We start from the raw sequence: 56862 nt of genomic DNA, 5'->3' as shown, positions 1-56862 counted from the left end.
AGCACCTGGCCCAGCGCGAGCTGCTGCTGGACACCGTCGTGCAGAACACGCCGGTCGCCCTGGTGCTGACCGGGCCGGGGGGCCGCATCGCGATCGCCAACCTGGCCGCGCGCCAGCTGCTGGGCGATGGCCGCAGCCTGGCCGGGCTGGACTTCGCCGTCGTCATCGCCGGCCAGCCCGAGGCGCTGCGCGAGGCCCTGGCCGGCGAGGCCGACCGGCTCTTCGCCGTGACGCTGGAGGACGGCAGCGAGGAGACCTTCCACCACAGCACGCGGGCCTTCCGGCTGCAGGGCCAGCCGCACCGCCTGCACCTGCTGCGGCGCATGACGCGCGAGCTCTCGCGCGCCGAGGTGGCGACGTGGAAGCGCGTCATCCGCGTGCTCAGCCACGAACTGAACAACTCGCTGGCGCCGATCTCGTCGCTGGCCCACAGCGGCGCCGAGCTGGCGCGCCGCGGCGACACCGCCCGCCTGCCCGGCGTGCTGGCCAGCATCGGCGAACGTGCGGCCCATCTGCACGGCTTCCTGTCGGGCTATGCGAGCTTTGCCAAGCTGCCGGCGCCACGCCGCGAGGCAGTGGCATGGCCGGCCTTCCTGGAGCGGCTGGCGACGCTGGGCGAGTTCCGCGTCGACGGCGCACCGCCCGCCCAGCCCGGCTGGTTCGACCCGGCGCAGATCGAGCAGGTGCTGCTGAACCTGATCAAGAACGCGCACGAGTCCGGCAGCGCCACCGACCAGGTGGCCCTGCGCCTGGGCCTGCAGGGCGGCGAGCTGTGCATCGAGTTGCTGGACCGCGGCCCCGGCATGAGCGAGGCCGTGCTGGCCCAGGCCCTGCTGCCCTTCTACTCGACCAAGCGCTCCGAGCCCGGCGCGAAAACCGGCAACCCGGGCGGTACCGGCCTCGGGCTGGCGCTGGCGCGCGAGATCGCCGAGGCCCACGACGGCCGCATCGCGCTGAGCAACCGCGAGGGCGGCGGCCTGCGCGTCGCGCTCACGCTGCCGCAGCCTCGCGCGGGAGATCGCTCGCCGTGAGCGATTGCGCGGCCGCACCGGCTTTGTCAGCCCGGGGGATGGCGGGGACCTGGGGTCACCCCTAATATGCCGCGCCATGCGCATGCCCAACCTTTCCCTGCCGCCGCCTGCCGCCGCCGCGCCTCTGGACGAAGGCCAGGCCCTGGGCGTGTGGCGGCTGAAGAAGCCGCTGCCCGACGGCGAACAGGCGCATGCCGGCCAGTGGTACAGCGCCCACCACGGCCTGGCCACCGAGCAACAGGCCGCCGTGCTGGTGCTGGACCGCAGCGACCAGGGCGCCGGCGTCATGCTGCGCTATGCCGACCAGGCCGGCGACCTCGCCCAGCTGCAGCACCCCAACATCGCCGTGCCCAGCGACAGCGGCGTGACGCCCGACGCCCATCCCTACCTCATCGTCGACGGCGAGCACGGCGAACCCCTGCTGCCCCAGCTGCACAAGCTGGGCCTGCGCAAGCGCATCGAGCTGCTGGTGCAGCTCTGCGAGGCGCTGCGCTCGGCTCACCAGCAGGGCTGGCTGCTGGCCGAGCTGGACCCGGCCATGATCTGGCTCGGCCCCGAAGGCGGCGTGCGCCTGATGGGGCTGGGCATCGCCCGCATCCCGGACCCGACCGACCCCTTCGACCGCGGCCTCAGCCTCGGCGCCTCGCCCGCCTTCGTCGCGCCCGAGCGCCGCGCCGGCGAGCCGCCCAGCCTGGCCAGCGAGGTCTATGGCCTGGGCGCCTTCGCCCGCGGGCTGATCTGCGGCTGGGAGGACACGCCCAAGGGCCTGGCCCCCAGGCGGGGCAGCGCCGCCGACCCGTGGCCGCAGATGCTCGAGGAGCAGCAGATCCAGCTCGACGCGCTGCTGCGCGCCACGATGGCCGAGTCGCCCGAGCTGCGCACGCGCGGCGCCGAGAGCCTGGCCGACGAGCTGCGCGCCTGGCTGGGCCAGGGCCCGCAGCGCAGCACTGCCGAAATGGCCGCGCCGGCCGCCGAGGCCCGCCCCAGGCCAGCCTGGTGGAAGCGCTGGCTGTGGCTTGGCGCCGCCGCCGGGCTGGCCCTGCTGGCGCTGGCCGCCCGCGTCACGGAGCCGCAGACGGCGACCGCCGCGCCGCCGAGCCAGCGCAACGGCTGACCTCCGATCAGGGGATTGTTTGGGGATGCGCCGCGGCCGGCGCTCGGCAACAATGCGACCCCCACTTTCGGAGTCTCCATGGCCCGTCCGCTGCCCGGGAACCTGCTCGCCGCCCTGCCGGCCCCGTCGACCCTGCCGCGGGCCTGCCTGCGGCGCCCGCGCTGATGGCCGCCGTCGGCACCCAGCCCGCCCCGACCGGCCTGCTCGGCCTGGGTGAATTCAAGCTCAGGCTGCCCGCCACGCGCCTGCAATGGCTGGCCCTGCTGGCCGCGCTCGGGCTGGGCGCGGTCGGCGCCGAGCTGGCCCGGCACCACCCGCTGTCGGGGCCGCTGGCGCTGGCGGCCTGGGGCATGGTCGCACTGCTGGCCGCCGTGTTCTGGGTCAAGACGCCCCTGCTCGTGCTCGCGCCGCTGCCGCTGATCGGCCTGGCGCCATGGACCGGCTGGATCAGCTTCGAGGAGATGGACCTGCTCGTCACGGCCTGCGGCTGCGGCGGCTACCTCGGCTATGCGCTGCAGCTCAACGCGCGCGACCGCGCGCCGGCCTGGCGCCACGCCCTGGTCTATTCGCCGCTCGTGCTGATGCTGATCGCGGCACTGGCACTGTCGGCGGCCTGGGGCATGAAGCGCGGCTTCGCCGACGCCGGCGGCTTCGAGTTCGGCTGGTTCCAGGGCTACCACGAGCCGATGAACTCGATGCGCAACGCGAAGGCCATCTTCCTCGTGCTGAGCCTGTTGCCGCTGTGGACGGCCGCCGCCGCGGCGCGGCCGCCGCCGCGGCGCGGCCGCGCGGCTTTGCGCGCGGCCTGCTGCTGGGCCTCGTGCTGGCCCTGCTCGGCGGCGCCGCGGCCGCGCTGTGGGAGCGCATGGCCTACACCGGCCTGCTGGACTTCTCCACCGACTACCGCACGACGGCACTGTTCTGGGAGATGCATGTCGGCGGCGCGGCACTGGACGGCTTCCTCGTGCTGACCCTGCCCTTCGCGCTGCTGGCCCTGCTGCGCACGCGCTCGCCGCTTAACTTCGGCATCGGCCTCGTCATCGTGCTGCTGGCGGCCTATGCGGTGCTGACGACCTTCTCGCGCGGCGTCTACCTCGCGCTGCCGCTGGCGCTGGTGCCCATGGTGCTGCTGGCCGATGCGCAGCGCCGCCGCGCCGCGGGCTCGGTGCCGGACAGTAGCCACATCGACGGCTCGACGGGCACCGTGGACGCGCCGCTGCCGCACGCAGCCAAGCTGGGCGCCCTGGCCATGGCCGGCGCCTTCGCGCTGGCCGCGGCGCTCGTGTTCGGCGGCGGCGGCTACCGCGGGCTGGCGGCGCTGTTCGGCGTGATGGTCGTGCTGCTGACGATGCCGCCCAGCCTGTGGCGGCCCGGCCTCGGCCAGCGCCTGACCGCGCTGATCATGGGCGCCCTGCTGGCCCTTTTGCTGGCCGCGGCGAGCTGGGCGCTGTCCATGGCCGTGCCCAAGGCGGCCTATGTGCTGAACATCGTCGCCCTGGCCGTCTGCGGCCTGCTGCGCTGGCGCAACGAACCGGGCGAGGCAAGGCCGGTCTACGTGCTGCTGGTGACGACGGCCTGGTTCTGGCTGCTGTCGACGGTGGTCATCGTGGCCGACTACTGGGGCGGCACCGCGGGCCGCTGGACCGCGCTGGCCGCCGGACTGGCGCTGGCCGGCCTGTGGGCCGCGATGCTGCTGGAGCCGCGCCTGTGGCCGCTGCAGGGTGCCGGCAGCCACGGCGCGGCCGGCTGGCGCAAGCGCGCGCTGCTGGTGGCGGGCCTGGTGCTGGTGATGGCCATCGTCGCCGCGCTGGGCGGCGGCAGCTATCTGCGCGACCGCGTCGCGGCCTGGAAGGAAGACGGCCAGGCCCGCGTGACGCACTGGCGCGAGAGCCTGCACCTGCTGCACGGCGGCCGGCAGTGGCTGCTCGGCAAGGGCTCGGGCCGCTTCGTCGCGAGCTATTTCTACGACGGGCCGGCCTCCGCCCAGATAGGCGACTACCGGCTGCGCCACGACGCCGACGAGTCCTACCTGGCGCTGGCGGCGGGCAAGCACATCCTCGGCCGCGGCGAGCAGTTCCGCATCAGCCAGCGCATCGCCGCGCCGGCCCCCGGGCCGGTCACGATCCACCTCGTCAGCCGCACTGCGGCCGATGCCAATCTCGCGTTCGAGATCTGCGAGAGGAACCTGATCTATCCGGACCAGTGCAGCAGCGCCGAGGTGACGCTGAAGCCGCCACAGGCTGCGGCGGAGGGCGGCGCGGCCAGGGGCACCGGCCCATGGCAGAGCCGCGACGTCAAGCTCGGCCCGGTGCCGGCCCTGGGCGGCGACTGGTGGGCGCCGCGCTTCGTGACCTTCTCGATGGCCCTGGACACGCGCGGCGCCCGCGTCGACATCGACCGCATCGCGATGCAGGACGCGCAAGGCCGGCAGTTGCTCGCCAACGGCGACTTCAACCGCGAGATGGCCCGCTGGTTCTTCTCCAGTGACCGCAACCACCTGCCCTGGCACACCAAGAACGCGGCGCTGCATGTGCTGTTCGAGCAGGGCTTGGCGGGCCTCGCGCTGCTGACCGGGGCCTGGCTGCTGGCACTGCTGCGCCTGTCCTTCGGCCATGGCCGCGACCATCCGCTGGCGCCGGCCTTCGTCGCGGCGCTGATCGGCTTCGCCGTGGTCGGTGCCTTCGACAGCCTGCTGGACACGCCGCGCATCGGCTTCATGTTCTTCACGCTGCTGCTGCTGGGCCTAGGCCTGAGGGCTCTGCCCGGGGAAGGCGTGGCCCGAGTGGCATGATTGGCGCCCCTCGTCCAAGGCCTGCCTTGGCCGGGACCGCGCCGCGTGCCGCAGCGCTTCGGCAGGCACGGGCCGCCCACCGGGCGCCCCGTGTCCGGCCTCATCCCCCGAGGGGACGGCGATGCTCGCGGCATTGAGCCGCTCGCACATCGCCAGTGCGGGCCGGCTTGGGAGCGGCCCGGCGCTCGGCCCGCGCAGTTCCATTTGTCCATGTCTTCCGCCGCCTCACCGTCCGCCGGCCTCAACCCGGCCCAGCTCGAAGCCGTCTACCACCTGACGGGGCCCTGCCTCGTCATCGCCGGCGCGGGCTCGGGCAAGACGCGCGTCATCACGACCAAGATCGCCCAGCTGCTGGTGTCCGGCTACCGGCCCGGCCAGATCGCGGCCATCACCTTCACGAACAAGGCCGCGCAGGAGATGCGTGAGCGCGCCAAGGCGCTGGTGGGCAACAAGGCGGCCAAGGACCTGGCAATCTCGACCTTCCACTCCCTGGGCGTGCGCCTGCTGCGCGAGGAGGGCAGGCGCCTCGGGCTGAAGGAGCAGTTCTCCATCCTCGACAGCGACGACGTGCTCAATGTGCTGAAGGACGCCGGCAGCACGACCGACATCAACCAGGCGCGGCGCTGGCAATGGACCATCTCGCTGTGGAAGAACCAGGGCCTGGGGCCGGCCCAGGCCGCGCAGGTCGCCGCGGACGACGACGAGCGCGCCGCCGCCGCCGTCATGGTGCGCTACCAGGAGCGCCTGGCCGCCTACCAGGCCGTGGACTTCGACGACCTCATCACGCTGCCGCTGAAGCTGCTGACCACCGACGCCGAGGCGCGCGAGAAGTGGCAGAACAAGCTGCGCTATGTGCTGGTGGACGAATACCAGGACACCAATGCCGTGCAGTACGAGCTGCTGAAGGCGCTGGTGGGCGAGCGCGGCATGTTCACGGCCGTGGGCGATGACGACCAGAGCATCTACGGCTGGCGCGGCGCCACCATCGAGAACCTGAAGCGCCTGCCGACCGACTATCCGGCCCTCAAGGTCATCCCGCTGGAGCAGAACTACCGCTCCACCGGCGCCATCCTGCGCGCGGCCAACAACGTCATCGCCGGCAACCCCAAGCTGTTCGAGAAGAAGCTGTGGAGCGAGTACGGCGACGGCGAGCCCATCGCGCTGCTGGAGGCCGACGGCGAGGAGCACGAGGCCGAGCGCGCCGTGGCCCGCATCCAGCAGCTGCGCGCCGACGGCAAGGGCCCGGCCTTCAAGGACTTCGCCATCCTCTACCGCGCCAACCACCAGGCGCGCGTGTTCGAGCAGGCGCTGCGGCGCGCGCAGATCCCCTACAAGGTCTCGGGCGGCCAGAGCTTCTTCGACAAGGCCGAGATCAAGGACCTGTGCGCCTGGCTGCGCCTCCTGGTGAACCAGGACGACGACCCCGCCTTCCTGCGTGCCGTGACGACGCCCAAGCGCGGCATCGGCCACACGACGCTGGGCGCCCTGGGTACCTTCTCGGCGCAGTGGAAGTGCAGCATGTTCGAGGCCCTGTTCTCCGAGAGCCTGGCCACCGCGGTGACCAAGCGCGGCCTGGACAGCCTGCACGAGTTCGGCCGCTATGTGAACGAGCTGCAGTACAAGGCCCGGCACACCGAGGGCCACACCGCCGCGCACGCGATGCTGACCGAGTGGCTGAAGGACATCGCCTACGAGGCCCACCTGATCGACAGCGAGGAGAACGAGAAGGTGGCCCAGGCCCGCTGGGGCAATGTGCTGGACTTCGTCGACTGGGTGGCCAAGCGCTGCGGCGGCCAGCACAGCGAGGAAGGTGGCGTCAGCTTCACCGAGCCCAAGCAGAGTGTGCTGGACGTGGCCCAGACCATCTCCGTCATCCTGTCGCTGGCCGAGCGCGGCGAGGAGCAGGACCAGGTCACGCTGACCACCCTGCACGCCTCCAAGGGGCTGGAGTGGCCGCATGTCGTGCTGGCCGGCGTCAACGAAGGGCTGCTGCCCTTCAGGCGCGAGGAGGCCGAGCTGACGCCCGAGGCGCTGCAGGAGGAACGCCGGCTGATGTATGTGGGCATCACCCGCGCGCGCACGACGCTGGCCGTCTCGACGTTGCGCCGGCGCAAAAAAGGCCGCGACACCGTCGTGGGCATTCCGAGCCGCTTCTTGGCCGAGATGAAGCTGGGCGAAGGGGGCAGCCGCGAAGATCCCAGGGAAAAGCTCAAGCGCATGCGCGATGAACTGGCCGCCAAGGCCGCCGCGCGCGCCGAGCTACCAAATCAAGGCTGAATCGCTCATTCGCGGGGGTCCCCCTCAAGCGCGTGAAGTCTTCACATCCCAGCCGCGCTAGGCTGCGAACAATGCGATCCAGCCCCTTCTTTTCACGGTGAGCCCGCATCATGAAAGCCCTGGTCCTTGCTGCTGCCCTCGCTGCCCTGAGTGCCACCGCGCTGGCCGGCGCCACGCGTGAGCCCCATCCGCAAGCCGTGACCGACACCGCAACCGCCGCCCTGATCGCCGATGCCGGCCGCCTCGGTTCGGCCAGCCTGACGGCGTTGAACGGCAGTGGCCGCTGGGCGCCCGCCCAACCCGGAAGCACGGCCGACAACAACGATTTCGGCGCCCTCGCCACACAGCTCGATGGTGGCACGCTGCTGATCGCCTTGGTCGCCCTGGCGCTGGGCCTGTCCCGCCCGCTGAGCCGCGCACTGCGCCGCCAGGAACAGCAGCGCCGCGCTACCGCGCTGGCCAGCACATTGGGCCACGCGCCGCACGGCTGACAGCGCTCAGATCGCCAACGGGTCCACGTCCACGGCCCAGCGCAGCACGGCCTTGTGCTGGCGTTTGAGCTCGATCAGCGTCGGCACCCAGTCGCGCAGAAAGGCCTGCAGCCGCGCGCGCTGGCCGGCCTCCACCAGCATCTGCATGCGCTCCACATCGGCCACGCGCGCGACCGCGTGCGGCACCGGCGGATAGACCAGCACCTGCCCGTCCTGCAGCAGCCCGGCCGCCGCATCCAGGAAGGCCTTGGCCGCCTCTGCCGTGCGCGCCTCGGCCCGCAGCAGCGCAAGGTGGGAGAACGGCGGCAGGCTGGCCGAGCGGCGCTCGGCGAGCTGGTCGGCGGCGAAGCGGACGTAGTCATGCCGAGCCAGCGCCTGGTAGAGGGGATGATCGCGATGCCAGGTCTGCACCCACATTTCGCTGGGCGATTCGCCTCCAGCGTCGCGTTCGGCATCGCGCCCCGCCCGCCCGCCCGCCTGCATCAGCAGCGCGAACAGGCGCTCCGGCGCGCGGAAGTCGCTGCTGAAGAGGGCGCCATCGGGGTTGACGGCCGCGACGAAGCGGATGCGCCGGAAGTCGTGGCCCTTGGTGACCATCTGGGTGCCGACGAGGATGTCGACCTCGCCGTCATGCACCGCCTTCAGCTGGGCCTCCAGCTCGCCCTTGCGGCGCGTGGAGTCGGCGTCGATGCGTAGCACGCGTGCACCGGGCAGGGCCTCGGCAAGCTGCTCCTCCAGCCGCTCGGTGCCGCGACCGATGGGCGCGATGTCGTGGTTGCCGCAGTTGGGGCAGGCCCGCGGCACGCGCTCGGTGAAGCCGCAGTGGTGGCAGCGCAGCGTGCGGTCGCGCTTGTGGAAGACACGCCAGGCGCTGCAGTGCGGGCAGTCGCTCTTCCACTGGCATTCGCCGCAATGCAGCACCGGTGCATAGCCGCGGCGGTTCAGGAACACCAGGCTCTGCTCGCCGCGCTCCAGACGCGACTTCAGCTCGGCCAGCAGCGGCGCGGTCAGCGCGGTGGTCACGCCAGCGCTGGCGGGCAGCGCCTTCATGTCGAACAGCCTGACCCGGGGCAACGCGCCGCCACCGATGCGGGCGGACAGGGTCAGGCGCTCATAACGCCCCGACTCGGCGTGCTGCCAGCTTTCCAGCGACGGCGTGGCCGAACCGAGCACGACCGGAATCTTCAGGTCGTGAGCGCGCCAGACGGCCAGGTCGCGCGCCGAGTAGCGGGCGCCGTCCTGCTGCTTGTAGGACGGGTCGTGCTCCTCGTCGACGACGATCAGGCCGAGTTGGGGCAGGGATGCGAACACGGCCAGCCGCGTGCCGAGCACGAGACGCGCGCGGCCGAGGTGCGCGGCCAGCCAGTTCTGCAGGCGCTGTGCCGGCGTCAGCGCGCTGTGCAGGGACACGATGGCCAGCGGCTCGGGCAGCAGAGCCGCGAAGCGCTCCGTGAAGCGGGCTTCGAGCTGGGGCGTCAGGTTGATCTCGGGCACCAGCACCAGCACCTGCCGGCCCGCCGCCAACGCCGCCTCGGCCGCACGCAGATAGACCTCGGTCTTGCCGCTGCCGGTCACGCCGAACAGCAGCACGGGCCTGTTGGCCGCAGCGCCCGTGATCCCTGCCTCGATGCGCGCGACCGCGTCGGCCTGCTCGGGCGCCAGCGCCGGCTTGACCGGCGCCGCGGCCTCCACGGCCTTGGCCGCCTTGCGCTCCAGCTTGCGCAGCCGGGCGGCCAGTTGATCCGGCGACAGTTCCCGTAGTTGCGGCGGCAGCACGGCGCTGGCCAGTTCGCCGACGCTGCGCTGGTAGTAGCCGGCGGCGAAGTCCAGCAGGCGGCACCAGGCGGCGTGCAGCGGCGCCAGCGCGTCGAAGACGGCCGTGACGGGCCGCAGCGTCAGCGCCTGATCCGGCTCGACGGCGCCTGGCCAGACGACGCCCAGCAATTCCCGCTTGCCCAGCGGCACACGCACCAGCGAGCCGGGTGCGAGCGCCTGCTCACTCGCATAGTCAAGCGGGCCATTCAGGCCACTGTGTTGGGGGGCGTCGACAGCGACGCGCACCGCTGCCCTTGCCTGGATTTCAGGCACGCGCAGCTCCGCGCGTTTTGTGAAGCGACGACTCAGGAAGCGGCTGCAAGCTCATGATTTGCAAGGGCTCTCGGGTTGCCCACAATTTCTGTGGATAAGTTTGTGAGCAAATCGCCCCGCCGGCCGCCGATGCCCGCTGCCGGTGCATCGGGCGAGGTTTCGTGCGCTCCGGCGGCCTTGTGCGACGCACCTTGAAAATCAAGCACTTAGCGAAAATTCGGGAAAACTCTTAGGTGCGCCGCACCAATCAACATGCGTTCTGCACACACCCTGTTTTTTGGGGATAAGTCATCGGGCAAGTGCAGATTTGACGGCCTGCTCAGGCCGCCGCACGCTGCCGGCGCGAGTAGCCGTGCACCTCGTCCACCAGGGCCGTCACGCTCTCGGGCGGCGTGAACTGGCTGATGCCGTGGCCGAGGTTGAAGACATGCCCGCTGCCGGCCGCCGGCTTGCCGAAACTGTCCAGCACGGCACGCGCCTGGGCGCGCACGGCCTCGGGCGGCGCGAAGAGCACGTTCGGGTCCAGGTTGCCCTGCAGCGCAACGCGGTCGCCCACGCGGGCGCGGGCCTGACCGAGGTTCATGGTCCAGTCCAGGCCGACCACATCGGCGCCGGCATCGGCGATCTCGTCCAGCCACAGGCCGCCACCCTTGGTGAACAGGATGCGCGGGATGCGCTGGCCCGCGTGCTCGGTCTTCACGGCCTTCAGCACCTGGCGCGAATAGGCCAGGCTGAACTGCTGGAAGGCACCGTCGGCGAGCACGCCGCCCCAGGAGTCGAACAGCATGACGGCCTGGGCGCCGGCCTCGATCTGCGCATTCAGATAGGCCGCGACGGCTCGCGCGTTCACGTCCAGGATGCGATGCATCAGGTCGGGCCGCGAGTACATCAGGCTCTTCACGAGCCGGTAGTCGTCGGAGCCGCCGCCTTCGACCATGTAGCAGGCCAGCGTCCACGGGCTGCCCGAGAAGCCGATCAGCGGCACGCGGCCGTTCAGCGCGCGGCGGATGGAGGTGACGGCGTCGAAGACGTAGCGCAGCTTGTCCAGGTCCGGCACCTCGAGTGCCGCCACGGCGGCCTCGTCGCGCACGACCTTCTCGAACTTCGGCCCCTCGCCCTGCTGGAAGGACAGGCCCAGGCCCATCGCGTCGGGCACGGTCAGGATGTCGCTGAACAGGATGGCCGCGTCCAGCGGGAAGCGCTCCAGCGGCTGCAGCGTCACCTCGGTCGCATAGTCGGTGTTGGTGGCCAGGCCCATGAAGCTGCCTGCCTTCGCGCGCGTGGCGCGGTACTCCGGCAGATAGCGGCCGGCCTGGCGCATCAGCCAGACGGGCGTGTGGTCGGTAGGCAGGCGCAGACAGGCGCGCAGGAAGCTGTCGTTTTGCAGGGGGGCGAACATCGCCGGATTATCGGCGCCGCCCCCACGCCCGCCTCTGATTCAGAGCAAGGCCAGGCTTTGTCGACCCACCCAGCTTTCGCCGGCTTGCAGCTCGATCGGGCGGCCGATGCTCGCCGCCTCCACGCAGAGCATCTCGCTCCAGCCCTCGGGCGGCATGTCCGCCAATTTGGCGCAGCGCTCGGGGCCGGGGTTCCAGAGCACCGCATCCTCGAAGCCCAGTTGGCGGATGACGACCTGGCGGCGGTCCTCGGCCAGCAGCAGGGGGCGCTCCTTCACGCCGAAATAGATGCGGTCCAGGTCGAGCACGCCCTTCTCGCCGGTCAGCAGCAGGTCCATGCGCTGCAGCGCCTCGGCCTGCTTGACGCTGTCGAAATAGCGCAGACCGGACAGGCCCTCGACGCTGACCGCGTCCAGGTCGGCCACGCGCAGATAGGTGTGCAGGGCCGTCGTGAACTGGAAGCGGGTCTCGCCGGTGTTCTCGCAGGCCAGCTCGATGTCCAGTTCGCGCCCACCGATGCGAACGCTCAGCTCCAGCTCGAAGGCATGCGGCCAGATCGCCCGCGTCGCGTCGCTGTCGCGCAGGCGCAGCACCGCGAGCGCATCGCCCTTGCCCTGCTCGCTGCTCACGAGCTCCCAAGGCAGCGTGCGCGCAAAGCCATGCCTGGGCAACGTGCCGCGGTCCGAGAACTGCGGAAAGATCACCGGCACGCCGCCACGGATGGCCTTGCCAGGCGCGAACTCACTGCGCGGCGACAGGTAGAGCTGCTCGGCGGCGCCGGCGGGCTTCCAGGACAGCAGATGGCCGCCGTGAAGCGAGATGGCGGCGGCGGCGCCATCGGGCGCGATGAGTTCGACGACATCGGTGCCTTGCGGGCGTGCGGGTGAAGTGGTTGCTGTCATTGCGACGATTTAGACATAAAGGATTCTATGGATGCGCGTGGCGGGCATCATCCCTGCCGACCCAGCCGGACGCTGTGGTTCTTACAGGTTTTCCGCATGCTTCCAGTTACTTCCAGTTGCTATCCTGCCGCGCCCGCTGCATGCGAGCGGCTTCAACTGAAAGCAAATAATCAAGGGAGTTCCTATGCGACTGATCATCTACGCGGCCTTGGTCGCCGTTTCACTACAACTCGTCGGCTGCGCCTCGGTGTCGAACGGAACCACTGGCTCCATGCGCGTTGAGACGGTCTCGGCGGCCGGACAGGCCGTAGAAGGCGCAACCTGCAATTTGACCAACGATTCCGGCACCGTTTCGGTCACAACCCCGGGCAGCGTCCTCGTGCATCGGTCCAGCTCGGATCTGCACGTTGAATGCAAGAAGGTCGGCGAGCCCAGTGCCGCCGGAACCGTGACCTCGCGTGTCGCGGGCAGCCTCTTCGGCAACATCTTGATCGGCGGTGGCATCGGCGCGATCGTGGATCATTCGAACGGCTCGGCTTACAACTATCCGGAGTGGATCCGCTTGGTGATGGGTGACAGCGAGGCGGTTTTTGATCGTAAGGACTTCGTTGCTGGGGCGCCCACTCTGTCCCGCAAGCCGCCGACCGGGGCAGAACGCAAGGAAGCCGTAGCACCTGTGCCGGCCGAAGTGCCGGCGATCAATAGCGTGCCGACCGAAGGGAAGAAGGCTGCGACGCCAACCTCCTGAAATCTAGTCGGGTGCACAAATGAGAAAGCCCATCGACCGAGAGTCGATGGGCTTTTCTGTCAGTGGACACGGCGGCTCACGCCGCGGGCGCCACATCTCACTTCTTCAGGAACTTGCGCAGCGCGGCGATCTGGGCCGCCTGGATGGCGAGTTCGCTCTGCGCCTTGGCGAGGTCGATCTCGCTCTTGGCGTTCTTCAGCGCTTCCTCGGCCAGCTTCCTGGCCTCGGTGGCCTTGGCCTCGTCGAGGTCCTTGCCGCGGATGGCGGTGTCGGCCAGCACGGTCACGCGGTGCGGCTGCACCTCGAGAATGCCGCCGGCGACGAAGACGAATTCTTCGCTGCCATCGGTGCGCTCGATGCGCACGGCGCCCGGCTTGATGCGGGTGATCAGCGGCGTGTGCTTGGGCAGGATGCCCAGCTCGCCACTCTCGCCCGGCAGGGCGACGAACTTGGCCTCGCCGGAGAAGATCTGCTCTTCGGCGGAGACCACGTCGACGTGGAGGGTTGCCATGTTCGTTCTTCCTTAGATAACCATTGAGAAGGTCTTGCGAGAGAAGGGGCGACCGGGCGCCCCATCAGGCTCACTGGATCTTCTTGGCTTTCTCGAAAGCTTCGTCGATGGTGCCGACCATGTAGAAGGCCTGCTCCGGCAGTGCGTCGCACTCGCCGTTGACGATCATCTTGAAGCCGCGGATGGTTTCCTTCAGCGGTACGTACTTGCCCGGCGTGCCCGTGAACACTTCGGCGACGTGGAAGGGCTGCGACAGGAAGCGCTGGATCTTGCGGGCGCGGGCCACGGCCAGCTTGTCTTCCGGCGACAGTTCGTCCATGCCCAGGATGGCGATGATGTCGCGCAGTTCCTTGTAGCGCTGCAGCACGGCCTGCACGGAGCGGGTCGTGTTGTAGTGCTCTTCGCCGACGACGTTGGGGTCGATCTGGCGGCTGGTCGAGTCCAGCGGGTCCACGGCGGGGTAGATGCCCAGCGAGGCAATGTCACGCGACAGCACGACGGTGGCGTCCAGGTGGGCGAAGGTCGTGGCGGGGGACGGGTCGGTCAGGTCGTCCGCGGGGACGTAGACGGCCTGGATGGACGTGATCGAGCCGACCTTGGTCGACGTGATGCGCTCCTGCAGGCGGCCCATTTCCTCGGCCAGCGTCGGCTGGTAGCCCACAGCGGAAGGCATGCGGCCCAGCAGCGCGGAGACTTCCGTGCCGGCCAGCGTGTAGCGGTAGATGTTGTCCACGAAGAACAGCACGTCCTTGCCTTCGTCGCGGAAGGACTCGGCGATGGTCAGGCCGGTCAGGGCCACGCGCAGACGGTTGCCCGGGGGCTCGTTCATCTGGCCGTAGACCATGGCGACCTTGGACTCGGACAGGTTCTCCTGCACGACGACGTTGGAGTCCGACATCTCGTGATAGAAGTCGTTGCCCTCACGGGTGCGCTCACCCACGCCGGCGAACACGGACAGACCGCTGTGCGCCTTCGCGATGTTGTTGATGAGCTCCATCATGTTGACGGTCTTGCCGACGCCGGCGCCGCCGAACAGGCCCACCTTGCCGCCCTTGGCGAACGGGCAGATCAGGTCGATCACCTTGATGCCGGTTTCCAGCAGGTCCTGCGACGGGCTCAGCTCGTCGTAGGCCGGCGCGGCGCGGTGGATGGAGGCGGTCAGCTCGGAGGAGACCGGGCCGCGCTCGTCGATGGGGTTGCCCAGCACGTCCATGATGCGGCCGAGGGTGGCCTTGCCGACCGGCACCTTGATGGTGTCGCCGGTGTTGTAGACCTGGGTGCCGCGGCGCAGGCCGTCGGACGAGCCGAGGGCGATGGTGCGGACCACGCCGTCGCCCAGCTGCTGCTGGACTTCCAGCGTCAGCGCCGAGCCTTCCATCTTCAGGGCGTCGTAGACCTTGGGCATCCGGTCGCGCGGGAATTCCACGTCCACGACGGCGCCGATGCACTGAACGATCTTGCCTTGGGCTTGAGTGTTAGCCATTTGTGCGTTCCTTCAATTCAATTCTTTGCGTGCCGAAACCAGATCAACCCACAGCGGCGGCGCCGCTGACGATCTCGGAGAGTTCCTTCGTGATCGCGGCCTGACGGGTCTTGTTGTAGACCAGCTTGAGCTCGCCGATCAGCGTGCCGGCGTTGTCGGTCGCGGCCTTCATGGCCACCATGCGGGCGGACTGCTCGCTGGCCATGTTCTCGGCGACGGCCTGGAAGACCAGGGCCTCCGAGTAGCGCACCAGCAGCTCGTCGATGACGGTGGCGGCGTCGGGCTCGTAGATGTAGTCCCACGAGTGGGCCGGCTTCTCGGTCGCCAGGTCGGCAGCCTTCAACGGCAGCAGCTGGTGCACCTTGACCTCTTGCTTCATCGTGTTGATGAACTGCGTGTAGCAGAGGTAGACGGCGGAGAGCTTGCCGGCGGCATAGGCGTCGAGCAGCACCTTGACGGGGCCGATCAGGGCCTCGATGTGGGGCTGGTCGCCGAGCTGCGTGGCATGGGCCACGACCTTGGCACCGATGCGGTTCATGAAGCCCAGGCCCTTGCCGCCGATGGCGACGACCTCGGCCGTCTGGCCGGCGGTTTCCACTTCCCTGAGCTTGGCCGTGGCCGCGCGCAGCAGGTTGGTGTTCAGGCCGCCGCACAGGCCCTTGTCCGTCGTGACGACGACCATGCCGACCGTCTTCGCGTCCTCGTTCTTCACGAGGAAGGGATGGCGGTACTCCGGGTTGGCCTTGGCCAGTTCGGCGGCAATGTTGCCGATCTTCTCGGCGTAGGGGCGGGCCGAGCGCATCCGTTCCTGCGCCTTGCGCATCTTGGACGCGGCGACCATCTCCATCGCCTTGGTGATCTTCTTGGTGTTCTCGACCGACTTGATCTTGCCGCGGATTTCTTTGCTTGAAGCCATTCGAACTCCTAGTCAGTGCGGGGCCGGGCTTTGAGGCGCGGCTCCGCGTGTTCCGTGGCTTAGGCGAAGGACTTCTTGAAGGAAGTGATCGCGGCGTTCAGCTCGGCCTCGGCATCCTTGTCCATCGCCTTGTCGTTCTCCAGCTTGGCGAGGAGAGCGGCGTGGCTGGTCTTCAGGTACTGGTGCAGGCCGTGCTCGAAGGACAGGACCTTCTTCACTTCGATGCTGTCCATGAAGCCCTTGTTGGCGGCGTACAGCGACGCGGCCATCAGCGAGATGGGCAGCGGCGAGTACTGGGCCTGCTTCAGCAGTTCCGTCACACGGGCACCGCGGTCCAGCTGCTTGCGGGTGGCTTCGTCCAGGTCGGAGGCGAACTGCGCGAACGCGGCCAGCTCACGGTACTGGGCCAGGTCGGTACGGATACCGCCGGACAGCGCCTTGATCAGCTTGGTCTGGGCGGCACCACCGACGCGCGACACCGAGATACCGGCGTTGATGGCGGGGCGGATACCGGCGTTGAACAGGTTGGTTTCCAGGAAGATCTGGCCGTCGGTGATCGAGATCACATTGGTCGGCACGAAGGCGGACACGTCGCCGGCCTGGGTCTCGATGATCGGCAGGGCCGTCAGCGAACCGGTCTTGCCCTTGACCTCACCCTTGGTGAAGGCTTCGACGTAGTCGGCGTTCACGCGGGCGGCACGCTCCAGCAGGCGGCTGTGGAGATAGAACACGTCGCCGGGGAAGGCTTCGCGGCCCGGCGGGCGGCGCAGCAGCAGCGAGACCTGGCGGTAGGCGACGGCCTGCTTGGACAGGTCGTCATAGACGATCAGCGCGTCCTGGCCGCGGTCGCGGAAGTACTCGCCCATCGTGCAGCCGGAGTAGGCCGACACGTACTGCATGGCGGCGGATTCCGAAGCCGAGGCGGCGACGACGATGGTGTAGTCCATCGCGCCGGCCTGCTCCAGCGAACGCACCACGTTCTTGATCGACGACGCCTTCTGGCCGATGGCGACGTAGACGCAGGTCATGTTCTGACCCTTCTGGTTGATGATCGCGTCGATGGCGACGGCGGTCTTGCCCGTCTGGCGGTCACCGATGATCAGCTCGCGCTGGCCGCGGCCGACCGGCACCATGGAGTCAATGGACTTCAGGCCGGTCTGCACGGGCTGGTCGACCGACTTGCGGGCGATCACGCCCGGGGCGACCTTCTCGATGACGTCGGTCATCTTGGCGTTGATCGGGCCCTTGCCGTCGATGGGCTGGCCCAGCGCGTTCACGACGCGGCCGATCAGCTCGGGGCCGACGGGCACTTCCAGGATGCGGCCCGTGCACTTCACGGTGTCGCCTTCCGAGACGTGCTCGTAGGCACCCAGAATCACGGCGCCGACGGAGTCGCGCTCGAGGTTCAGGGCCAGACCGAAGGTCTGCGTGCCGTCGGCGGCCGGCGGGAACTCGAGCATTTCGCCCTGCATCACATCGGACAGGCCGTGGACGCGGACGATGCCGTCGGAAACGGACACGACGGTGCCCTGGTTGCGGATGTCCGTGCTGCCACCAAGACCCTCGATGCGGCTCTTGATCAGTTCGGAAATTTCAGCGGGATTCAGTTGCATGCTTGGTCTCCCAGTTGGCCGTTCCGTCGCCGGATCAAGGGCGGGGTCAGACGCGGGGTGAATCGTGGAATGTCTTGCGGGTGATCAGGCGGTCAGAGCGACTTTCATGCGCTCCAGGCGGGCCTTGACGGAGGTGTCCAGCACCTCGTCGCCGACGACGACGCGAACGCCGCCGATCAGGCCGGGCTCCAGCTGCACATGCGTGTCGAGCTTGCGGCCGAAACGCTTCTCAAGCGAAGCCTTGAGTTCGGCGAGCTGGGCGCCGTTGATCTCGAAGGCGCTGTAGATCTGCGCATCGGACACGCCGGAGGCCGCATTGGCCAGCACGTGGTACTGGGCCACGATCTCGGGCAGCGCGGCCAGACGGCCGTTCTCGACGACGGCCTGCAGCAGGTTCTGCACACCGGCGGCCAGGGTCTGCTTGGCGGCCGCGGTCATGACCGCGACGACTTGGGCAGGCTGGGCCTTGGGGTGATCGGCGAACTGGCGCAGATCGGCGTCCTGCGCCACCTGGGCCAGCGCGTCGAGTTGACGGCCCCAGGCGGCGAGGTCTTGCGACTTGGCAACCTGGAACAGGGCTTCGGCGTAGGGCCGGGCGATGGTGGCGAGTTCAGCCATTTACAGCTCCGTCTTCAGGCGAGCCAGCAGATCGGCGTGGACGCCGGCGTTGACTTCCTTCTGCAGGATCTGCTCGGCACCCTTGACGGCCAGCGCGGCGACCTGCTCGCGCAGGACTTCGCGGGCACGGGAGACCTGCTGCTCGGCATCGGCCTTGGCGGCGGCCAGGATCTTGGCGCCTTCTTCTTCGGCCTTGCCCTTGGCGGCGTCGACGATGGCGGCGGCGCGCTTCTCGGCATCCGAGATCAGCTTGCCGGACTCGGCCTTGGTCTGAGCCAGTTCCTTGGCGATCTGCGCCTCGGCGCCGGCCAGTTCGGCCTTGGCCTTGTCGGCGGCGGACAGGCCGGCGGCGATCTTCGCGGCACGCTCGTCAAGCGCCTTGACGATCGGCGGCCACACATACTTCATCGTGAACCCGACCAGGATCAGGAACACGATCATCTGAACGATGAGCGACGCGTTAATAAACACGGTGGTGCCTCACAAAGTTTCGAGTGCTGGAAGCCACCCCCAGGAGTCCGAGGGCGGGGCGGCAGCGTCGAATTACTTGGCGGCGAGTTGCGCCAGCTGACCCAGGAAGGGGTTGGCGGTGGCGAACCACAGGGCGATACCGGTGCCGATGATGAAGGCCGCGTCGATCAGGCCGGCCAGCAGGAACATCTTGGTCTGCAGCTCGTTCATCAGCTCGGGCTGACGGGCGGCGGACTCAAGGTACTTGCTGCCCATGATGCCGATACCGATACAGGCACCGAAGGCGCCCAGACCAATGATCAGACCAGCGGCGAGAGCAACAAAGCTAATGACTTCCACGATGACTCCTTAGGGGATTTAGAGAAAGAAAGGGTTGGAAAAAAAGAACTGCTGAGGTTGGTGCGCCGCTTCAGTGCGCGTCGTGGGCCTGACCGATGTAGACCAGCGTCAGCATCATGAAGACGAAGGCCTGCAGCGTGATGATCAGGATGTGGAAGATGGCCCACACCGAACCCGCGATGATGTGGCCGATCGCCAGGCCGATGCCGGTCGCCGACAGGCTCCAGGCACCGCCCATCAGGGCAATCAGCATGAAGATCAGTTCGCCGGCATACATATTGCCGAACAGTCGCATGCCATGCGAAACGGTCTTGGCGACGAACTCGATGAGCTGCATCGCAAGGTTGACCGGATAGAGGTAGACCTTGTCGCCGAAGGGCGCGGCCACCAGCTCGTGGGCCCAGCCGCCGGCACCCTTCATCTTGACGTTGTAGATCAGGCAGGTGACCAGCACGCCGATGGACAGGCCCATGGTCATGGACAGGTCGGCGGTCGGCACGACGCGCAGCTTGGCGTGGTGGTCGCCGGTAATGTTCTGCCAGATCCAGGGCAGCAGGTCGACGGGCAGCAGGTCCATCGCGTTCATCAGGAAGATCCAGGTGAACACGGTCAGGGCCAGCGGCGCGACGAGCTTGCGGCTCTCGGCGCTGTGCACGATACCCTTGGCCTGGTCGGCGACGACCTCAACGAGGATTTCGACGGCAGCTTGAAAACGGCCGGGAACGCCCGATGTAGCGGACCTCGCGGCACGCCACAGGAAGAAGCAACCCACGAGACCGAGGAGGATGCTGAAGAACACCGAGTCGAGGTTGACGACCGAGAAGTCGGCGATGCCCTTCTGCGTGCCACTCTGGAAGTGCTGCAGATGGTGAATGATGTATTCACCAGCGCTCGGGGCTGCGGTTTCGTGGCCTTCTGCTGCCATGTTTCGTTCTGCCTCGTCAGTTCTGTCGGCCGCGCCACGCGAGCGCCAGCCAGTTCACTTTGATGCACACCGCGAGGGTGACCAGCAAGGCTGGCCAGCTCAGGCCCGGCACCACCTTTGGCGCCAGCACCAGCATCGCGATCGATGCACCGATTTTCAAAAATTCCCAACCCATGAAACCGGCGGCCGCAGCGGCCGCCGAGTTCACTCGCTTTGTCATGCCTCGCGCCAGCAGCATGTTGGGCAGCACCACCGCCGCGACGCCGTACAACGCCGAGGCCATGGCCACGCCGGATGCCGTCCACAGCCGGATCACGGCCACGCACAGCAAGCCTGCCACCAGCTGCATCCCCAGCACACGCCAGGGCGACAGCATCGGCAACGCGGACTTCAATGCCGCCGCCTCATCCGGGCTCAGGGCCTTGACGGGCGGCTCCTCGTTTTCGTCGTCCCAGCCGCCTGCCGACGATGCGGCGGGAGGCCAGGTCTTGCGGGGGCCGTTCTCGGTCATGGCGCAGATCCTGGGGTGGGCGACTCGGCCCCCTCAACCACCGGGAGCCGCGCACCGGGATGACGCACAGGGCGCCATCCAACAAAGCCCCTCATTATATGTGACGAGTTACACCGGGGTAAATGCGCCCTCGGGGAGCGCTTGGGATTCAGCTGTGCGTCAGCATGGCGGGCAAGCCCGGCGCGTCCACGCGCAGCTGCAGCACGGCACCGGCCAGCGGCTGACGCTCAAGCTCCTCGGCGGGCCGCTTCTCGCGCGCCGTCGTCACGAAAAGCGTGCGCAGGTCCGCACCGCCGAAGGTCGGCATCGTCGGGCAGGCCGCGGGCAGCTCGATGCGCCGCACGACCTCGCCGGTCGGCGCGATGCGCAGCAGGCAGCCGCCCTCGAACATCGCGGCCCAGTAGTGGCCCTCGGCATCCATCGCCGCGCCGTCCGGGCGGCCGCCATAGGCCACGCCGGGCGTGCGCAGGCTGAACTCGGCAAAGACGCGCGGCGAAGACAGCGCACCGGCGGCGACGTCGAAGTCGGCAACGTAGATGCGGTGGGCCTTGGTGTCGGACCAATGCACGCGGCGGCCGTCCGGGCTCCAGGCAAGGCCGTTGCTCGTCGTCAGCCCCGTCACCTGGGCCGCGAATGAGCCGGCGTCGAAGCGGTAGAGCACCGCCTCGGGCTCGCGCGCATCCGAGATGCTGCCGACCCACAACCGCCCCGCCGGGTCGACCTTGCCGTCGTTGAAGCGCAGACGCGCCGGGTCGTAGGGCGGCGGACTGACGAGCGCCTGGGCACCGGTCTCCGTGTCCAGCGCCCACAGGCCATCGCGGCGCGCCACCAGCAGGCCGCCGCCGGCACGGGCCGCGATGCAGCCGGGCTCGGCCGCCTGCGGCCATGCGTCCGGTGCGTCCGCACCCTCACGCCACCGCAGCACTTGGCGGCCGGGGATGTCGACCGCGTAGAGGCATTGTTCGGCAGGGTGCCACAGCGGCGATTCGCCGAGCAGGCAGCGATGGGAACCGAGGGCTTGGATGTCATGAGGGGCCATCCCGCCACTCTAGGCGGTTATCCGAAGTAACTCGGCCGGAAGGCGCCGAGCTCGGCCTTCAGGTAGTGGGCGCCGGGAATGGGGTTGAAGTAGAACGGCGGTACCTCGACGAAACCCAGGCTCTCGTAGAGCCCGCGGGCGGCCTCCATGTCGTCCAGCGTGTCGAGCAGCATGTACGAATAGCCGGCCTCGGTGGCGCGGTCCATCAGCGCCTGGGCCAGGATGCGGCCCAGGCCGAAGCGGCGGAAGGCCGGGCGCACGAACAGGCGCTTCATCTCGCAGGCATTGGGGCAGTCGGCGTCGGGCAGCGGCCGGAAGGCTCCGCTGCCGGCAACGGCCCCATCGACAGTGGCCAGCAGCATCAGGCCGCCGGGTGGCGCATAGACGCCGGGCAGTCCCGCCAACTCCGCCTCGAAACCCTGGAAGCAGAGGTCCACATCAAGGCTGTTGGCGTAATCGCGCAAAACCTGGCGGACAGCCTGCCAGTCCTCGGCGGACTCGGGCGCGATGAGCTGGATGTCGGGGCCGGCCATAGGCGCCGCAGTTTAGCCAGTCACCTCAGGCGGCAAAGCCGAGCACGACCCTACGGGTCTTGGCGCTCTTCTTCTCGATCTTCGTCACGATGACGGCGCCGATCTCGGCGGTGTTCGACACATGCGTGCCGCCGCAAGGCTGCAGGTCCACGCCCGCGATCTCCAGTACCCGCACGCGCCCCAGGCCACGCGGCGGCTGCACGCTCATCGAGCGGACCAGGCCCGGGTTGGCGTCCAGCTCCTCCTCGCTGATCCAGCGGTGCGAAACCGGATGCGCCTCGGCGACGAGGCGGGTCAGGCCGGCCTGGATGGCCTCCTTGTCGAAGGGCTCATCGGTGTGGAAGTCCAGCCGCGCATAGGCCTCGGTGATGGAGCAGCCGTCGACCGGATAGGGCAGCAGCGCACACAGCAGATGGGTGGCCGTGTGGAAGCGCCGGTGGGCCTGGCGGCGCGCTGCGTCGACCTCGACGCTCACGGCGCTGCCGATCGCCGGCAGGGCCTCACCCTCGATCAGGTGGACGATGGCGCCCGGGCTTTCCTTGCTCTTGCGCGTGTCGGTGATGCGCCAGCGCCGTTCGCCGGCCACCAGCCAGCCGGTATCGCCGGCCTGGCCGCCGCCCAGCGGGTAGCAGACCGTGCGGTCGAGCAGCACGCCGCCCTCGCCCTGCCCCGTGATGGCGGCCTCGCAGTGCAGCAGCGTCGCGTCCTCGCGGAAGAGTTCTTCGGTCATCACAACCTCACCTGGCCATGGATCAGCGGCGTGACGTCGCCGCCTATCCAGGTCGCCTCGCCATCGCGGCGCACATGCACGCGGCCGGCGCGACCGAGCGCGGCGCCCTGGGCGGCCACATAGCTGTCGCCGGCCAGGCCGCGCTGCTGCAGCCACAACGCCAGCCCGGCGTTCAGGCTGCCGGTGACCGGGTCCTCGGGGATGCCGAGGTCGGGCACGAAGGCGCGCACCTCGAACTGGCATTCATTGCCGGCCGGGTGGGCGCCGACGACGCCGAGCTTGAGGCCCTGCATCGCGACGAAGTCGGGTCGCAGGGCCAGCACGCTGGCCGCGTCGGCCAGGCGGGCCGCCATCCAGCCGGGGCCGTTGTCCACCCAGGCGAGGTCGAGCAGGGCCTCGGGCGCGATGCGCAGCGACGCGATGGCCTGGGCGCGCAGCGCCGCATCGTCGACCGGCCCGCTGCGCTGGAGCGGCGGTGCGGCGAAGGCCAGGCGGGCGCCGTCGCGCTTCACGCGCACGAGGCCGATGGCGCATTGCTGCACGACCTCGCCGGGCCGCTTGGCGTCGCCGCCGCTGGCCAGGAAGGCATGGGCGCTGCCCAGCGTCGGATGGCCGGCGAAGGGCAGCTCCCCGCCCGGCGTGAAGATGCGCACGCGGTAGTCGGCGGCCGGATCGGTGGGCGGCAGCAGAAAGGTCGTCTCGGACAGATGGGTCCAGCGCGCGAACTCGGCCATCTGCTCATCGGCCAGGCCGGCGCCGTCGACGACGACGGCGAGCGCATTGCCCTTCAGCGGGGTGGCAGTGAAGACGTCGACTTGGACGAAGCGGCGCAGTTCAGGCATCGGGAGGTCTTGCTGGCTGGAGATAGATCCCCGGCCGCACGACCTCCATGCCGCGCTGCGGCGTCGCCAGCGGCTTGAAGCCATGGCGGGCATAGAGCGGGTGGGCGTCTCGCGTGAACAGCATGAAGCGGCGCAGGCCTTGCAGGTCAGGGTGGGCGAGCAGCGATTGAACCATCCAATCGGCCAGCCCCTGGCCCCTGTGGTCTTCGAGGACGTAGACGTCGCAGAGGTAGGCGAAGGTCGTGCGGTCGGTGACGGCGCGGGCGAAGCCGACCTGGCCGAGGCCGTCGGCATGCAGCGCGATGCACAGCGAGTGCTGGATCGCGCGCTGCACGGTGGCCAGCGGGATGCCCTCGCACCAGTAGGCGCACGTCAGGAAGGCATGGGCGGCGACGGCGTCGAGGTCCGCCGCGTCGAAGCTCAGCCGGTAGCCGGCGCGCCGCACGCTCAGTGGCCGCCGCCCAGATAGGCGGCCTGCACGGCAGGGTCGTCGCGCAGCTTGGCCGCCGGGCCGTGCACGGCGATGCGGCCGTTCTCCAGCACATAGCCGTAGTCGGCCACCTTCAGCGCGGCGGCGGCGAACTGCTCGACGAGCAGCATGGTCACGCCGCGGGCCTTCAGGCTTTCGATGATGCGGAAGACCTCGTCGACGAGGATGGGCGCCAGGCCCATCGAGGGCTCGTCCAGCAGCACGACCTCGGGATTCAGCATGACGGCACGGGCCATGGCCAGCATCTGCTGCTCGCCGCCGGACAGCGTGCCGGCCAGCTGCGTACGGCGCTCCTTCAGGCGCGGGAACAGCTCCAGCGCGCGCTCCAGGTCGCCGGCGATGTCGCCCTTGGGCCGCTCGCCGGTGTAGCGCGGGAAGGCACCCAGGCGCAGATTGTCGGTGACGGTCATCGTCGCGAAGACGCGCCGGCCCTCGGGCGAATGCGCGAGGCCGCGACGGGCGATGTGGTAGCTCTCCAGGCCGTCGATGCGGCGCCCGTTCAGCGTGATCTCGCCGCCGGCGGGCTTGATCATGCCGCTGACGGCGCGCATGGTGGTCGTCTTGCCGGCGCCGTTGGAGCCGATCAGCGTCACGACCTGGCCCTTGGGCACCTCCAGCGAGATGCCGTGCAGGACCTGGACCTTGCCATAGCCGGCGCTGAGGTTCTTGATGGTCAGCATGTTCTTGGCCTCAGCTGGCTTGTCCGCCGAGATAGGCCTCGATGACCTTCTCGTTGGCCTGCACCTCGGCGGGCAGGCCTTCTGCGATCTTCTGGCCGAAGTCCAGCACCGAGACGCGGTCGCACAGGCTCATGACGACGTCCATGTGATGCTCGATGAGGATGACCGTGACGCCCGCGTCGCGGATCTTGCGGATGATCTCCAGCAACTCCTTGATGTCGGGGGCGGTCAGGCCGGCTGCGGGCTCGTCGAGCAGCAACAACTGCGGGTCCAGGGCCAGCGCGCGAGCGATCTCCAGCAGGCGCTGCTTGCCATAGGGCAGGTTGCGGGCCTCCTCGCTGGCCAGCTCGCCCAGGCCGACGAAATCCAGCAGCGCGTGCGCGCGGGCACGCTGCTCGCGGTCCTCGCGCAGATAGCGCGGCAGGTGCAGGGCGATGTCGAGGAGGTTGCTCCTGAAGCTGTGGTGCAGGCCAACGAGCACGTTCTGCAGCGCCGTCATCTCGCCGAACAGCTGCACGTTCTGGAAGGTGCGCGCGATGCCCGACAGCGCGATGTCCGACGAGGTGCGGCCATTCACCATGCGGCCGGCGAACGCCACCGTGCCCTGCGTCGGCTGGTAGATGCCGGTCAGCACGTTCATCATCGTGCTCTTGCCCGAGCCGTTGGGGCCGATCAGGCCGTGGATGCTGCCTCGCTTGACGACGAGGTCGACGTTGTTCAGCGCCTTCAGGCCGCCGAACTGCATCAGCACGCCGCTGGCCTTCAGCAGCTCGGCGTCGCCCTGGGCACTGGCGCGCGTGAGCGCGGCGGCCTGGGCCGTCGTGGCATCGCGCTCATGCCTGGCCTTCAGGTTCAGAGCATTGCGCACGAAGCCGACGATGCCGTCCTGCAGGTAGTAGACGACGAAAAGGGTGATGAGGCCGAAAACGGACAGCCGCCAGTCGGTCATCGTCTCGAGCTTGAAGGACAGCAGCGCCAGGCCGAGGGTGCCCACCACCGGGATGGCCGCGAGCTGCCCCGTCATCTTGCCGCGCTTGAGCGCCACGCCGACCGAGATCGCGACGACGACGGCCAGCACGACGGCGCCGACGCGGAACTGCTCTAGGTCGTCCAGCAGCTTGGGCAGCATGACGATGATGGTCGCGCCCAGCAGCGCGCCGGTGCGGGTCTTGCGGCCACCCATGATGATGGCCAGCAGGAACATCACCGTCTGCTCGAAGTTGTAGGTGTTGGGGCTGATGTACTGCTCGGAGTAGGCGTAGAGCGAACCCGCCAGGCCGGCCAGCGCCGCCGAGATGACGAAGGCATAGACCTTGTAGCGGTAGACCGATACGCCCATGCAGTCCGACGCGACGGGGCTGCCACGCAGCGCCTCGAAGGCGCGGCCAAGCTGGGAGTGCAGCACCCGATGCACGAAGACGAGGGAAGCAACGAGGCAGGCCATGACCAGCCAGTAGTAGCCGGTCTCGTCGAGTTGATGGCCGAACAGCGTCGGCTTGGTCAGCGTGATGCCCATCGGGCCTTCGGTCAGGAAGCTCATCTCGTTGATGAGGATCTGGATGATGGTGCCGAAGGCCAGCGTGACCATGGCCAGATAGGGGCCCGTCACCCGCAGCGCCGGCAGGGCCAACATCGCGCCGAACGCGGCGGCCACCGCGATGGCCGCCGGCAGCGTCGCATAGACCGGCGCATCGAGCTTGAGGATGAGCACGCCGGCCGTGTAGGCACCGATGCCGAACAGGCCGGCATGGCCCAGCGACACCTGGCCGGTGTAGCCGACGACGATGTCCAGGCCGAACAGCACGATCGCGTAGATCATGATGGTCTCGACCAGGTGGATGTAGTACGGATTGCCCGACAGGATCGGGAACGCGCCCAGGGCCGCGACCGCCACGACGCCGAGCGCCAGATTCTTGATGTTCACGGGGTCAGACCTTCTTGATGGCGGTCTTGCCGAACAGGCCCGCGGGTTTCACGGCCAGCACGATCAGCAGCAGCACGAGGCCAGGCACGTCCTTGTAGCCGGTGGAGATATAAAAGCCCGTCGTCGTCTCGGCCACGCCGAGGATGATGCCGCCGACGATGATGCCCATGCCCGAGGTCAGGCCGCCGATGATGGCGACGGCGAAGGCCTTGAGGCCGAGCACCGCACCCATGGTGGCGCCGGTCAGCGTCAGCGGCGCGATCAGCACGCCGGCGAAGGCGGCGGTCAGCGACGACAGCGCGTAGGAGAAGGTGATGACCAGGCCGGTGTTGATGCCCATCAGCTTGGCGGCGTCGCGGTCGTTGAAGGTGGCCACCACCGCCTTGCCGTAGATGCTCTTGCGGTTGAAGACCTCGACGGCCAACATCATGCCGACCGCGCCGACGATGACGAGCAACTCCATCGGCAGCACATTGGCGCCGAGGATCTTCATGGGCGCCTCGGGCAGCGGCGACGGAAAGCGCAGGTCGTCACGGCCCCAGACGTTCTCGGCCACGTTCTTGAAGATGATGCCCAGCGCGATGGTGGACATGATCCAGCCGAACTCGCTCTTCATCTTGATGGCCGGACGCACGCCGATGCGCTCCACCACCGCCCCCTGGAGGGCGCCGAACAGGCAGACCAGGGGCAGCATCAGCCAGTAGTTGACGCCCCAGCCGACCAGGCTGAGGCCGACGAGGGCGCCGAGCATCAACGCCTCGCCCTGGCCGAAGTTCAGCGTGTCGCTGGTGGCGAACGTGAGCTGGTAGCCGAAGGCGATGACGGCATAGATCATGCCCAGCGCGATGCCGCTGAACACGAGCTGGGTCAATATCTGCATCTCAATCCAGTGCGTAGTGCCTTCCCCGGCGGCCGCCGCGCACCCCTTGAGGGGACTGAGGCCGGACACAAAGAGTCCTGTGAACTCTTTGTGCCTGCCGAAGACCAAGGCCTCTGGCCTTGTCACGGCGAAGCCGGTAGGGGGTGGGCTCGTTTATTGACGTTTCTTCTGCTCGAGGGCGCCCTTGGCGTTGAGGTCCTTCACGCGCACCTCGGAGGCCTTTTTGTGATCCTCGGGGTAGGCGTAGACCACGCGCTGGCCCTTGACCTCGCCCATGACCGGGATGTTGGCCGTGATGGCCTCATGGTCCTTGGCGCTGAAGGGCTTGGTGTAGGTGGTCACAACACCGTCCACCGGGGTCTTCAGATCTTCCAGCGCGGCCTTGATCTTGGGGCCTTCGGTGGAGCCGGCCTGCTTGATGGCCGCGGCCAGCAGGTAGATGGAGTCATAGCCCTGGGCGGCCGACACCGGGGACTCGATGCGCGAGTTCTTCGGGTTGAAGGTCTTCAGGTAGTTGATGATGAAGCTCTGACGCTTGGGCGTCGTGGGCTCCTGGATGAAGGTCTGCGGCATGCGCGCGCCCTCGCCGCCGGGGCCGGCGTTGTCGATGTAGTTCGCCATGGACAAGGTCCAGGAGCCGATCATCGGCACCTTCCAGCCCAGCTTGGTCATGCCGTTGGCGATCTGGGCCAGCTCGGGGCCGATACCATAGGTCAGCACGGCCTCGGCACCGGCCTCCTTGGCCTTGAGCAGCTGGGCCGTCATGTCGACGTCCTTGATGTTGAACTTCTCGACGGCGACCGGCGTGATGCCCTTGAGCTTGAGGGCGGCCTCCAGGTCGGCGCGGCCGAGCTGACCGTAGTTCGTCGAGTCGGCCAGGATGGCGACCTTCTTGAAGCCGCGCTTGGCGATGGCTTCCTCTACGATCATCGGCGCCTGGATGCTGTCATGGGCCGCGTTGCGGAAGATGTAGTTCTCGGGCTTGTCGTTGAACTGCTTGGTGATGATGGAGCCGGTGGCCACGTTGTTCATCACCGGGATCTTGGCGTCCTGGTAGAAGCGTTGCGAGGCCAGGGCCACGCCGGTGTTGATGTAGCCGACCGTGGCGGCGACCTTTTCCTTGTTGATGAGCTCCTGGGCGATCTGCACGCCGCGCTCGTTCCTGGCCTCGTCGTCGCGCTCGACGAGCTGGATCTGGCGGCCCAGCACGCCACCGGCCTTGTTGATCTCCTCGGCCGCGAGGCGTACGCCGTCGCGCATGCTGACGCCCATCGACGACGAACCGCCGGTGAAGGGCCCCGCCACGCCGATCTTGATCGGGTCGGCCGCCTGCGCGCCCATTGCAAAAGCCGCCACGGCCACCGCTGTCAAAACCTGCTTCATCGCTGCCTCGTCTCCGTTATGCAATCCACCCGGCGGCTTTGCCGGGGACCGATTGCATACGATGCCAGAGCGGCAACGAGTTTGGGATATGGAAACCCGGGAGAACGCCAGGGTCGGGCGGTTCAGCTCGCTGTCAGGCTCGGGGATTAGGGCGCCGGCTCCGCCGCGACTTCCAGCGCCTCGTGCAGCAGCCGCCCCAGCTTCTCGACACCCTCGGCGATCAGCTCCGGCGTCAGCGTGACGAAGGACAGGCGCAACGTGCGTGCGTCGGGCTGGTGCGCATAGAAAGCGGCGCCGGGCACGTAGGCGATGCCGGCGTCCACCGCACGCGGCAGCAGGGCCATCGCATCCAGGCCCGCCGGCAGGCGCAGCCAGAAGAACATGCCCCCCTGTGGGGACAGGTAATCGCAGCCGGCCGGCAGATGGGTCTTCAGCGCGGCGGCCATCGCGTCGCGGTTGGCCTTGTAGCGGGCGCGGATGGAGGGGATGTGGCGGTCCAGGAAGCCGTCACGGATGACCTCGTGCACCACACGCTGGTTGAAGCCCGGCGTGTGCAGGTCGGCCGCCTGCTTGGCCTGCAGCAGCTTCGGGAAGAGTTCCGGCGGCGCGATCAGATAGCCCAGGCGGAAGCCCGGTGTCAGCACCTTGGAGAACGAGCCGAGGTAGATCGAGCCCTCGGGCCAGAGGCTGGACAGCGAGTCGGGCGGCGGCTGGTCGAACCAGAGGTCGCCATAGGGGTTGTCCTCGACGATGGGCACGCCGGCGCGGCGCGCGGCCTCGACGACCTCGGCGCGGCGGCCCGCGCTCATCACGCGGCCGGTCGGGTTCTGGTAATTGGGCAGAAGGTAGGCGAAGCGCGTGCCCGGCGCGTCGTGCGGCAGCGCCGCAATCGCCTCGGGGCGCGGCCCCTCGGTGTCGCTGGCGAGGCTGGCGAAGATGGGCTCATAGGGCGTGAAGGCCTGCAGCGCGCCGAGGTAGGTCGGTGTCTCGACGGCCACCGGCGCGCCGGCGTCGCAGAGCACCTTGCCGACCAGGTCCAGGCCCTGCTGGGAGCCGCTGGTGATCAGCACCTGGTCGGGCTTGACGTGCATGCCGAGCGCCGCGACGCGCTCGGCCACCCATTCGCGCAGCGGCGCGAAGCCCTCGCTGGCCGCGTACTGCAGCGCCTCGCGCGCGTTGTTCGTCAGCACGCGGTCGCAGGCGGCCTTCAGCGCGTCGACCGGGAAGGTATCGGCGCTGGGCAGGCCGCCGGCCATGGACAGGATGCCGGGTTTCTCGGTGACCTTGAGAATCTCCCGGATGATGGACGGGTTCATGCGCGCGGCGCGGCGGGCTTGGGTCCAGACGGTGCTCATGTTCGGGTTACGTGTGATTTCAAAGGGCTCAGCCTAGCATCCAGTCGACCGCCGCGCAGGCCTGCGAGTCGGTGGAGTCGAAGAGAGGGAGGGCCGCCGGCAAGTCGGCGGGCCGGGACGGCCGGTGCCGTGCGCCCAGGATCACCGAAGTCTTCATGCCCCCTGCCCCGCCAGATTCATGCGCCAGCCCCGCGCCGGCCTGGCCACGGCGCGCCGCGTGGGCAGGGGCTGCAGCAGCTGGAACTCGGCCTGCGGCCAGCCCTCGGCCACGACCTCCTGGCCGGCCGCCACCGTCAGGCCCTCGCCGGCGCCCAGCCAGTGGTCGACGGTACCGCCGGAAATCGTCAGCCACAGCCGCCCGCTCGTCACGACGAGGCGGCGTGGCGCGGGCACCGCGGCCAGCGTCATCGCCTGGCCGGGGCCCAGCAGGGTTGTGAATCGATCGCTCATGGCCTTGCCTCCTTCTTCGGTTGCCCCACAGGCTGCCGCTTTCCCAGCCACACGACCGCGAGCACGGCGACGGCGAAGACGAGGGTCGTCGCGTCCAGCCTCTCGCCCAGCAGGGGCACGGCGAACAGCATCGATAGAAACGGCTGCAGCACCTGCACCTGGCTGACCCGCAGCGTGCCGCCCAGGGCCAGGCCCCGGTACCAGGCAAAGAAGCCGATCCACATCGAGAACAGCGACACATAGGCGAAGCCCGCCCAGGCCGAGGGCGCGACCGGCGCGGTCGGCCGCGTCCACAGCGCCAGCGGCAGCGTGACGGGCAGGCTGATGACCAGCACCCAGCAGATCACCTGCTCTGCGCTCATCGCACCAGACAACCGTGCCCCGCTGACATAACCCGCCGACGCGCAGACCACGGCGCCCAGCAGCAGCCCGTCCGCCGCCTCCAGCCCGCCCGCGCCGCGCCAGGCTGCAAAGCCCACCACCAGCGCCAGGCCCGCCAGCGCGCAGGCCCAGAAACCGCGACTGGGCCGCTGGCGCAGCACCAGCGCGGCGATGACGGCCGTGGCCAGCGGCAGCACGCCGGACACGACGGCCGCATGCACCGCGTCCACATGCCGCACGGCCAGGCCCGACAACAGCGGCCAGCCGAAGACCACGCCGCCCGCCGTCATGGCCAGCAGCCGCCACTCGGCCCCGCGCGGCCGGCGCGCACCGGTGGCGGCCAGATAGGCGACGGACAACAACCCCGCCACGACCGCCCGGCCGAAGGCGACGAAGGCCGGGTCCAGTTGGGGCGCGGCGGCGCTGCCGCCGGCCAGACGCGTCATCGGGATGCTGAGGGCGAACATGACGACGCCGGCAACGCCGAGCAGCAGGCCGCGCGTCGCGTCGGACGCAGAGGTCGTCGGGATCGCTGAAGTAGACGTGGAAAACCCTGGCATGGGATCAGTCTAGGCACAGCAATAGATACAGAACCAGTACAGTTAGCCAGCCAGACCACGAATCTGTATTGCCATGCCTACCGGTACACACCCACCGCTGCAACGCGGCGCCAGCCAGCCACTGGCCGGCCAGCTGGCCGAGCGCTATGCGCAGCGCATCCGCGAACGCCTGCTGCTGCCCGGCGCCCGCCTGCCCTCGGTGCGCGACTGCGCGCGCCAGCACGGCGTCAGCCCGCACACCGTCGTGGCCGCCTACGACCAGTTGCAGGCCGCCGGCCTGCTGGAGGCGCGCCGCCAGCGCGGCTTCTTCGTGCGCGAGACCCGGCCTGCGGCAGCCGCCTCGCGCGCGCCCCACCCGGCGGCCGCGCCGCGCCAGGCGCCGATGGACGCGACCGCGCTGATCCGCGGCATGTTCGAAGCCGACGCCGCCCGCTCCCCCGGCCTGGGCACCCTGCCGGCCGACTGGCTGGACCCGACGCTGCTGCAATCCGCGCTGCGCCGCCTGCACAACGCCGACGCGCATGCCGTGCAGGTCAGCTACGGCGACCCGAGCGGCGACGAACGCCTGCGCGTGGCGCTCGGCCAGCGCCTGGCCGACCTCGGCATCCATGCCGGTCCGGCGCAGATCCTGACGACCCACGGCGCCACCCACGCCCTTGACCTCATCATCCGCACCCAGTTGCAGCCCGGCGATGCCGTGCTCGTCGACGACCCGGGCTGGGCCATCATGTTCGCGCGGCTCACCCAGGCCGGCATCCGCCTGCTGCCGGTGCCGCGCGGCGCGCAAGGGCCCGACCTCGACGTGCTCGCCGCGCTGGCCGCCCAGCACGCGCCGCGCGCCTACCTGACCGTGTCGGTGCTGCACAACCCGACCGGCCACAGCCTCAACCTGGCCGGCGCACACAAGTTGCTGCGCCTGGCCGACGAGCACGACTTCTTCATCGTCGAGGACGACAGCTACGGCTTCCTCGCGCCCGAGCACCTGCCGCGCCTCGCGGCACTGGACGGCCTGCGCCGCGTGACCTACGTGAGCGGCTTCTCCAAGGTGCTGACGCCGGCCTGGCGCGTGGGCTACCTTGCCGCCGCGCCCGAACGCCTGCGGGCATTGACCGACACCAAGCTGCTCGACGGCCTGACCAGCTCGCCCGTGCTGGAACGCGCCGTCGCGCTGTGCCTGGAGCAGGGGCGGCTGCGCCGCCACGCGCAGCGCCTGCGCGAGCGCCTGGCCACCGCGCGGCAGCGCGTGTCGGCCCTGGCCACCCGGCAGGGCTTCACATGGGCCGCGCCGCCCGACGGCCTGTTCGGCTGGCTCGATGTCGGCGTCGACACCGAACGCCTGGCCCAGCCCCTGCTCGACGCGGGCTGGCTGACCGCGCCCGGCGCCCTCTTCAGCGCCACGCGCCGACCCGGCTCGCTGATGCGCCTCAACATGGCGACCTCGCTGGACCCGGCCTTCTGGCGCGCGCTGCGCGCGGCAGTGGACGACATCCGCGGCCCGGCGACACCCCCCTAGTTTGTTCCCCCCGCGTTCACGGGGCAGGCCCCTGGCGCCCGAGGCCGGCCGCGAGTCAACTTGCGGCTCGGTTCACGCCCGGGAGGGTTTCATGCGACTCGCTTCGTCCCCCGTCCGCAGCCTGGTTGGCGCAGCCATCGGCACGCTGCTCGCGCTGTCGTCGATGTCGGCCCGGGCTGACTTCCAGAGCGACATCACGGTCAAGCTGATCGCGCCCGGAGGCGTTCAGGGCGACCCGACGCCAATCGGCGTATCCCAGGTCGTCACGACGGCCAACCTCGCCACCGGCATCGTGTCCCCGCTATTTGGCGGCAGTGGGGACGTCAGCAACTATCTGGCGGACAACGAGCACGTCTTCTTCAGCGGCGATTCCATCCGTGTGCGTAGCTACTCCGGCACCGACGCCTTCACCACCGGCTACGTCGGCCTCGGCGGCGAGCATGCGCGCTACGAGTTCGACGACCTCAGCATCGCCGGCAAGACCATCACCGGCTTCACCGTCTATGCCTTTGACAATTTCCTGACCAGCGGCTACAGCGGCCTGGCCAGTCCGCTGGCATCCGACCTCGTGAACCTCATCGACCCGCACACGGTCAGCCTCGATCTCGACAACATCCTCTTCAACGATCGCGGCACGGGCTCGAGCTTCGCGCATGCCGACTTCCGCATCGACCTGATCACCCAGGACAGCGGGGGCAACGGCGGCGGCAACAGTGCCCCCGAGCCAGCCACGCTGGCGCTGCTCGCGATTGCGGCCCTGGGCGCTCGCGCGGCGCGCCGCCATGCCTGAAGCTGCTTCCATGTTCACGCTGGCGCGCTTCGAGCCGCTGGTGGGCAGCCGCTTCACGCTGCGGCTGGACGACGCGGCCGAACTGCCGGCCCAGCTCATCGATGCCAGTGCTGGCCGCGGCAGCGCGAAGTCCTTCAGCCTGACCTTCGAGGCCCCAGCCGAGCCGGCACTGCCTCAACGCATCTACCGGCTCGAGCACCCGCAGCTCGACGCGATGGACCTCTTCCTGGTGCCTGTGGCCCGTACGGCCGCCGGCCTGCACTACGAAGCCGTGTTCGGCTAGGAGACATCACCATGTCTGAACCCTTCCTCGGCGAACTCAAGCTCGCGAGCTTCAACTTCCCGCCCAAGGGCTGGGCGCAGTGCAACGGCCAGTTGCTGCCCATCAACCAGAACCAGGCGCTGTTCGCGTTGCTGGGCACGACCTATGGCGGCGACGGCCGACAAACCTTCGCGCTGCCCAACCTGCAGGGCCGGGCGCCGCTGCACCGAGGCAACGGCGTCGTGCTGGGCCAGATAGCTGGCGCCGAAACCGTGACGCTGAACAGCAGCCAGTTGCCGACGCACACGCACACGCTGACGGCCAGCGCCGACATCGCCAATGCCAGCGTGCCGGGCGGCGCACTGCCGGCGGCCAAGCCGCGCGGCGGCATGAACCGCTACGCGCCGGACGGCAACGACACCGTGATGGGCGCGAGCTCGCTGAACCCGATCGGCGGCAGCCAGCCTCACCAGAACATGCAGCCCTACACCGTGCTGATGTGGATCATCGCGATGCAGGGCATCTTCCCCAGCCAGAACTGAACGAGGAGACCGCGATGTCCAGCCCCTATGTTGGCGAAATCCGCCTCTTTGCCGGCAACTTCGCGCCCGTCGGGTGGGCGCTCTGCCAGGGCCAGTTGCTGCCCATCGTCGAGAACGAGACATTGTTCAACCTGATCGGCACGACCTATGGCGGGGATGGTCAGTCCACCTTCGCGCTGCCCGATCTGGCCGGCCGCATTCCGGTGCATGCGGGCCAAGGTCATGTCATCGGCGAGAAGGGGGGCGCTGAGTCTGTCACCCTGACATCCAGCCAGATCCCGCAGCACACCCACGCCATGCTGGCCAGCACGACCGCCGCCATCGGCACCTCGCCAGCCGGTGCCCTGCTCGCGACCACCAACGTCGCCAGCTATGACACGGCCCCCGCCGCGACGCCGATGGCAGCCGTCGGCATCGGCATGGCAGGCGGCTCGCAACCCCACGACAACATGGCTCCGACGGTGGCGGTGAACTACATCATTTCGCTGTTCGGCATCTTCCCGTCCCAGTCCTGAGGAGCGTGACATGTCCAATCCCTTCGTCGCCGAGATTCGCGTTCTACCGTTCAACTTTGCGCCCAAGGGTTGGGCCGCCTGCGACGGTCAGCTGATGCCGATCAGCCAGAACACGGCGCTGTTCTCGCTGCTGGGCACCACCTACGGCGGCAATGGCACGTCGAACTTCGCCCTGCCCAACCTGGATGGCTCCTTCGCGATGGGTGCGGGCCAGGGCGCGGGCCTGAGCCTGAGAGACCTCGGCGAAATCGACGGCGAGGCCACGGTGTCACTGCTGGCCTCCGAGATGCCTGCCCACACCCACGGCCTGATGGCTGGCCTCACGCCGGCATCGACGAGCCCGGCCGGCAATGTGATGGCCCCGACGGCCACCGGCGGCGGCAATGTCTACCACGCACCCGGGCCGACCGTGACCATGGCGAGCACAGCGATCAGCCCGGCCGGCGGCAGCCAGCCGCATGAGAACCGCCAGCCCTATCTGGCGCTCACCTTCTGCATCGCGCTGCAGGGTGTTTTCCCGGCACGCAGTTGAGGGCCGGCACATGGACTACCGCCTGCGCGTGGCGACACCGGCCGACGACGCCTGGCAGCTCGCCATCTACGCGAGCACGCGCGCCGACGAACTGGCACAGACCGGCTGGCCGCCCGAGCAATGCGAGCGCTTCGTCGCCATGCAGCACCGCGCCCAGCAGCAGCACTATCTGCAGCACTTCCCGCATGCGGGCTGCCAGCTCATCCTCGCGGCCGCGGACGAAATCGCCGGCCGGCTCTGGGTCGACAGGCGGCCCGACGGCATGCACGTCCTCGACATCGCCCTGCTGCCCGCCTGGCGCGGCCGGGGCATAGGCACGGCCTGCCTGCGGGCGCTGGCGGGCGAGGCCGATGGCCGCGGCCAGCCGCTGGGCATTCATGTCGAGATCCACAACCCCGCCCGGCGGCTCTACGAGCGGCTGGGCTTCGTCGCCGATGGCGAGCCCCAGGGCCTGCACCAGGCCATGCACCGGCCCGCCCGCCGCCCCACCACCGAGGAGTGCCTGCCGTGATCAACAAGCGCGATTTCCTGAAGGGCGGCGCAACCGCCATCGTCGCCAGCACCGGCACCACGGCCGCCATGGCCCGCGTGCGGCCCAGCCTGGGGAGCCAGGCCGGGCTCGCCAGCTGGCAGGCCCATGTCGGCCAGCGCTTCGAGGTGGACGGGCACCCCGTCACGCTGCAGGCGGTCAGGCGCGTACCCAGCCCGCAAGCCGGCGAGCAATTCAGCCTGAGCTTTGCCGGCCCCTTGCCCCCGGGCCTGGGCGACGCCCTGCACACGCTCGCGCTGCAAGGCGGCGCAGCCCAGACCCTCTACCTGGCCCGCACCCCGCTCGGCCTGCGCGCCGATTTCTGCCACCTGCAGAGCTGACGGCCGGGCGCCTTGGCGCGCCTCGTCCGCTCGCTCGCGCTGGGCTGACGAAAAATTCTCGCTCGACAAGGGGCCCGCCGCGAGGCCGGCCCGGGGCTGCCGGCACAATCCACCGCCTGGCATCGCCGCGGCAGCGATGCCCGATGCGGACATGAGCGACCCCTTGAAATTTCTCGTTGTAGATGCGCTGAACGGCGTACAGGCCTTTGCGCGCCAACTGCTGCACAGCCACGGCTTCGCCGCCGACGGCATCCTCTGCTGCGCCGACACCGACGCCGCGCTGGCCCAGGGCCTGGCCTTCAAGCCCAATTTCCTGATCACCGACTGGTTCCCGAAGGCGCCGCTGAGCGGCATCCAGCTCTACCGGCGGCTGCGCGAGGTCCAGCCGGGCCTGCAGCTGTCGCTGCTGAGCTTCGAGGTCACGCCCGAGCGTGAGTTCGAGGCCCTGGCCCTCGGCGCCCATTTCCTGCTGAAGAAGCCCTTCACGGCCGAGCAGTTGCAGACCGAGCTGACGCGCGCGCTGGAAGCGGTGGCCAAGAATTCACCCGGCCCGGGGCGCCCCGCCAGGCCGGCACCGCGGCCGGTGCTGCCCATCATGCCGCCCCAGCCCCTGGTCAAGCCCGGCGACAGGGTGCGCTACCAGGGCGCCGTCCATGTGGCCCAGTACGTCGTGCATCGCCACGGCGAGACGGTCGTCCAGCTCAAGGGGCAGACGGCCTTCGTGCCGCTCGAGAAGCTGCAGCCTGCCTAGCCCCAGAGGGCGAGCAGCATCAGCAGCGGATAGGGCAGCGCCACCGTCGGACGCAACGCGCTCCTGAGGTATTGCCCGGCCAGCCCCAGGCCGCGTGGCCGGGTCGCCAGCCAGTCGCTGTGCAGCTGCATCGCCGCCACGGCCTGCCCCGACTTCAGCCCCGCCTCGACGGCGAGCAGCCGCTCGCCCAGCCGGCCCTGGAAGGTCTTGAGCACCGCCTCCTGCAGCCACAGCAGGGCCAGCAGCGCGAGGGCCAGCGCGTTGTCCGGCACCAGCACGACGGCCGCGAAGGCGGCCAGCTTCACGGCCAGGGCCAGGGCCTCGTAGCGTTCGTGCTGGGCCTGCAGGGCCAGCCACTCCTGATGCAAGGCGTTCACTTGGCTTCCAGCACTTCCCAGCGCTCCATCAGCGCCAGCAGCTCGGTGTCGATCTCGGCGGCACGCTCGGTCACCTCGGCGATGCGCTTGGCACCCTGCGTGTAGAGCTCGCTGCCGGCGATCAACGCGTTGAGCTGGGTCTGCTCGGCCTCCAGCGCGGCGATCTGCTTGGGGATCTCGTCCAGCTCGCGCTGCTCCTTGTAGCTGAGCTTGCGCTTGGTGGCGACGACCGGGGCCGGCTCGGGCGCAGGCGGCGGCGTGGGCGCGGCGGCAGCCGGCGCCGCCTTGGCCTGCAGCGCCGCGGCGCGCTTGGACTGCGTCAGCCAGTCCTGCACGCTGCCCTCGTACTCGCGCCAGCGCGCATCGCCCTCGTAGACGAGGGTGGAGGTGACGACGTTGTCCAGGAAGCGCCGGTCATGGCTGACGAGGAAGACCGTGCCGTCGTAGTCGGCCAGCAATTCCTCCAGCAGCTCCAGCGTCTCGATGTCGAGGTCGTTGGTGGGCTCGTCCAGCACCAACACATTGGCCGGCCGCGCGAACAGGCGGGCCAGCAGCAGGCGGTTGCGCTCGCCGCCCGACAGCGTGCGCACCGGCGAGTTGGCGCGCGCCGGCGAGAACAGGAAGTCGCCGAGATAGCTCTTCACATGCTTCTTCTGCGTGCCGATCTCGATCCACTCCGAGCCGGGGCTGATGGTGTCGGCCAGCGTCGCGTCGAGGTTCAGCGTGTCGCGCATCTGGTCGAAATAGGCCACCGTCAGCCGCGAGCCCAGGCGCACCGTGCCGCTGTCGGGCGGCAGCTCGCCGAGAATCATCTTCAGCAGCGTCGTCTTGCCGGCGCCGTTGGGGCCGATCAGGCCGACCTTGTCGCCGCGCAGGATGGTGGTCGTGAAGCCGCGCACGATGGCGCGCTCGCCGAAGCTCTTGGACACGTCCTCCAGCTCTGCGACGATCTTGCCGCTGGCGCCACCGGTGTCGATGTCCAGCTTGACCTTGCCCTGCACGTCGCGCCGCGCAGCGTGGGCCAGGCGCATGGCCTCCAGGCGCTGGATGCGCGCAACCGAGCGCGTGCGGCGGGCCTCGACGCCCTTGCGGATCCAGATCTCCTCCTGCGCCAGCAGCTTGTCGAAGCGGGCGTTGAACAGCGCCTCGTTCTCCAGCTCATAGGCCTTGGCGGCCTGGAAGGCGGCGAAGTTGCCGGGGTAGCCGCGCAGCTGGCCGCGGTCCAGCTCGACGATGCGGTTGGCCACGTTGTCCAGGAAGGCGCGGTCGTGGGTGATCAGCAGCAGCGAGCCCTTGAAGTCGTTCAGCAGGCCTTCCAGCCAGGTGATGGCGTCCAGGTCCAGGTGGTTGGTGGGTTCGTCCAGCAGCAGCACATCGGGCTGGGCGACCAGCGCACGGCCCAGGGCCACGCGCTTCTTCAGCCCGCCGGACAGGCTGCCCACCAGGCGCGTGCCGTCCAGGCCCAGGCGGTGCAGGGTCTCGTCGACACGCTGCTCCCAGTTCCAGGCGCCGATGTGCTCGATGCGCTCCTGCACCCAGGCCAGGTCGTCGTTCTCGTCGTGGCGCTCATAGCGTTCGCGCAGGGCCTTGGCCTCGGCGACGCCCTCGCTGACGACGTCGAAGATGGTCGCGTCGCCGCGCAGCTCGGGCTCCTGCGGCACATAGACATTGGTCAGGCCCTGCTGTTGCTGCAGCAGGCCGTCGTCGAGCTTCTCGAGGCCGGCGAGGATCTTCAGCAGCGAGGACTTGCCGGTGCCGTTGCGGCCGATAAGGCCGACGCGTTCGCCGGTTTCCAGCGCGAAGTTGGCGCCATCGAGCAAGGCGACATGGCCGAAGGCGAGATGGGCGTTGGTGAGGGAGAGGACTGCCATCGCCGGATTGTCCCCCGGCCGTCGGCAGCAGCCCGCCGCGCTCAGCCGGCCGCGCGGGCGCGGATGGCCGCAAAGCTGTCGTCGACGAGCAGGCGGCCGTTTTCGAAGACGGTGCGCATCACTTCGGTCGCGCCGTCGGCCAGGGCCTGCTGGTAGCCCGGCCCGTCCAGGCGCACCGTCGCGAAGGCCTCGCCTCGGCGCATCAGCGTGAGGCGCCCGGCCTTGCTGCGCTTGGCCGGGTCGGTGACGGGCGCCTTGAAGACATCGCGCCAATGCCCGCCCACCTTGGCGGCCGAGGCCTTCATCGCGAAACCCAGCGTGTCGCGGTTGACCTGCTGCAGCAGTGCGCCGCCCTGGCCGAAGGCGATGTTGTCGGCCGAGTAGCCGGCCGACTCCAGCGCGCCGAGGATGCTGGCGATGGACTCGCGCGTGATGCCGTCGCCCTGGATGACGCGCACATGCCTCAGCACCCGGTAGCCCTTGGCGTTCATGTCGCTGCCGAAACTCGCGTCCAGCGCGCGCACGGTGCGCAGCACGACGCTGGTCGGGTCGCCGCTGTCGGGGCGGATGACGACGGTGGCGCCGCTGGCGATGACGGCCTCGCGCAAAGCCCCGCCCCAGAGCCGGGAGACGGCGAGGTCCAGGTCGTAGGAATCGGACACGACGGCCAGCACGGCGCCCGGCCTGGCGAACTGCCTGAGCATGTTGCGGTAGGCGTCCAGCTCGCCGTCGCGCCCCCAGGCGGTGATGGTGCTGTGCTCGGCCGCGGGGATGGAGAAGCCGGCCATGGGCTCGCCGTAGTAGGCGCGGGCACCGAGCAGGGCCGTCATCGTGTCGGTGCCCTGGAAGTTCACGAGATGGGCCATGCCGCCCAGCATGGCCGACTCCAGCGACGACACGCCACGCGCGCCGAAGTCATGCAGCTTGAATGACAGGCCCGCGGGGTCTCCGGTGCGCGCGAGGGCATCGGCGATCAGGCGGCGCGTGGCCTGGCTGTGGCTGGCCACCGTCGTCGGGTACCAGACGCGCAGCAGCGCCGTCTCGAGGAAGCTCGTGAGCCACCAGCAGGCCGGGTCGGTGTTCTCGACAGTGACGAGGGCGTGGCCCACGGGCACCACCGTGCCCTCGGGCACCGCACGGATGCGCACCGGCAGCCGGCCGCCTTGCGCGTCGACGATGTGCTGCCAGCCTTCGCGGTTGAACGGTACGCCGTGGGCCGCGCAGATCTCGCCAGCCAAAACAACGTCATCGGCCGTGACCGCCTTGCTGAAGTACTCCTTCAGCAGCGCCTGCAGGCCGAAGAAGACCGTGTAGGGCAGCGTGCCGCCGCGCGCCTCGATGTAGCTGAAGACGGTCGTCGTCTGCGGCGGGTATTGCAGCCAGTGGCTGGCCTTGTAGCTGTCCGTGTTGAGGACGAGCAGGCGGGCGATGTCGCCGAACGAATTCAACGGGTTCAATCGATGGAGCCGTTGTCGATGGCGCGCTGGTGGCGCTCGACGAATTCCTTGTAGGTGTCGATGCCACGCAACTGCAGGATGGTGTTGCGCACGGCGGCTTCCACCAGCACGGCCAGGTTGCGGCCCGCATCCACGGCGATGACGACCTTGCGCACCGGCATGCCGAGCACGTCCTCGTACAGCGGCTCGTAGGGCAGGCGCTCGAAGTCGCGCTCCATCGTCTCCTTGCGCACCAGGTGGACGATGAGCTTGAGGCGCATCTTGCGGCGCACGGCGGTCTCGCCAAAGATGGCCTTGATGTCGAGCAGGCCGATGCCGCGCACTTCCAGCAGGTTCAGCAGCAGCTCGGGGCAGCGGCCCTCGATGGCGGTCTGGGCGATGCGGAAGAAGTCGACCGCATCGTCGGCCACGAGGCCATGGCCACGCGAGATCAGCTCCAGGCCCAGCTCGCTCTTGCCCAGGCCGGACTCGCCGGTCAGCAGCACGCCCAGGCCCAGGATGTCCATGAACACGCCGTGGCGCGTCGTGCGGTTGGCGAACAGCTGGGACAGATAGCCCCGCACCAGGTCGATGACGTGGCCGGCGGACTCATGGGTGCGGAACAGCGGAATCTCGGCGCGGTCGCACATCGCGACGAGGCGCGGCGGCGGCGCCGAGTCGTCGGCCACGATGATGACCGGCGGCTCCAGCGTGACGATGCGCGAGATGCGGCGGTCCTGGATCTCGACGCTCTCCTGGCTCAGATAGGCCACCTCGCGGCGGCCGACGATCTGCACCCGGTAGGGATGGATGTAGTTCAGATAGCCGACCAGGTCGGCCGCGCTCTGCGCATCGCGCACGGCGGCTTCGTCGAAGCGGCGTTCGGGGTGCGCGTGGCCGGCGATCCACTCCCAGCGCAAGGCTTCGCGGTGCTCTTCGAAGAGCCGCTCGGCGCTGATCGAGGTCGGCTTCATGCTGCCGCTCGGCCCGCGACGCGCCGCATCAGGCGACCGACTTCAGCGGTTCCCAGGCCGCGATCAGCTTGTGCAGCGTCGCGGCGTCCGGCTCGGTCTTCAGCTGCTCGCGCAGTTCGCGGTCGGACAGCATCTCGGCGATCTCGGACAGGATTTCGAGGTGGCGCTGCGTGGCCGCCTCGGGCACGAGCAGGAAGATCAGCAGGCCGACGGGCTCGTCGTCCGGCGCGTCGAAGGCGATGGGCTGCTGCAGCCGCAGCACGGCCGCGAGCGGGTTCTTCAGCCCCTTGACGCGGCCATGCGGGATCGCGACGCCATGGCCGAGGCCGGTCGAGCCCAGGCGCTCACGTGCAAACAGGTTGTCGGTGACCAGCGCCCTGGCCATCTGGTGGTGATTCTCGAACAGCAGGCCGGCGTGTTCAAAGGCGCGTTTCTTGCTGGACGCATCCACATTCACCAACACGTTGTCGGCGGGCAGGATGGCGGCGAGACGGTTCATGGGCGGTGGCCGGGCATCGGGGGCGCCTGTCGGGCGCGGCCGGAACCGGGCTGGTGGGTCAATCTGAGCCGCAGATTATGGAACCCCGGGCGGTTTTGGGGTGGGCGGCAGACCCTAGGGACGTGGAAAACGCCGCTGCCGGCCCCCGATTCCGGTTTTTTGCGGCACTGCAGCAACAACCGATTGCCATCGATTGCGCATCGCAAAAGCAAAAGCGGCCCGCAGGCCGCCGTGATGCATGAGCCGGGGCTCGATTCAGCGCGCCGGCACTTCCAGGCGCTTGGCCGAGGCGTGGTGGTGATCCTGCACCTTGTCCTTGTGGCGGCAGACCTGGCGGTCCAGCTTGTCCATCAGCTGATCAATGGCGGCGTAGAGATCCTCGTGGGATTGCTCGACGAAGATGTCTCGGCCCTTCACGTGCAGCGTCACTTCGGCTCGCTGCCGGCGTTCCTTCTCCTTTTGCTTCTCCACGGTCAGCAGGACGTTGATGTCAACGACCTGGTCGAAGTGGCGGGTCACACGGTCCAGCTTGGTAAGCACGTACTCACGCAGAGCGGGCGTGACTTCGAGATGATGGCCACTGATCGTCAGATTCATAAAGCCTCCTTTCAGAGGAATGGGTCGGGAAAAACGGAACCGGAAAACTGAAAGAACTGAGAAAAGGGGGAGGAGGAGGGAGGGGGTCTTTCGGGTAGCGGAGGTGGGTGGGAGTGGGGAATCGACGAGCCCAGTTTGCGCGCGAAGCGGCCGCATGACAAGGGGATGACGGTGAGCTTTTGTCGCAGGTCAGGACTCGTTTTCGCGGCTTCTTTCACGCGCTGGCGCGATGCAATAATCCTCGGCTATCGCCCATCGTGGAGAGCTTCTTGGACAGCGGTCACCCTCGGTGAGCGTCCGCTCCCGCCACGTGCGCTGAGCCACGCGCCCCGCCCGGAGTGAGCCGGTCGATCTGCCCCGCCACCCCGGACGGCGCCCACCGTCGTCCCCCTGCCAGCGCCGCTGGAGACGATGCATGCTGAACGTGTTCACGCTGGACAACGGCCGCCTCAAGGGCGGGTTGTTCCAGGAGGAAATCGAGACCGCCGAGGACCTGGCCCAGTCGCGCCCGGTCTGGGTCGACCTGGAGAACCCGAGCGCCGAGGAGAAGGGCTGGATACGCGACCGCTTCGGCATCGTCATCCCCGATGACATCGTCGACGAGGACCTGGAGGAGTCGGCGCGCTTCTACGAGGAGGACAACGGCGAGCTGCACATCCGCTCCGACTTCCTCATCGAGGGCGACGACGGCCCCGCGGCCAGGCCGGCACGCAATGTGCGCGTGGCCTTCATCCTGCGCGACAACGTGCTGTTCTCGGTCCATGGCGAGGACCTGCCGGTGTTCCGGCTGCTGCGCCTGCGCGCGCGGCGCATCCCGGCGCTGATCGAGGATGCCAAGGACGTGCTGCTCAAGCTCTACGACGCCGACGCCGAATACTCGGCCGACGTGCTGGAGGGCATCTACGACAAGCTGGAGGCCGTCAGCACCCGCGTGCTGAAGAACCATGTGACCGACGCCGAGGCCGGCGAAGTGCTGGGCTCGATAGCCCGCGAGGAGGACCTGAACGGCCGCATCCGCCGCAATGTGATGGACACGCGCCGCGCGGTCAGCTTCATGATGCGCAGCCGCATGCTGAGCGCCGAGCAATTCGAGGAGTCGCGCCAGATCCTGCGCGACATCGATTCGCTCGACTCGCACACGGCCTTCCTGTTCGACAAGATCAATTTCCTGATGGATGCCACGGTCGGCTTCATCAACATCAACCAGAACAAGATCATCAAGATCTTCTCGGTGGCCAGCGTCGCCCTGCTGCCGCCGACGCTGATCGCGTCCATCTACGGCATGAACTTCAGACACATGCCGGAACTGGACCACCCCTGGGGCTATCCGTTCGCGCTTGCGCTGATGATCGCCTCCGTCGCCGCCCCCTTCATCTACTTCCGCCGCAAGGGCTGGTTGAAATAGACCACCCCTACGCGCTTCGCGCGCCCCTCCAGGGGCACTGCCAGTGGCCCGGCGAAGCCGGTTCGACGGCAGTCGCTGCGCAAGGCACTCCAGATCGAAAAAGGCCCGTGTCGATGACACGGGCCTGGGCGTAAAAGCGGCCGCGGAACGCCTCGGAACCAACGAGGGAGGGAGGGAGGAGGAGGAGAAGGGCTCCGAGATTGCTGCTCTGCGCTCAGAGAGGTTGGGCGGCCTGAATTCGGTGGATGGGAACTCCTCGCGAACCTCGATACGGGTTATCACTGCATGTGTAGCTGGAGAGTGGGGCCGAGGCAGGAAGTTCCAAGGCACTGTCCCGCTTTCCAGCGACGATTGTTGTCGGCATGGCCGGCGCTCGGCGTGGCGCGCCAGATGTCGACCGTCAACCAAGAACAGTACCGCTAACTCAAAAAACCATCGGAATTCAGCGGCGACCGGCACCTCCATGCCGCCCGGCTCCTGTGTGGCCCCGAGCAGCCGGACGGCGCAAACTTTAGAATCCCGCCTCTAAACGAGGATTCCCCATGCTTTACCCCGAACTGTTCAAGCAACTCGAAGCCGTGCGCTGGAACATGGACAGCGACATCCCCTGGGACAAGTTCGACCCGGCCAGGCTCTCCGACGAGCAGGCCCAGACCATCAAGATGAACGCCATCACCGAGTGGTCGGCCCTGCCCGCCACCGAGATGTTCCTGCGCGACAACCGCGAGGACAGCGACTTCTCGGCCTTCATGTCCGTCTGGTTCTTCGAGGAACAGAAGCACAGCCTCGTGCTGATGGAATACCTGCGGCGCTTCCGCCCCGACCTCGTGCCGACCGAGGCCGAGCTTCACGAGGTGCGCTTCGACTTCGACCCGGCGCCGGCGCTGGAGACGCTGATGCTGCACTTCTGCGGCGAGATCCGCCTGAACCACTGGTACCGCCGCGCCGCCGAATGGCACACCGAGCCGGTCATCAAGGCCATCTACGAGACCCTGTCGCGCGACGAGGCTCGCCACGGCGGCGCCTACCTGCGCTACATGAAGCGCGCGATGGCCAAGTTCGGCGACGAGGCGCGCGCCGCCTTCGCCAAGGTGGGCGTGCTGATGGCCAGCGCCCGCCGCACGGCCCAGGCCCTGCACCCGACCAACCTGCACGTCAACACCAAGCTCTTCCCGCGCGACACCATCCAGAGCCGCCTGCCCGACCCCGAGTGGCTGGAGCGCTGGCTGGACAAGCAGATCCAGTTCGACAGCGTCTGGGAAAGCAAGGTCGTCGAGCGCATCCTGCACAACATGAGCCTGCTGATGGACCGCAGCTTCGCCACCGTGCAGGAGCTCAACCGCTTCCGCAAGGAGATGGCCGCCCGCATCGTGCCGCCCTCGGGCGACGGCCTGGCCGGCGCGCCGGCCTGACGGCCGCCAACGACCGGATGCAAGAAAGGGGCCTCGTCGGCCCCCATGTCGCTTCGGCCTGCCGCAGGCTCAGCCGCCACGCGCGCGCTTCGCCACCACCAGCGCAAAGCCCGCCGCTGCCACCGCCATCCAGCCGACGAAGGACAGCGACATCAGTTCCGCCGCCGAGCGGCCCAGGTCCTGAAGCATGTAGCCGCCGATGTCCAGGCCGGACCGCAGCGCGCTAACCAGGCCGTGGCCGTCATACAGCAACGAGTGATTGATGTGCTCGTTCAGGTCGAGCAGTGCCACCAGCGGCCAATCGATGCCATAGACCTTGTGCATCACCGCCACCGCCACGCCGCCGCCCACCAGCGCCACCGGCACGCCCAGGCGCTTGAGCCAGGCCGAAGCCGCCATCAGCACGAAGATCAGCGGCAGCAGCCACAGCGTCAGCAGCACCGTGCCGACCAGCCCACGCAGCAGCAGCGGGAGTGCGGCCACCACCACCTCGCCCCAGTGCAGGGCCATCGTGTCGGCCCAGCCGAACATGCGGCCCAGCATCAACAACGCGATCGGCAGACCAAAGGCCGCGCCGACGACGGCGCCCCCCACCGGAGCGAGCCAGGCGTGCGCCAGCACCGTCGAAGCCACGCTCTCGCTGGGTCGCCCGGGCAGCGACAGCCAGAACTCGATGGAGCGGTCCTGCGCATCGCGCCGCGCCAGGCCGGGCAGCTGGAACAGCGCAACGAGCAAGGCAATGCCGTAGATCGCGCAGCTGCAGATGACCAGGATCGCCAGCGCGATCAACTCGAGCGTGCCATCGGGCCGGCCATCCATGTGGCTGAAGGGCAGCACGGCCAGGAAAAGAAGAGGTGGCGCAAACGCGGCGATCAGCCAGCCGCGCTTGTGCTGCATCCATTCGCGCAGCAGCAGGGTCGGGATGTGGTTGTTCATGGCTTGTTCCTCCAGGTCAGGCTTGCTTGCCGTTGAGCGCCGGGTTGCGGGTCAGCGCCATGAAGAGGTCGACGAGGCTGGGCCGCACGCGCTGGCCCAGGCTGGCGACATGCTCGGGCGGCGCGCCGTCGAACAGTGCCGTCGTGCGGCCCTGCTCGCGGTAGCGCAGCAGCGGGTGGGCGGCGGCCATCGCGTCCGCGGCGGCCGGGTCATGGTTGAGCGCGACGAAGCGGCGGTCGATGTCCTCCAGGCTGATCGACAGCGCCACGCGCCCCTCGTCCAGCATGACGACATCGCTCAGCAGCGCCTCGACCTCCTCGACCTGGTGCGTCGAGATCAGCACGCTGCGCTCGCCGTCGCACCACTCGTCGATCAGCATCTCGTAGAAGCTCTTGCGCGAGACCACGTCCAGGCCCAGCGTCGGCTCGTCCAGGATCATCAGCTTCGCGTCGATGGCCGCGATCAGCGCCAGATGGGTCTGCGCCACCATGCCCTTGGACAGGCTCTTGACCTTGTCGCCCTCGCCGACGCTGGTGCGCCTGAGCAGCGCCCGGGCGCGCTCGGCCGAGAACTTGGGCTGCAGCCGGCTCATCAGCGTGATCAGCTCATGCACCCGGGCCCAGCGCGGCAGCACGGCCACGTCGGGGATGTAGCTGAGCTGCTCCAGCAACTGCTGGCGGTCCCGCGTGGGCTGCAGGCCCAGCACCGTCAGCTCGCCCTGCACCGGCAGCAGGCCCACGAGGGCCTTCATCAGCGAGGTCTTGCCCGCGCCGTTGTGGCCCAGCAGGCCGACGACACGGCCCTTGGGCACGGCCACCGAGACATCGTTCAGCGCCGTCTTCTTGCCATAGCGCAGCGTCAGGTTCTTGGCTTCGATGAGATTCATCATGTCGACTCCCAGTTCAGATCCTTGGCGCTCAGGCCCAACCGCTTGAGCCGGGCGCGCAGCGCCGGCCAGTCCTTCTGCAGGAACTGCTCGCGCTCGTGGCGCAGCAGCCGCTCGCGGGCGCCGGCCATGACGAACATCCCCAGGCCGCGGCGCGACTCGATCAGGCCGTGCTCGCTCAGCTCCTGCAGAGCCCGCGTCACGGTCAGCGGGTTGATGACGTACTGGCTGGCCAGCTGGCGCACCGAGGGCAGGGCCTCGCCTTCCGGGGGGCTGCCGTCGAGCAGCTGCACGGCCAGGCGGTCGGCCAGCTGCTGGTAGATCGGCGCCTGGTCTGTCCAGGTGGGAGTCATGAGCGCTCCGAGGTGTGTTGCTGATGTAGCACACCATATCTCCAGGCCGGGCTGGGACCTAGCGGGGCGCGACGGACTGCAGATTCGGGGGGACGGGCTGTTTGTCTGTGTCGGTTTGCGCTGAGTTCTGAACTCTTTGCGCTCAACTCTGAACTCGCTGTCGGTTTGCGCTCAACCTGGAACTCGCTGCTCGCTGATCCGGCCCAGCACGCCATGCACAAGCTTCACTCGACCCTATGGAGACTCCACGCCTATTCGCGGATGAGCCAGAGGCGGTAGCCAGTCGTGAGGCGCGGCCGCCTGAGCAGGCAGATATCAGGGTAGGACCGCTGTTCCGAGCCCCCTTTAAGCGGCGTACCATCGAGTAGGTTTCAGAACGTTACGGATCCTAGGCGCCGGCAAGAGCGTCTCTACGGGAGGGTTGACGCTGGTAGGAACGAAATTGGGATCTTCGACGCCCGTCGAGATCGAGGCGGCGCTAGTCCGGTACTACCTTCATTCGGATGGCCCCGGAGGTGCTGGCCCGTTGTCCTACTTGGATGCGACGGACCATGCGCTTCAGGATGCCTTCGGAGCGCCCGATGCCGAGACTGCGATGGCGTTGCTAGTCGGAGGTTGTGAAGGGCCGCACCAAGTTTCAGCTGCCCTAGAGGTCGGTTGGCTGCGTAGCTGGCCTGATCGCGGAGCCCCAGGATTCCTGCGTTTCTTGGTTCTAAGCTGCGCGGTCGTTGCGTCTGCCTATGACGACCCAGACAGCCAGGACTTCGGGCACAACCTGAGGCGCCTGCTGAAATCGGAAAGAGCATTCGGCAGTCGATCAGGAATTCCGCACATGTGGAATGCACTGGTGAGATGGTGTGGCCTGCGCCATTCGGAAGGGCACCCCATCCGCGAAGTCTCTTTACCGCAGCCTGGACCAGGTAAGCATATCGGCCTGAGTAACGCTATCGCGTTTCCAAACTGGCGTGCCATCAAGGCGCTGAGAACAGACTTTGACTCCAGCCCGCGACTCCTTCGAGCGTCAAAGGGGCCGAAAGAGACCGCACTAGATATCTGCCCTTTGATCATCGATGAGCGAGGCTATCGGCCAGAAATGGTCATGGCTGCAAGATCTTTCCGGCAACTCTATGACTGCGGTACCTCGCTGCTGGAACTTCATAGATTCTGGCCGGTGGTCTGTCGTGCCGCTCGGCATAGTCAACCGCGCAAGAAGGCGGAACTCGTCCTTGCCCGCATCGAGCTGGTGTCAGGAGCACTCGTCTCAGATGTCCGTCTGTATGTCGCCATGGTGGATCGGGATGGCACCGAAGTCCAAGCGACCTGTCCACCCTTTACCGAGAGTGTGGACGAGACAGCTCGTCGCTTGCATGCATGGGGCGGCGAGCCTGCGCTGCGATTGCGTCGCATGTTCGATGCCGGTGCCGTTCCTTTCCTGCCTGAACGCTTCGGAGTTTGGACCGCGTCTTCGATCCCGCCTTGTGATGGCCAACTGCATAGGTACCTGATTCACGCCCGCCATTTGTCAAGCATCCCGGCGGCGATCCGGCCTTCGCTGGCTGCTGTGGGTGGCGCCTGGTACCACCTAGGCCCGGTGGCGGCAAAAGACGCTCTATTGATACACGGCGCACTAAATATTGAGGCGCCATCAGCCGTTGTTGTACGTCCGCTCCAGATTGAGTTCGGCGTACGCACGAGGGCAGGATGGCTGGGTCGGCCTTCTGTGCTGCCGTCAGTTCGACGAAGGGGGAGTGGGGCCGTAACTTTGCGCCCCGCCAGCGAGCATGCCAGGGCGTTGGTGACGGCTAAAGAGAGTTTGGGCGGGATGCACCGCCTTGTCGCGGAGAGTCCGGTTGACGGGCTGTATCGAATCCGTCTACAGGAGTCGCTAACTGGAGGTGAGGCGCTTGCTGTGGAGCTTCCGGTTCGTTTCGTCGGCGATGCGCCGGCGCATGCCTCAATCCCGCCTACTCCCTCCGCCTGGTGTACCGATCCAGAGTGCGTGCAGGAGGCATGGATCGTCGCAGGACAGGTCAACTTGCGTGTTGACGATGAGGCCGCCGTACACCCTGAGCCGTTTGATGACCTTCTTGAGGTGATATACGCGCTCGGTCGTGCAGGCTGGTCCGAGCGAGAACTCGTGCAGACGGTTCGCGAGCTGTGTCCAGGGCCATCTCCTTGGGAGGTGCTTCGATCCCTCCATGAGGCAGGCTGGCTAGAGCGTGTCGTCCATGAAGGATGGCGCGCCGTGGGATGGCGCCTTGTTCCCCCTCGCATTGTCCGTATGTTGACTGACGGTGGTGATGTCGCGTTGCTTACCGGTTCCGCCAGCGCAGCAATACGGAGACGGTTCCAGCTGACAGCGTCGGCGATGGGCGGCCGAGTAGTTGCCCGAGCAGGGCTCGGGCCATTTTCCGTTGCGTCAATGTGCGCGACGAATGTGGATGTCACACAGCTCTCGACGAATCTGGGTTGGCCAGTCGGCGATGCACTCATCGCTTCACTGGTGAGCGCGCCTCGTTGCTGGCCGACGCGTAAGCTGACGACTGCAGGCTTCCACGTGCATCGTGAGTGGGACTGGCGTGCGGGTGGCTTCAGCCAAGCCAGTAGCAGTAGCGGTGTGCGTCTGCTTTGGTACCGCCGTCAGGAGGCGGATCGCCATGATGTCTATGCAGTGGAGGGAAGAGGACAAGCCTTTCTAACCTCATCGCGGACATCGGCCGTCGCCGAGGCTCATAGGCGCGCTGGAAAGCCACTATTCCAACCGATAGGCGACATCCTACTTTGCTGTGCCCTTGAGGGCCATTTGCCGCTGCATTTTGCACGCACGGCGTATATAGGCGCCCTTCGCGCACCGGGCCCGGTCATGCATAAAGGCGCCTGGCGCTATGCATATTCCTCCAGTGCTGTGCCCGGTTTAGTCGTGGCTCTCGGGAGGGCGTTTGTTGCCGTGTTGGATAGACCGGCCGAAGTCAGTGCAGGAATAACCGTGGCCGATTTCGGCCGAGCAAGACATCGCCTCGACGGCTGGTCACGGGCGTCCATCGCAATGAAATGACGTATGAGCAATATGGCAGGTGACAATGATGTGTGGCTGGGTCAGCTAGACAAAGCCAACAACCTCTACAGCCATTTCAAGCCGGTAGCGCGCTTCACCGGATCAAGCTGGGACTCCGTATCTGAGCCCGAGCGCCGAAAAGCGTTCAACAAAGGCGTGGTGTACGGCGAGAAAAACGCTGCGTCGCATCAGCGGGTTGGAACGTACTGGCTGTTCAGATGTCATGTCGAGAGCGGTTCGGATCGATGGGTCGCGAAGGACCCAGAGCGAGCTCTGCCGATGCTCAATCTCTCAAAAGGCTCTATGGCGCAAGCGCGACGTACCCTATGCGAGACGGGCGTGGTGTTGCCAGAAGGCAATGGCAATTCAGCGGTGGCGTTGCTGCCGGAGGGGTATTGCGCGCTCCTCAAGTTCGAACTTCGCCAAGGCAAGTGGTACGTCAAGCTGCCAACAGACGGGTCTGTTGAACTGCGTCCTGTTGACCAGAGCTGGCTGGGAATTGGCGTGGACGGTGGCCCACCGTTCTTGCCGGGAAAACTTGCTGAAGTCGTCACACGCGTTACCTGGGTCTCTGACGGAGACTTCTTGGCCTCCGTGGTTGACCGGTATCGAGGCGCGCTGTCCTCGTATCTGGCGATGATTCGTGGCACCGACGCGCCTCATCGCCGTCTACATCGAGCCTTGCACGAAGCGAATTTGACCGCCAGTTCCGCTGAGGAGTTGCAGCTGTTCGTCGAGCGACTGAGAGTCGAATGGAGCGATACAGCGCGCTCATTGGAAGCGCTAGGTTCGATGACTGCACTCCTCATAGACACAGATGAGGGGAAACGTTTGCTAGAGACTGCGATCGAGCACCGAACGCGCGAAGTGATCAGCTCGATGGAGTCCAAACTTAAGTCGGAAATCTCCATTCGGCTTGCCGGTCGAGAGAAGGAGTTGGTTGAGCTGAACGAAAAGCTTGGAGACGTATCCCGCGATTTGAAGCTCGGCACCGGTGCTCTTGAGGCGCTGCACCGAGATCGCGAGAAAGCTAACGCAGATATCAAGCAAGTGAAGGAGGACGTCGGAGCGGCGCAGACGCTTCTGGACGAAAGGCAGCGAGACCTCGACGAGGTTGAGGCGCGAATTGCCGATCTGCTTCGAGAGCGTGCCTTGATCGAAGAAGGCAACTCAGCAGCTGATTCAAAGCTTCAGGCGCTGCGCGCGAGCTTGGTCAATTTTTCTGACGGTGCGCGACGTGTGTTCGAAGTCGCAGGTGGGGCAGATCACGAAGCCGTCGGTGCGCTTGCGACAAGACTTCAGGCATTGCTGAACGGCGGAGAAAAATCTGTTCCGCCCTTCTTGCCAAATTCCTTGCCTCCATGGGCACTCGCGATCGACAACGCGGCTTGCGAGATAGTTGACGCTCGCCAAATTGGGAATCGGTTGATACATGAGGCGCAATGGGCGGGAGTGTCGAGCGAAGACATGCTGCTCTTGGACGCTTTTGCGCGTTCGGGCGAAATGGTCCTTTTGGCGGGGCCGATGGCCGACAGTTGCCTTCGTGCGTACTCGCGAGCTGTTGCTGGAGGAGTAATACGCGTGCATGCTGCCGATCCCTCCGTGATTGGGCTGGACGATCTTTGGCGAACGTCGCCCACCGGTCGCCCGACTGCCTTCGCTCTCGCATGGCACCGTGCACACCAGGTGCCCAGTGAAGTGGTGCTTCTTTGCATCCGGGACTTAGATGCAGCACCTTTCCGCCTGTGGTTGTCATCCCTCCAGGCAGTACTCGACAGCGCTCAGCGACCGAGAAATCTGCTTGTCATCGCCCTGCCGTCGGCCAGGACGGAGGACGCCCAGGAACTGCCGCCAGCTAGTGATCCAGCAAGGTATTTGGCGGCACTCGCTCCTCGACCTCTTGCTGATGCGGCAAGGTCCGATGACATCATGGGTTCTGCCGGGGCCGCGCCGACTCGTTGGCTGGTGTCAGATCCGCCGCCGCTCTCTCGACAAACCCTCCAACTCGTAGCCAAGCGAGGTCGAGATACCGCAGCTATTCGACGAGCACTGCGGGTAGCAGCCGTGGGCATCAACACCGCTGAAGTCATGGCGCGTGATGCCGCTGCCGGATGGGCAGATTTTCTTTCTGAAGCAGACCCCTCATCCCTGCATGAGGCTCTCAAGCTAGGTCTGCGCGCGGTTGCGAGTCTCAGGTCTACGCGATAGAGAGGAAACGATGCTTGATCCAATTGGCGGCTTCAATCGCATTCGAGAGTTCTGGCTGAGCTACCTCGACACAGCTTTTCGTATACGTGATGCCTCTCTAGCTTCGGCTAGGCAGGTGCTGCTGCGAGAGCCAGGTACGCTCGCGACGGACCTTTTTCTTGAGGTGGTGCCACGCTACAGGCAGAGCCAATACCTGCTTGAGGACGTCAGGAGCCTTTCTGAAGCTAGCAACCCGTTGCGCGGATTCTCATATGAGGCACGGCGAGCATTCGCTGAGTTAGCGCTCTCTGGCTTGTTTCCCGGGGAGGACACTGACGATCCTGAAATGCTGCGGCGTAGCAGGCGCGGCGTTCGCCCTTACACACATCAATGGAACATGCTGGAAAGGGGCGCGCATCCTGGCACTCCGGGCATCGTCACATCGGGGACCGGCTCAGGTAAGACCGAGTCATTCATGCTGCCCCTGCTCGCCGCGCTCTCCGCTGAGGCCATTCATTGGCCGAAGCCTCGCCGGCCATTGAGCCCCGAGCGCTGGTTCGACGACGGTTCGGATTTTCGCTTGCGTCGTGCTAACGAGCATCCTGACCGGCCAAGAGCAGTACGAGCGATCCTCTTGTATCCGATGAATGCGCTTGTCGAAGACCAGATGGCGCGTCTTCGTCGGACGTTCGATTCTCCAGAAGCTCATCGAGTGATGGACAGCCGATTCCATGGCAACCGCATCTTCTTCGGCCGCTACACGGGCGATACGCCCGTGACAGGGCACCTAGAGCATCCGCGTCTGTACGACGACGACGGCGAGAAGCGAAGCCTTGAACGTCGAAAGGAAAAGTTGGCCGCACGCATGGCCGATATGTGGAAGGGCCAGGCGCTTGCGCGTGACCATGATCAGCGAGCACAAGAGCGTGTCGAGCAGGCTAGACAGCGCGGTGAAGTTGTGGGTGATCATGACGAAACACGCTACATGTTTCCTGCGCTCGACGGCGGTGAGTTGGTGAGCCGATGGGATATGCAGTCCACGCCGCCAGACGTCCTTGTGACGAACATGTCGATGCTGGCGACCATGCTGGTTCGAGAGGTTGAGTCCCCAATCTGGGACGCTACGCGAGATTGGTTGGAGCGCGATGACGACGCCTACTTCTATCTAATTCTTGACGAATTGCACCTCATCCGTGGATCGGCTGGATCGGAGGTCGTAGGTCTCTTGCGATCGCTTGTAGCGCGGCTTGGGCTTCACCGTGATGGTATGCGCCACAAGCTGCGAGTGCTCGGTTCTAGTGCTTCACTGCCGATTGGTGAGGAAGCGGGAGCAGAGGACACAGCGACCTACCTACGCCAATTCTTTGCTTCGTTTGGCACGTCTAGCGGCAAAGGGGACGCTGGAAGCGCTGATAGATGGGCTGGCGCGGTTGTGCCGGGTGATCAAGAGATAGCCGTCGCGTCGGCACGCCTGCCGCTGGCTGCATCGCCGTTTGTCGCAGTGGTGCACAAATTTGCAGATGGGCCAGATCGGTTCGTCGCGTCTATAGATCGTCGGTCAAATGAGTTGGATGAAGCGATCCAAGCAGTTGCTGAGACTCTGGCAATTCAAACCAGTGGCAGAGATACGGCGGATATTGCGGTGGACGTCGTCGGTGAAGTGGCGGCGTTGCTGGCCTACGCCTGCCGGGACTCGGCTACTGGCCGGCCTCGGGCAACTGCTGCGGACGTTGTAGCTGAAAGCCTATTCGGGCATTCGCCCGACCGGCGGATTGCGCTTCAGGGACTGTGCATCCTTAGAGGGTTGTCTGATCGAATCGGCCTCAAGGCCATGTATGAAAAGGTCGCAGCGTCGACGCTTCCAAGCGTCCGTATCCATGCCTTCTTTAGAAGTACGGACGGACTGTTCGGCACAGTCCGTCGGGAGGATGGCAACTACCTCTATGAGTCGCCGACGGTTGAGCGAGGGATGACCCACGCCAAGGGCAAAGATGGGTTGTTGCGGCGCTTTGTCGAACTCGTGTATTGCGAAGCATGCGGTGAGCTATTCGTCGGAGGTCGGAGAAGCCCGGACGGTGCGGCGAGCTCAGAAATTCTGACAACTGCCCCCAACCTTGAGGAACTGCCTGAGCGAACTAGCGACACCCTTTATGAGGATATGGCGCATGTTGACTACGCAGTGTTCTGGCCATCTACGCGAGAGCCTAGGGCAGTAGGGAAACTAGAGCAGTGGAGACCGCGCGTGCTCGACACGCGGAACAGCGTTCTTCTAGCCTCCGGGGATGGGCCCTGGAGCGTACCGGGTCAGGTGTTTGCAGCGCCGCCTGGTCATGAGCGAAAAGCGGGGTCGGCTTTGCCGAAGTGCTGTCCGTCTTGCGGAACTGACTACGGGAAGCGCAAGCCAGGTATGGGCGTCGCCTCGCCGCTTAGAAGTTTCCGGATCGGCTTTGCCAAAGCTTCGCAGCTCCTGGCAACGGAACTGTTTTCTCTGCTCCACGTTACGGGCTCTGCTGCGAAATCCATTGTCTTCTCAGATAGCCGGCAGGACGCAGCTCGCGCCGCGCTCGACATAGAACGTCGGCATCACCAAGACATGAGACGGCAGCTCTTGGTGTCCGAAATTCGCAATGTGTCGCTGGCGCGCGGCGAGCAACTGGCACGCCTTGACGAGATGCAGGCGGAGGTGGATCGACTCTGGGCGAGTGGAAAGCGAAAGCAGGCAATGGACCTTCAGGACCGAGTTGACCAGCTGAAGGCGGCTGGAGACGGGTCAAGGGTTCCGTTGTCTGATCTGCTTGAGCCGCGCAGTCCACGAGATACAGAGCTGAAAGCTCTCATGCGTCGCCACGTTGAGCTCGGTGTTCATCCCATAGATCCTGCGGGCATCGATGTAGTTTGCGGAAAACCTTGGCACTCATGGATCGATGGCCGTGGTGGAACGCCTCGTTGGCGCTCGATTGATGTCAATGACACGGCGGGGGTCGCGCGCGCCGCGATGGCTGACGAGCAGCGACCGTTGACCTACGAGGTCTTGTTTTCTAAGACGTACTTCGCCCTGGAGGAAACCGGCGTTGGCTATCCGTCGCTTACAGCATCTCAAGAGCCCGACTCCGATCAGCTGGATGCCCTTCTTCGAGTCATTGGAGACAGCTATGCAGTGGAAGGGAACAGATATCGCGACCCTGCGCCGATATCAAGTCCGCGCGAATTCCCGGGAAGGGTGAAGCGGTTTGCCGAGGCAACCGGGGAAGACGTAGATCGTCGTTTGAGCGGTTGGCTAGATCGACTCGGACAGTTGGGCCACATGGACGGAATAGTGCGGCTGGATGGCCTGCATGTTCACCTCGTGGATGAGCACGCGCCTTGGTGGCGTTGCGACGCGTGCGGTCGCGTGCATCTGCACCGCGGCTTCGGGATTTGCACTCGATGCCATGAGCAGTTGCCTCAATCACCGAATGGAAAAACTGCCGCGCTGCGGAGAGGGAATTTTCTAGCGCGTCGATTGACTCGGATCGGGCAGAACGGGGATGCTGTTATGACCGTCGCTGTCTGAGGCTTGCCAGGGCTTGATGTCCCAGGAACGTTGGGGGCGTTCGTGAGAACGCTGCCGCGGTCATCGCGGGACG

General features: G+C 67.4%; 52 protein-coding genes (1 of these 52 only partly in view). 19 read left to right on the top strand and 33 right to left on the bottom strand.

Annotation, left to right across the window (positions count from 1 at the left end; all coding sequences use genetic code 11):
• From EV671_RS13405 to EV671_RS13385, 5 genes are all read left to right on the top strand, one after another.
• Positions 1-1031: the 3' portion of a sensor histidine kinase gene (locus EV671_RS13405; RefSeq protein ID WP_243655709.1), read on the top strand. Its footprint begins 337 nt before the window's first position; the window shows 1031 of its 1368 coding nt (coding positions 338-1368); its start codon lies beyond the left edge, outside the window; it ends in the stop codon at positions 1029-1031.
• Between the two features lie 76 nt (positions 1032-1107).
• Complete coding sequence (locus EV671_RS13400; protein WP_207911152.1) at positions 1108-2145, top strand: serine/threonine-protein kinase; 1038 nt, start codon at positions 1108-1110, stop codon at positions 2143-2145.
• Positions 2146-2887: 742 nt separating this feature from the next.
• Positions 2888-4936 (top strand): hypothetical protein, encoded by a 2049-nt coding sequence (locus tag EV671_RS13395; RefSeq protein ID WP_165917561.1) that lies wholly within the window; start codon positions 2888-2890, stop codon positions 4934-4936.
• Positions 4937-5146: 210 nt separating this feature from the next.
• Positions 5147-7213 (top strand): ATP-dependent helicase, encoded by a 2067-nt coding sequence (locus tag EV671_RS13390; RefSeq protein WP_132572186.1) that lies wholly within the window; start codon positions 5147-5149, stop codon positions 7211-7213.
• A gap of 110 nt (positions 7214-7323) precedes the next feature.
• Positions 7324-7704 (top strand): hypothetical protein, encoded by a 381-nt coding sequence (locus EV671_RS13385; protein WP_132572183.1) that lies wholly within the window; start codon positions 7324-7326, stop codon positions 7702-7704.
• A 6-nt stretch (positions 7705-7710) separates the two neighbouring features.
• On the opposite strand, the gene EV671_RS13380 is transcribed toward EV671_RS13385, so the two are convergent.
• From EV671_RS13380 to EV671_RS13370, 3 genes are all read right to left on the bottom strand, one after another.
• Positions 7711-9792 carry a primosomal protein N' gene (locus EV671_RS13380; RefSeq protein ID WP_243655708.1) on the bottom strand — a complete coding sequence of 694 codons (2082 nt, stop codon included), beginning with the start codon at positions 9790-9792 and terminating at the stop codon, positions 7711-7713.
• A gap of 319 nt (positions 9793-10111) precedes the next feature.
• Positions 10112-11191: a uroporphyrinogen decarboxylase gene (hemE, locus tag EV671_RS13375; protein ID WP_132572180.1), complete on the bottom strand. Its 1080-nt coding sequence runs from the start codon at positions 11189-11191 to the stop codon at positions 10112-10114.
• A 39-nt stretch (positions 11192-11230) separates the two neighbouring features.
• On the bottom strand, positions 11231-12091 hold the full coding sequence (locus EV671_RS13370; protein ID WP_132572177.1) for a D-hexose-6-phosphate mutarotase: 861 nt from the start codon (positions 12089-12091) through the stop codon (positions 11231-11233).
• A 184-nt stretch (positions 12092-12275) separates the two neighbouring features.
• Between EV671_RS13370 and EV671_RS13365 the strand changes: the two genes are divergently transcribed.
• A complete protein-coding gene (locus tag EV671_RS13365; RefSeq protein WP_132572174.1) occupies positions 12276-12839 on the top strand; it encodes a hypothetical protein in 564 nt (187 codons plus the stop codon).
• A gap of 97 nt (positions 12840-12936) precedes the next feature.
• On the opposite strand, the gene EV671_RS13360 is transcribed toward EV671_RS13365, so the two are convergent.
• From EV671_RS13360 to EV671_RS13260, 21 genes are all read right to left on the bottom strand, one after another.
• Positions 12937-13350, bottom strand: coding sequence for a F0F1 ATP synthase subunit epsilon (locus tag EV671_RS13360; RefSeq protein WP_132572171.1), 414 nt, complete (start codon positions 13348-13350; stop codon positions 12937-12939).
• Positions 13351-13420: 70 nt separating this feature from the next.
• Positions 13421-14833: a F0F1 ATP synthase subunit beta gene (atpD, locus tag EV671_RS13355; protein ID WP_132572168.1), complete on the bottom strand. Its 1413-nt coding sequence runs from the start codon at positions 14831-14833 to the stop codon at positions 13421-13423.
• Between the two features lie 43 nt (positions 14834-14876).
• The gene (gene atpG, locus EV671_RS13350) at positions 14877-15749 is read right to left on the bottom strand and encodes a F0F1 ATP synthase subunit gamma (RefSeq protein ID WP_132572165.1); all 873 of its coding nucleotides are present in this window, start codon (positions 15747-15749) and stop codon (positions 14877-14879) included.
• A gap of 59 nt (positions 15750-15808) precedes the next feature.
• Positions 15809-17362 (bottom strand): F0F1 ATP synthase subunit alpha, encoded by a 1554-nt coding sequence (gene atpA, locus EV671_RS13345; RefSeq protein ID WP_132572162.1) that lies wholly within the window; start codon positions 17360-17362, stop codon positions 15809-15811.
• Positions 17363-17446: 84 nt separating this feature from the next.
• Positions 17447-17980, bottom strand: coding sequence for a F0F1 ATP synthase subunit delta (locus EV671_RS13340; RefSeq protein WP_132572159.1), 534 nt, complete (start codon positions 17978-17980; stop codon positions 17447-17449).
• On the bottom strand, positions 17981-18451 hold the full coding sequence (locus EV671_RS13335; RefSeq protein WP_132572156.1) for a F0F1 ATP synthase subunit B: 471 nt from the start codon (positions 18449-18451) through the stop codon (positions 17981-17983).
• Between the two features lie 72 nt (positions 18452-18523).
• Positions 18524-18790, bottom strand: coding sequence for a F0F1 ATP synthase subunit C (gene atpE / locus EV671_RS13330; RefSeq protein WP_132572153.1), 267 nt, complete (start codon positions 18788-18790; stop codon positions 18524-18526).
• 70 nt (positions 18791-18860) lie between these two features.
• Positions 18861-19715 carry a F0F1 ATP synthase subunit A gene (gene atpB / locus EV671_RS13325; protein WP_132572150.1) on the bottom strand — a complete coding sequence of 285 codons (855 nt, stop codon included), beginning with the start codon at positions 19713-19715 and terminating at the stop codon, positions 18861-18863.
• A 16-nt stretch (positions 19716-19731) separates the two neighbouring features.
• The gene (locus EV671_RS13320) at positions 19732-20226 is read right to left on the bottom strand and encodes an ATP synthase subunit I (protein WP_132572147.1); all 495 of its coding nucleotides are present in this window, start codon (positions 20224-20226) and stop codon (positions 19732-19734) included.
• Between the two features lie 148 nt (positions 20227-20374).
• Positions 20375-21265, bottom strand: coding sequence for an SMP-30/gluconolactonase/LRE family protein (locus EV671_RS13315; protein ID WP_132572144.1), 891 nt, complete (start codon positions 21263-21265; stop codon positions 20375-20377).
• A gap of 17 nt (positions 21266-21282) precedes the next feature.
• Entirely contained in the window at positions 21283-21798 is a 516-nt protein-coding gene (locus EV671_RS13310) for a GNAT family N-acetyltransferase (protein WP_132572141.1), read from the bottom strand.
• A gap of 25 nt (positions 21799-21823) precedes the next feature.
• Positions 21824-22528, bottom strand: coding sequence for an alanyl-tRNA editing protein (locus tag EV671_RS13305; RefSeq protein WP_207911151.1), 705 nt, complete (start codon positions 22526-22528; stop codon positions 21824-21826).
• Positions 22528-23370: a PhzF family phenazine biosynthesis protein gene (locus tag EV671_RS13300; protein WP_132572135.1), complete on the bottom strand. Its 843-nt coding sequence runs from the start codon at positions 23368-23370 to the stop codon at positions 22528-22530. Before EV671_RS13300 ends, EV671_RS13305 begins: the two co-directional genes overlap by 1 nt.
• On the bottom strand, positions 23363-23815 hold the full coding sequence (locus EV671_RS13295; protein WP_132572132.1) for a GNAT family N-acetyltransferase: 453 nt from the start codon (positions 23813-23815) through the stop codon (positions 23363-23365). The genes EV671_RS13300 and EV671_RS13295 overlap by 8 nt, the downstream gene beginning before the upstream one ends.
• A 2-nt stretch (positions 23816-23817) precedes the next feature.
• Positions 23818-24540: an ABC transporter ATP-binding protein gene (locus tag EV671_RS13290; protein ID WP_132572129.1), complete on the bottom strand. Its 723-nt coding sequence runs from the start codon at positions 24538-24540 to the stop codon at positions 23818-23820.
• Between the two features lie 10 nt (positions 24541-24550).
• Complete coding sequence (locus EV671_RS13285) at positions 24551-26464, bottom strand: branched-chain amino acid ABC transporter ATP-binding protein/permease (RefSeq protein WP_243655707.1); 1914 nt, start codon at positions 26462-26464, stop codon at positions 24551-24553.
• A 4-nt stretch (positions 26465-26468) separates the two neighbouring features.
• Positions 26469-27344, bottom strand: a complete 876-nt coding sequence (locus EV671_RS13280) for a branched-chain amino acid ABC transporter permease (protein WP_132572126.1) — start codon at positions 27342-27344, stop codon at positions 26469-26471.
• A gap of 153 nt (positions 27345-27497) precedes the next feature.
• Positions 27498-28727, bottom strand: coding sequence for an ABC transporter substrate-binding protein (locus tag EV671_RS13275; RefSeq protein WP_132572123.1), 1230 nt, complete (start codon positions 28725-28727; stop codon positions 27498-27500).
• 146 nt (positions 28728-28873) lie between these two features.
• Positions 28874-30082, bottom strand: a complete 1209-nt coding sequence (locus tag EV671_RS13270; protein ID WP_132572120.1) for an aminotransferase-like domain-containing protein — start codon at positions 30080-30082, stop codon at positions 28874-28876.
• 153 nt (positions 30083-30235) lie between these two features.
• A complete protein-coding gene (locus tag EV671_RS13265; RefSeq protein ID WP_132572117.1) occupies positions 30236-30532 on the bottom strand; it encodes a DUF2917 domain-containing protein in 297 nt (98 codons plus the stop codon).
• Entirely contained in the window at positions 30529-31473 is a 945-nt protein-coding gene (locus EV671_RS13260; protein WP_132572114.1) for a DMT family transporter, read from the bottom strand. The genes EV671_RS13265 and EV671_RS13260 overlap by 4 nt, the downstream gene beginning before the upstream one ends.
• A 73-nt stretch (positions 31474-31546) precedes the next feature.
• On the opposite strand from EV671_RS13260, the gene EV671_RS13255 reads away from it, so the two are divergent.
• The 9 genes from EV671_RS13255 (at position 31547) to EV671_RS13215 (ending at position 37248) form a co-directional block, all read left to right on the top strand.
• Complete coding sequence (locus tag EV671_RS13255) at positions 31547-32986, top strand: aminotransferase-like domain-containing protein (RefSeq protein WP_132572111.1); 1440 nt, start codon at positions 31547-31549, stop codon at positions 32984-32986.
• A 91-nt stretch (positions 32987-33077) separates the two neighbouring features.
• Entirely contained in the window at positions 33078-33776 is a 699-nt protein-coding gene (locus EV671_RS13250) for a PEP-CTERM sorting domain-containing protein (RefSeq protein ID WP_132572108.1), read from the top strand.
• Positions 33769-34059: a DUF6916 family protein gene (locus EV671_RS13245; protein ID WP_132572105.1), complete on the top strand. Its 291-nt coding sequence runs from the start codon at positions 33769-33771 to the stop codon at positions 34057-34059. The genes EV671_RS13250 and EV671_RS13245 overlap by 8 nt, the downstream gene beginning before the upstream one ends.
• A gap of 11 nt (positions 34060-34070) precedes the next feature.
• Positions 34071-34580: a phage tail protein gene (locus tag EV671_RS13240; RefSeq protein WP_132572103.1), complete on the top strand. Its 510-nt coding sequence runs from the start codon at positions 34071-34073 to the stop codon at positions 34578-34580.
• 14 nt (positions 34581-34594) lie between these two features.
• Positions 34595-35095, top strand: coding sequence for a phage tail protein (locus EV671_RS13235; RefSeq protein WP_132572100.1), 501 nt, complete (start codon positions 34595-34597; stop codon positions 35093-35095).
• Between the two features lie 10 nt (positions 35096-35105).
• The gene (locus tag EV671_RS13230) at positions 35106-35627 is read left to right on the top strand and encodes a phage tail protein (protein ID WP_132572097.1); all 522 of its coding nucleotides are present in this window, start codon (positions 35106-35108) and stop codon (positions 35625-35627) included.
• 10 nt (positions 35628-35637) lie between these two features.
• Positions 35638-36138: a GNAT family N-acetyltransferase gene (locus tag EV671_RS13225; protein ID WP_132572094.1), complete on the top strand. Its 501-nt coding sequence runs from the start codon at positions 35638-35640 to the stop codon at positions 36136-36138.
• The gene (locus EV671_RS13220; RefSeq protein WP_132572091.1) at positions 36135-36497 is read left to right on the top strand and encodes a DUF6916 family protein; all 363 of its coding nucleotides are present in this window, start codon (positions 36135-36137) and stop codon (positions 36495-36497) included. Before EV671_RS13225 ends, EV671_RS13220 begins: the two co-directional genes overlap by 4 nt.
• A 151-nt stretch (positions 36498-36648) precedes the next feature.
• Positions 36649-37248, top strand: a complete 600-nt coding sequence (locus EV671_RS13215; protein WP_207911150.1) for a response regulator — start codon at positions 36649-36651, stop codon at positions 37246-37248.
• Here EV671_RS13215 and EV671_RS13210 read toward each other — a convergent pair.
• From EV671_RS13210 to hpf, 6 genes are all read right to left on the bottom strand, one after another.
• Complete coding sequence (locus EV671_RS13210) at positions 37245-37625, bottom strand: hypothetical protein (RefSeq protein WP_207911149.1); 381 nt, start codon at positions 37623-37625, stop codon at positions 37245-37247. The genes EV671_RS13215 and EV671_RS13210 overlap by 4 nt on opposite strands.
• Positions 37622-39496, bottom strand: a complete 1875-nt coding sequence (locus EV671_RS13205) for an ATP-binding cassette domain-containing protein (RefSeq protein WP_132572082.1) — start codon at positions 39494-39496, stop codon at positions 37622-37624. Before EV671_RS13205 ends, EV671_RS13210 begins: the two co-directional genes overlap by 4 nt.
• Positions 39497-39537: 41 nt before the next feature.
• On the bottom strand, positions 39538-40953 hold the full coding sequence (locus tag EV671_RS13200) for a nicotinate phosphoribosyltransferase (RefSeq protein ID WP_207911148.1): 1416 nt from the start codon (positions 40951-40953) through the stop codon (positions 39538-39540).
• Positions 40950-41906 carry an HPr(Ser) kinase/phosphatase gene (gene hprK, locus EV671_RS13195; RefSeq protein ID WP_132572079.1) on the bottom strand — a complete coding sequence of 319 codons (957 nt, stop codon included), beginning with the start codon at positions 41904-41906 and terminating at the stop codon, positions 40950-40952. The genes EV671_RS13200 and hprK overlap by 4 nt, the downstream gene beginning before the upstream one ends.
• 28 nt (positions 41907-41934) lie before the next feature.
• Positions 41935-42405 carry a PTS IIA-like nitrogen regulatory protein PtsN gene (ptsN, locus tag EV671_RS13190; RefSeq protein ID WP_132572076.1) on the bottom strand — a complete coding sequence of 157 codons (471 nt, stop codon included), beginning with the start codon at positions 42403-42405 and terminating at the stop codon, positions 41935-41937.
• A 255-nt stretch (positions 42406-42660) separates the two neighbouring features.
• Complete coding sequence (gene hpf / locus EV671_RS13185) at positions 42661-43002, bottom strand: ribosome hibernation-promoting factor, HPF/YfiA family (RefSeq protein WP_056200061.1); 342 nt, start codon at positions 43000-43002, stop codon at positions 42661-42663.
• A gap of 415 nt (positions 43003-43417) precedes the next feature.
• Here hpf and corA point away from each other — a divergent pair, with 415 nt between their 5' ends.
• Entirely contained in the window at positions 43418-44407 is a 990-nt protein-coding gene (gene corA / locus EV671_RS13180) for a magnesium/cobalt transporter CorA (RefSeq protein WP_132572073.1), read from the top strand.
• 542 nt (positions 44408-44949) lie between these two features.
• Positions 44950-45819 (top strand): ferritin family protein, encoded by an 870-nt coding sequence (locus EV671_RS13175; RefSeq protein WP_132572070.1) that lies wholly within the window; start codon positions 44950-44952, stop codon positions 45817-45819.
• A 69-nt stretch (positions 45820-45888) separates the two neighbouring features.
• Here EV671_RS13175 and EV671_RS13170 read toward each other — a convergent pair whose 3' ends face one another.
• From EV671_RS13170 to EV671_RS13160, 3 genes are read right to left on the bottom strand one after another with little or no spacing between them, the layout of a single operon-like run.
• Positions 45889-46755: a hypothetical protein gene (locus EV671_RS13170; RefSeq protein WP_132572067.1), complete on the bottom strand. Its 867-nt coding sequence runs from the start codon at positions 46753-46755 to the stop codon at positions 45889-45891.
• Between the two features lie 16 nt (positions 46756-46771).
• Positions 46772-47641, bottom strand: coding sequence for an ABC transporter ATP-binding protein (locus tag EV671_RS13165; RefSeq protein WP_165917559.1), 870 nt, complete (start codon positions 47639-47641; stop codon positions 46772-46774).
• The gene (locus EV671_RS13160; RefSeq protein WP_132572061.1) at positions 47641-47994 is read right to left on the bottom strand and encodes a GntR family transcriptional regulator; all 354 of its coding nucleotides are present in this window, start codon (positions 47992-47994) and stop codon (positions 47641-47643) included. Before EV671_RS13160 ends, EV671_RS13165 begins: the two co-directional genes overlap by 1 nt.
• Before the next feature lie 3058 nt (positions 47995-51052).
• Between EV671_RS13160 and EV671_RS13155 the strand changes: the two genes are divergently transcribed.
• Entirely contained in the window at positions 51053-53257 is a 2205-nt protein-coding gene (locus EV671_RS13155; protein WP_132572058.1) for an NACHT domain-containing protein, read from the top strand.
• A 10-nt stretch (positions 53258-53267) separates the two neighbouring features.
• Positions 53268-56789 (top strand): DEAD/DEAH box helicase, encoded by a 3522-nt coding sequence (locus EV671_RS13150; RefSeq protein ID WP_132572055.1) that lies wholly within the window; start codon positions 53268-53270, stop codon positions 56787-56789.
• Positions 56790-56862: the final 73 nt, after the last annotated feature.

The organism is Roseateles saccharophilus (assembly GCF_004342485.1).
GTDB lineage: Bacteria > Pseudomonadota > Gammaproteobacteria > Burkholderiales > Burkholderiaceae_C > Pelomonas > Pelomonas saccharophila.
Note: the sequence above shows the minus strand (reverse complement) of the source record. Positions and strands in the feature narration are given on the sequence as shown.

Excerpts from the sequence above, each read along its gene's own strand:
- EV671_RS13400 (WP_207911152.1), top strand. The coding sequence starts at position 1,108 with ATGCGCATGCCCAACCTTTCCCTGCCGCCGCCTGCCGCCGCCGCGCCT.
- EV671_RS13390 (WP_132572186.1), top strand. The coding sequence starts at position 5,147 with ATGTCTTCCGCCGCCTCACCGTCCGCCGGCCTCAACCCGGCCCAGCTC.
- EV671_RS13385 (WP_132572183.1), top strand. The coding sequence starts at position 7,324 with ATGAAAGCCCTGGTCCTTGCTGCTGCCCTCGCTGCCCTGAGTGCCACC.
- hemE (WP_132572180.1), bottom strand. The coding sequence starts at position 11,191 with ATGTTCGCCCCCCTGCAAAACGACAGCTTCCTGCGCGCCTGTCTGCGC.
- EV671_RS13370 (WP_132572177.1), bottom strand. The coding sequence starts at position 12,091 with ATGACAGCAACCACTTCACCCGCACGCCCGCAAGGCACCGATGTCGTC.
- EV671_RS13365 (WP_132572174.1), top strand. The coding sequence starts at position 12,276 with ATGCGACTGATCATCTACGCGGCCTTGGTCGCCGTTTCACTACAACTC.
- EV671_RS13360 (WP_132572171.1), bottom strand. The coding sequence starts at position 13,350 with ATGGCAACCCTCCACGTCGACGTGGTCTCCGCCGAAGAGCAGATCTTC.
- atpD (WP_132572168.1), bottom strand. The coding sequence starts at position 14,833 with ATGGCTAACACTCAAGCCCAAGGCAAGATCGTTCAGTGCATCGGCGCC.
- atpG (WP_132572165.1), bottom strand. The coding sequence starts at position 15,749 with ATGGCTTCAAGCAAAGAAATCCGCGGCAAGATCAAGTCGGTCGAGAAC.
- atpA (WP_132572162.1), bottom strand. The coding sequence starts at position 17,362 with ATGCAACTGAATCCCGCTGAAATTTCCGAACTGATCAAGAGCCGCATC.
- EV671_RS13340 (WP_132572159.1), bottom strand. The coding sequence starts at position 17,980 with ATGGCTGAACTCGCCACCATCGCCCGGCCCTACGCCGAAGCCCTGTTC.
- atpB (WP_132572150.1), bottom strand. The coding sequence starts at position 19,715 with ATGGCAGCAGAAGGCCACGAAACCGCAGCCCCGAGCGCTGGTGAATAC.
- EV671_RS13320 (WP_132572147.1), bottom strand. The coding sequence starts at position 20,226 with ATGACCGAGAACGGCCCCCGCAAGACCTGGCCTCCCGCCGCATCGTCG.
- EV671_RS13315 (WP_132572144.1), bottom strand. The coding sequence starts at position 21,265 with ATGGCCCCTCATGACATCCAAGCCCTCGGTTCCCATCGCTGCCTGCTC.
- EV671_RS13310 (WP_132572141.1), bottom strand. The coding sequence starts at position 21,798 with ATGGCCGGCCCCGACATCCAGCTCATCGCGCCCGAGTCCGCCGAGGAC.
- EV671_RS13305 (WP_207911151.1), bottom strand. The coding sequence starts at position 22,528 with ATGACCGAAGAACTCTTCCGCGAGGACGCGACGCTGCTGCACTGCGAG.
- EV671_RS13300 (WP_132572135.1), bottom strand. The coding sequence starts at position 23,370 with ATGCCTGAACTGCGCCGCTTCGTCCAAGTCGACGTCTTCACTGCCACC.
- EV671_RS13290 (WP_132572129.1), bottom strand. The coding sequence starts at position 24,540 with ATGCTGACCATCAAGAACCTCAGCGCCGGCTATGGCAAGGTCCAGGTC.
- EV671_RS13280 (WP_132572126.1), bottom strand. The coding sequence starts at position 27,344 with ATGCAGATATTGACCCAGCTCGTGTTCAGCGGCATCGCGCTGGGCATG.
- EV671_RS13275 (WP_132572123.1), bottom strand. The coding sequence starts at position 28,727 with ATGAAGCAGGTTTTGACAGCGGTGGCCGTGGCGGCTTTTGCAATGGGC.
- EV671_RS13270 (WP_132572120.1), bottom strand. The coding sequence starts at position 30,082 with ATGAGCACCGTCTGGACCCAAGCCCGCCGCGCCGCGCGCATGAACCCG.
- EV671_RS13265 (WP_132572117.1), bottom strand. The coding sequence starts at position 30,532 with ATGAGCGATCGATTCACAACCCTGCTGGGCCCCGGCCAGGCGATGACG.
- EV671_RS13260 (WP_132572114.1), bottom strand. The coding sequence starts at position 31,473 with ATGCCAGGGTTTTCCACGTCTACTTCAGCGATCCCGACGACCTCTGCG.
- EV671_RS13255 (WP_132572111.1), top strand. The coding sequence starts at position 31,547 with ATGCCTACCGGTACACACCCACCGCTGCAACGCGGCGCCAGCCAGCCA.
- EV671_RS13250 (WP_132572108.1), top strand. The coding sequence starts at position 33,078 with ATGCGACTCGCTTCGTCCCCCGTCCGCAGCCTGGTTGGCGCAGCCATC.
- EV671_RS13245 (WP_132572105.1), top strand. The coding sequence starts at position 33,769 with ATGCCTGAAGCTGCTTCCATGTTCACGCTGGCGCGCTTCGAGCCGCTG.
- EV671_RS13240 (WP_132572103.1), top strand. The coding sequence starts at position 34,071 with ATGTCTGAACCCTTCCTCGGCGAACTCAAGCTCGCGAGCTTCAACTTC.
- EV671_RS13235 (WP_132572100.1), top strand. The coding sequence starts at position 34,595 with ATGTCCAGCCCCTATGTTGGCGAAATCCGCCTCTTTGCCGGCAACTTC.
- EV671_RS13230 (WP_132572097.1), top strand. The coding sequence starts at position 35,106 with ATGTCCAATCCCTTCGTCGCCGAGATTCGCGTTCTACCGTTCAACTTT.
- EV671_RS13225 (WP_132572094.1), top strand. The coding sequence starts at position 35,638 with ATGGACTACCGCCTGCGCGTGGCGACACCGGCCGACGACGCCTGGCAG.
- EV671_RS13215 (WP_207911150.1), top strand. The coding sequence starts at position 36,649 with ATGAGCGACCCCTTGAAATTTCTCGTTGTAGATGCGCTGAACGGCGTA.
- EV671_RS13205 (WP_132572082.1), bottom strand. The coding sequence starts at position 39,496 with ATGGCAGTCCTCTCCCTCACCAACGCCCATCTCGCCTTCGGCCATGTC.
- hprK (WP_132572079.1), bottom strand. The coding sequence starts at position 41,906 with ATGAAGCCGACCTCGATCAGCGCCGAGCGGCTCTTCGAAGAGCACCGC.
- ptsN (WP_132572076.1), bottom strand. The coding sequence starts at position 42,405 with ATGAACCGTCTCGCCGCCATCCTGCCCGCCGACAACGTGTTGGTGAAT.
- hpf (WP_056200061.1), bottom strand. The coding sequence starts at position 43,002 with ATGAATCTGACGATCAGTGGCCATCATCTCGAAGTCACGCCCGCTCTG.
- corA (WP_132572073.1), top strand. The coding sequence starts at position 43,418 with ATGCTGAACGTGTTCACGCTGGACAACGGCCGCCTCAAGGGCGGGTTG.
- EV671_RS13175 (WP_132572070.1), top strand. The coding sequence starts at position 44,950 with ATGCTTTACCCCGAACTGTTCAAGCAACTCGAAGCCGTGCGCTGGAAC.
- EV671_RS13170 (WP_132572067.1), bottom strand. The coding sequence starts at position 46,755 with ATGAACAACCACATCCCGACCCTGCTGCTGCGCGAATGGATGCAGCAC.
- EV671_RS13165 (WP_165917559.1), bottom strand. The coding sequence starts at position 47,641 with ATGAATCTCATCGAAGCCAAGAACCTGACGCTGCGCTATGGCAAGAAG.
- EV671_RS13160 (WP_132572061.1), bottom strand. The coding sequence starts at position 47,994 with ATGACTCCCACCTGGACAGACCAGGCGCCGATCTACCAGCAGCTGGCC.
- EV671_RS13155 (WP_132572058.1), top strand. The coding sequence starts at position 51,053 with ATGAGCAATATGGCAGGTGACAATGATGTGTGGCTGGGTCAGCTAGAC.
- EV671_RS13150 (WP_132572055.1), top strand. The coding sequence starts at position 53,268 with ATGCTTGATCCAATTGGCGGCTTCAATCGCATTCGAGAGTTCTGGCTG.